Origin of the sequence: Cellulomonas sp. SG140 (assembly GCF_025770785.1) — a bacterium.
In the GTDB taxonomy this organism is placed as follows: domain Bacteria; phylum Actinomycetota; class Actinomycetes; order Actinomycetales; family Cellulomonadaceae; genus Cellulomonas.
Genome location: NZ_JANZLA010000008.1, coordinates 169,891 through 217,787, shown reverse-complemented (window position 1 = coordinate 217,787; position 47,897 = coordinate 169,891). Strand labels below are relative to the sequence as shown.

General features: G+C 71.8%; 38 protein-coding genes, 1 tRNA gene and 1 pseudogene (1 of these 40 running past the window's edge). 17 read left to right on the top strand and 23 right to left on the bottom strand.

The features are described 5' to 3' along the window. Positions 1-272: 272 nt before the first annotated feature. The 6 genes from N0B34_RS15160 to N0B34_RS15135 form a co-directional block, all read right to left on the bottom strand. Entirely contained in the window at positions 273-1,601 is a 1,329-nt protein-coding gene (locus N0B34_RS15160) for an MFS transporter (RefSeq protein WP_263732253.1), read from the bottom strand. Beyond that, a complete protein-coding gene (locus tag N0B34_RS15155; RefSeq protein ID WP_263732252.1) occupies positions 1,598-2,194 on the bottom strand; it encodes an ArsR/SmtB family transcription factor in 597 nt (198 codons plus the stop codon). The genes N0B34_RS15160 and N0B34_RS15155 overlap by 4 nt, the downstream gene beginning before the upstream one ends. Before the next feature lie 417 nt (positions 2,195-2,611). Next, complete coding sequence (locus tag N0B34_RS15150) at positions 2,612-6,346, bottom strand: helix-turn-helix domain-containing protein (RefSeq protein WP_263732251.1); 3,735 nt, start codon at positions 6,344-6,346, stop codon at positions 2,612-2,614. A gap of 259 nt (positions 6,347-6,605) precedes the next feature. Further along, positions 6,606-7,589 (bottom strand): DUF6976 family protein, encoded by a 984-nt coding sequence (locus N0B34_RS15145; RefSeq protein ID WP_263732250.1) that lies wholly within the window; start codon positions 7,587-7,589, stop codon positions 6,606-6,608. A gap of 31 nt (positions 7,590-7,620) precedes the next feature. Further along, on the bottom strand, positions 7,621-7,842 hold the full coding sequence (locus N0B34_RS15140) for a hypothetical protein (protein ID WP_263732249.1): 222 nt from the start codon (positions 7,840-7,842) through the stop codon (positions 7,621-7,623). Between the two features lie 141 nt (positions 7,843-7,983). Further along, positions 7,984-9,579 (bottom strand): Na+/H+ antiporter, encoded by a 1,596-nt coding sequence (locus N0B34_RS15135; protein ID WP_263732248.1) that lies wholly within the window; start codon positions 9,577-9,579, stop codon positions 7,984-7,986. Between the two features lie 343 nt (positions 9,580-9,922). Here N0B34_RS15135 and N0B34_RS15130 point away from each other — a divergent pair, with 343 nt between their 5' ends. Further along, complete coding sequence (locus N0B34_RS15130) at positions 9,923-10,177, top strand: hypothetical protein (RefSeq protein ID WP_263732247.1); 255 nt, start codon at positions 9,923-9,925, stop codon at positions 10,175-10,177. 18 nt (positions 10,178-10,195) lie between these two features. On the opposite strand, the gene N0B34_RS15125 is transcribed toward N0B34_RS15130, so the two are convergent. Continuing rightward, the gene (locus tag N0B34_RS15125; RefSeq protein WP_263732246.1) at positions 10,196-10,639 is read right to left on the bottom strand and encodes a winged helix-turn-helix transcriptional regulator; all 444 of its coding nucleotides are present in this window, start codon (positions 10,637-10,639) and stop codon (positions 10,196-10,198) included. Positions 10,640-10,714: 75 nt separating this feature from the next. Between N0B34_RS15125 and N0B34_RS15120 the strand changes: the two genes are divergently transcribed. The 3 genes from N0B34_RS15120 to helR all read left to right on the top strand — a co-directional run bounded on the left by N0B34_RS15120 (position 10,715) and on the right by helR (position 14,990). Beyond that, entirely contained in the window at positions 10,715-11,434 is a 720-nt protein-coding gene (locus N0B34_RS15120) for an SDR family oxidoreductase (RefSeq protein WP_263732245.1), read from the top strand. Beyond that, a complete protein-coding gene (locus N0B34_RS15115) occupies positions 11,431-12,678 on the top strand; it encodes an MFS transporter (protein ID WP_263732244.1) in 1,248 nt (415 codons plus the stop codon). The genes N0B34_RS15120 and N0B34_RS15115 overlap by 4 nt, the downstream gene beginning before the upstream one ends. A gap of 143 nt (positions 12,679-12,821) precedes the next feature. Further along, positions 12,822-14,990 (top strand): RNA polymerase recycling motor ATPase HelR, encoded by a 2,169-nt coding sequence (helR, locus tag N0B34_RS15110; RefSeq protein WP_263732243.1) that lies wholly within the window; start codon positions 12,822-12,824, stop codon positions 14,988-14,990. Between the two features lie 23 nt (positions 14,991-15,013). On the opposite strand, the gene yaaA is transcribed toward helR, so the two are convergent. Continuing rightward, the gene (yaaA, locus tag N0B34_RS15105) at positions 15,014-15,805 is read right to left on the bottom strand and encodes a peroxide stress protein YaaA (RefSeq protein ID WP_263732242.1); all 792 of its coding nucleotides are present in this window, start codon (positions 15,803-15,805) and stop codon (positions 15,014-15,016) included. Positions 15,806-15,916: 111 nt separating this feature from the next. On the opposite strand from yaaA, the gene N0B34_RS15100 reads away from it, so the two are divergent. Beyond that, a tRNA-Arg gene (locus N0B34_RS15100) sits at positions 15,917-15,989 on the top strand. A gap of 281 nt (positions 15,990-16,270) precedes the next feature. On the opposite strand, the gene N0B34_RS15095 is transcribed toward N0B34_RS15100, so the two are convergent. From N0B34_RS15095 to N0B34_RS15080, 4 genes are all read right to left on the bottom strand, one after another. Then, positions 16,271-17,881 carry a hypothetical protein gene (locus tag N0B34_RS15095; RefSeq protein ID WP_263732241.1) on the bottom strand — a complete coding sequence of 537 codons (1,611 nt, stop codon included), beginning with the start codon at positions 17,879-17,881 and terminating at the stop codon, positions 16,271-16,273. Between the two features lie 185 nt (positions 17,882-18,066). After that, entirely contained in the window at positions 18,067-18,474 is a 408-nt protein-coding gene (locus tag N0B34_RS15090) for a hypothetical protein (RefSeq protein ID WP_263732240.1), read from the bottom strand. A gap of 82 nt (positions 18,475-18,556) precedes the next feature. Beyond that, entirely contained in the window at positions 18,557-18,724 is a 168-nt protein-coding gene (locus N0B34_RS15085) for a hypothetical protein (RefSeq protein WP_263732239.1), read from the bottom strand. Next, positions 18,712-18,990, bottom strand: a complete 279-nt coding sequence (locus N0B34_RS15080; RefSeq protein ID WP_263732238.1) for a hypothetical protein — start codon at positions 18,988-18,990, stop codon at positions 18,712-18,714. Before N0B34_RS15080 ends, N0B34_RS15085 begins: the two co-directional genes overlap by 13 nt. A gap of 379 nt (positions 18,991-19,369) precedes the next feature. Here N0B34_RS15080 and N0B34_RS15075 point away from each other — a divergent pair, with 379 nt between their 5' ends. The 3 genes and pseudogenes from N0B34_RS15075 to N0B34_RS15065 all read left to right on the top strand — a co-directional run. Next, a complete protein-coding gene (locus tag N0B34_RS15075; RefSeq protein WP_263732237.1) occupies positions 19,370-22,588 on the top strand; it encodes a hypothetical protein in 3,219 nt (1,072 codons plus the stop codon). After that, on the top strand, positions 22,585-23,385 hold the full coding sequence (locus N0B34_RS15070; protein WP_263732236.1) for a hypothetical protein: 801 nt from the start codon (positions 22,585-22,587) through the stop codon (positions 23,383-23,385). The genes N0B34_RS15075 and N0B34_RS15070 overlap by 4 nt, the downstream gene beginning before the upstream one ends. Before the next feature lie 15 nt (positions 23,386-23,400). Beyond that, positions 23,401-23,629 (top strand): annotated as a pseudogene (locus N0B34_RS15065) (VOC family protein); the annotation flags it as partial. Positions 23,630-23,651: 22 nt separating this feature from the next. Here the strand turns inward: N0B34_RS15065 and N0B34_RS15060 are convergent. Next, complete coding sequence (locus tag N0B34_RS15060) at positions 23,652-24,317, bottom strand: dihydrofolate reductase family protein (protein WP_263732235.1); 666 nt, start codon at positions 24,315-24,317, stop codon at positions 23,652-23,654. A gap of 325 nt (positions 24,318-24,642) precedes the next feature. Between N0B34_RS15060 and N0B34_RS15055 the strand changes: the two genes are divergently transcribed. The 4 genes from N0B34_RS15055 to N0B34_RS15040 all read left to right on the top strand — a co-directional run bounded on the left by N0B34_RS15055 (position 24,643) and on the right by N0B34_RS15040 (position 29,242). Continuing rightward, positions 24,643-26,559, top strand: a complete 1,917-nt coding sequence (locus N0B34_RS15055; protein ID WP_263732234.1) for a beta-glucoside-specific PTS transporter subunit IIABC — start codon at positions 24,643-24,645, stop codon at positions 26,557-26,559. Continuing rightward, positions 26,546-28,006 (top strand): glycoside hydrolase family 1 protein, encoded by a 1,461-nt coding sequence (locus N0B34_RS15050; protein ID WP_263732233.1) that lies wholly within the window; start codon positions 26,546-26,548, stop codon positions 28,004-28,006. The genes N0B34_RS15055 and N0B34_RS15050 overlap by 14 nt, the downstream gene beginning before the upstream one ends. Before the next feature lie 10 nt (positions 28,007-28,016). Next, complete coding sequence (locus tag N0B34_RS15045; protein WP_263732231.1) at positions 28,017-28,913, top strand: PRD domain-containing protein; 897 nt, start codon at positions 28,017-28,019, stop codon at positions 28,911-28,913. A 62-nt stretch (positions 28,914-28,975) separates the two neighbouring features. Beyond that, positions 28,976-29,242, top strand: a complete 267-nt coding sequence (locus N0B34_RS15040; RefSeq protein WP_263732230.1) for an HPr family phosphocarrier protein — start codon at positions 28,976-28,978, stop codon at positions 29,240-29,242. Between the two features lie 110 nt (positions 29,243-29,352). Here the strand turns inward: N0B34_RS15040 and N0B34_RS15035 are convergent, their stop codons facing one another. From N0B34_RS15035 to N0B34_RS15020, 4 genes are all read right to left on the bottom strand, one after another. Then, positions 29,353-31,095, bottom strand: coding sequence for a hypothetical protein (locus N0B34_RS15035; RefSeq protein WP_263732229.1), 1,743 nt, complete (start codon positions 31,093-31,095; stop codon positions 29,353-29,355). Between the two features lie 11 nt (positions 31,096-31,106). Further along, positions 31,107-31,997 carry a carbohydrate ABC transporter permease gene (locus N0B34_RS15030; protein WP_263732228.1) on the bottom strand — a complete coding sequence of 297 codons (891 nt, stop codon included), beginning with the start codon at positions 31,995-31,997 and terminating at the stop codon, positions 31,107-31,109. Beyond that, on the bottom strand, positions 31,994-32,926 hold the full coding sequence (locus N0B34_RS15025) for a carbohydrate ABC transporter permease (protein WP_263732227.1): 933 nt from the start codon (positions 32,924-32,926) through the stop codon (positions 31,994-31,996). Before N0B34_RS15025 ends, N0B34_RS15030 begins: the two co-directional genes overlap by 4 nt. A 201-nt stretch (positions 32,927-33,127) precedes the next feature. Then, complete coding sequence (locus N0B34_RS15020; protein ID WP_263732226.1) at positions 33,128-34,408, bottom strand: ABC transporter substrate-binding protein; 1,281 nt, start codon at positions 34,406-34,408, stop codon at positions 33,128-33,130. A 286-nt stretch (positions 34,409-34,694) separates the two neighbouring features. Between N0B34_RS15020 and N0B34_RS15015 the strand changes: the two genes are divergently transcribed. Further along, positions 34,695-35,639: a BadF/BadG/BcrA/BcrD ATPase family protein gene (locus N0B34_RS15015; RefSeq protein WP_263732225.1), complete on the top strand. Its 945-nt coding sequence runs from the start codon at positions 34,695-34,697 to the stop codon at positions 35,637-35,639. Here N0B34_RS15015 and N0B34_RS15010 read toward each other — a convergent pair. From N0B34_RS15010 to N0B34_RS15000, 3 genes are all read right to left on the bottom strand, one after another. Continuing rightward, positions 35,632-36,729 carry an ROK family transcriptional regulator gene (locus N0B34_RS15010; protein WP_263732224.1) on the bottom strand — a complete coding sequence of 366 codons (1,098 nt, stop codon included), beginning with the start codon at positions 36,727-36,729 and terminating at the stop codon, positions 35,632-35,634. The genes N0B34_RS15015 and N0B34_RS15010 overlap by 8 nt on opposite strands. A gap of 103 nt (positions 36,730-36,832) precedes the next feature. Then, positions 36,833-39,922: an alpha-mannosidase gene (locus N0B34_RS15005; protein ID WP_263732223.1), complete on the bottom strand. Its 3,090-nt coding sequence runs from the start codon at positions 39,920-39,922 to the stop codon at positions 36,833-36,835. Positions 39,923-39,989: 67 nt separating this feature from the next. Next, positions 39,990-40,775 carry an IclR family transcriptional regulator gene (locus N0B34_RS15000; protein ID WP_263732222.1) on the bottom strand — a complete coding sequence of 262 codons (786 nt, stop codon included), beginning with the start codon at positions 40,773-40,775 and terminating at the stop codon, positions 39,990-39,992. Positions 40,776-40,933: 158 nt separating this feature from the next. Here N0B34_RS15000 and N0B34_RS14995 point away from each other — a divergent pair, with 158 nt between their 5' ends. From N0B34_RS14995 to kduI, 4 genes are all read left to right on the top strand, one after another. Next, positions 40,934-42,076, top strand: a complete 1,143-nt coding sequence (locus tag N0B34_RS14995; RefSeq protein WP_263732221.1) for a glycoside hydrolase family 105 protein — start codon at positions 40,934-40,936, stop codon at positions 42,074-42,076. 13 nt (positions 42,077-42,089) lie between these two features. Then, entirely contained in the window at positions 42,090-42,980 is an 891-nt protein-coding gene (locus tag N0B34_RS14990) for a fumarylacetoacetate hydrolase family protein (RefSeq protein WP_263732220.1), read from the top strand. Further along, a complete protein-coding gene (gene kduD / locus N0B34_RS14985; RefSeq protein WP_318529996.1) occupies positions 42,980-43,744 on the top strand; it encodes a 2-dehydro-3-deoxy-D-gluconate 5-dehydrogenase KduD in 765 nt (254 codons plus the stop codon). The genes N0B34_RS14990 and kduD overlap by 1 nt, the downstream gene beginning before the upstream one ends. Before the next feature lie 65 nt (positions 43,745-43,809). After that, a complete protein-coding gene (gene kduI / locus N0B34_RS14980) occupies positions 43,810-44,637 on the top strand; it encodes a 5-dehydro-4-deoxy-D-glucuronate isomerase (RefSeq protein ID WP_263732219.1) in 828 nt (275 codons plus the stop codon). 63 nt (positions 44,638-44,700) lie between these two features. Here kduI and N0B34_RS14975 read toward each other — a convergent pair whose 3' ends face one another. From N0B34_RS14975 to N0B34_RS14965, 3 genes are all read right to left on the bottom strand, one after another. Then, positions 44,701-45,804 carry an SIS domain-containing protein gene (locus N0B34_RS14975; RefSeq protein ID WP_263732218.1) on the bottom strand — a complete coding sequence of 368 codons (1,104 nt, stop codon included), beginning with the start codon at positions 45,802-45,804 and terminating at the stop codon, positions 44,701-44,703. A 92-nt stretch (positions 45,805-45,896) separates the two neighbouring features. Then, positions 45,897-46,946 (bottom strand): transaldolase family protein, encoded by a 1,050-nt coding sequence (locus N0B34_RS14970; RefSeq protein WP_263732217.1) that lies wholly within the window; start codon positions 46,944-46,946, stop codon positions 45,897-45,899. Between the two features lie 297 nt (positions 46,947-47,243). Further along, positions 47,244-47,897, bottom strand: the 3' portion of a protein-coding gene (locus N0B34_RS14965; protein WP_263732216.1) for a GntR family transcriptional regulator. Its footprint extends 84 nt past the window's final position; 654 of the gene's 738 nt are visible here — the last part of the coding sequence; its start codon lies off the right edge, out of view; the stop codon is at positions 47,244-47,246.

Genomic DNA, 47,897 nt, shown 5'->3' with positions numbered 1-47,897 from the left:
TGCCCGGTGCACCGGGCACGCCGTGGGCGTCGGCGGCCCCGGCCGTGAGCAGGACGAGGGCGGCGGCTGCCGCGAGTGAGACGAGCTTTCGTGCTGGTCGGGCCATGAGAACGCTCCCACACTGCTGAGGCCGGTGCGGCCGTGCGCCGGCGATGGACTCCGTTGTCGCAGCCGGCGGGGATGGACGCAGTGTTCGGACCGGCTGTGCGTGCAACGGTCGTGGGCTGTGGGAGCGCTGTCAAGAGTTGCGTGACGGGCTGGCGCCGCCGCGATTACACGTCCGCCGGCGCCGTCGTGGTGACCTGCGTGGACGCGTGGGTCGCGCGCTCGTGCCGCAGCGCCGGCCAGTACAGGGCCGCGCCCAGGATGCTGAAGGCGCCGGCGACGACGATGGCCGTGGGCGTCCCGGAGTGCTCCGCGAGCGGCCCCAGCACCAGCAGACCCAGCGTGTACGCACCGCCGGACACCATCGAGTTCATCGACAGCACGGTGGTGCGGGTGCCGGTACCGGCCTCCCGGTGCAGCAGCGTGGAGTGCATCGGCCCGGCCGCACCGTGCACCGTGTAGGTCAGCAGGAACGCCGTGACCAGGCCGATCGGCCCCGCCATCAGCCCCATCAGCACCACCAGCGCGCCGTTGAGCACCCGCGCCAGCAGGGCTGTCCAGGCGACGCCGATCCGCAGGCTGGCCCGTGCGGCGAGCGCCGAGCCGACCGCGAACAGCCCCCAGGCGGCGGCGGAGACGGGACCCATCAGGGCGCCGGCCCTCGTCTGACCGCCCGCCAGCTCGGACAGCCGCACCGGGAACAGGGTCTCGAACCCGATCATCGCCATCGCCCAGAACACCTCGACCAGCACCAGCGCGCGCAGCACCGGGGAGGCGGCCATCACGCGGACGCCGTTCAGCACGGTGCGCGGCGCACCGGCGGCGGACCGCAGTGCGTCTCGGACGCGCGACCGGCGGCCCGCGGCCGCTCCGTGCGGCCGGTGCTCGTGCATCCGCACCGCGATGGCCACGACGTTGACCACCTGGAAGCCGAGCGCCAGCCAGTACGGCAGCGCCAGGGCCGGCATCGACGCGACGGGGTGCCAGGCGACCAGCCCGCCGGACAGCAGCGCGCCGACCGCGATCGACACGCCGAGCACCATGCCGGCGTGCGCCAGCGTCGGCTCCACCCGCACGTCGGGGTCGTCGGCGCGGGCCGTGTCGACGTACCACGCCTCGAGCGGACCGGAGTCGAGCGCACGGAACACGCCCTGCAGCGCCAGGGCGACGACGAAGGCGCCGAACGTGCGGGCGTTGATGAAGACGAGCCCCGAGGCGACCCCCACCAGCGAGGCGGCCAGCAGCACCGGACGCCGCCCGACGGCGTCGGCCAGCCCGCCCGTCGGCAGCTCCAGGCCCAGCACCACGAACCCCTGCATCGACAGGATCACGCCCAGCTGGGCGACGCTCATGCCGCGCTGCAGGGTCAGCAGCGTGGTGACGCCGATGGTCAGCCCGACGGGGAACCAGCGGGTGGCGGTCAGCAGCAGGACGGTGCGGCGCGCGGCGGCGGCCCTCACCACGGGGTGCTGGCGGGTGGCACCGGCGCCCGTCACGCGTCGTCCGGACGCTCGTCGAGGTCCACCGGGAACAGCACCGTGTACACGGCGAGCCGCCGGGCGTCGGGATGCCCGGCACCGACCTGCCGGTACCGCGCGAGCAGCGATTCCATCTCGCCCTTGAGGGCCGCGGCCTGCTCCGCCGTCGCCACGATCAGCTGGTCGCTGAGCCCGGCGGCGTCCCGCCACGGCAGCGGCCAGTCCGCCTCGACGTCGAGCCACCGCTCGAACTGCTGCCCCAGGTGCCGGCTGTAGTCGCGCACCAGCCAGCCGAGCGCCGTCTGCGCGTCCTCGTCGCCGGCGAAGTCGCTGGCGTTCCACTCGTGGGCGTCGGTCGCTGCCCGCCACAGCCGCCGCCTGCCCTCGCCCTCGCCGGTGTCTGCGACGAGCCCGACCGACTCGAGCTTGCGCAGGTGGTACGACGTGGCGCCCGTGTTGGTGGACAGGGCCGTGGCGAGGTCGGTCGCGGTGGCGGGGCCACCGCGGCGCAACGCCGACAGCAGGCGGGAGCGCAGGGGATGGGCGAGCACCTTCAGGGCTGCAGCGTCCAGGTGGAACGTGGTCTGGCCCGTGGGGTCGGAGGTCGGCACGAGTGCACACTATGTGTGCACGAGTTCTATGCACAACAGTTCTGCAAAATCGTCCCCATGGTGGGCGGCCGGCCGCAGAGCGCTCCGCGGCGCTCGGTCGGCGCTGCCTCGCTCAGGTCCAGCAGCCGACCCGGCGGGCCGGAGCGATCCCCCCTGCGGGTCGCACCGGGCCACCGGGGACGGCTGCGGATCCCCCCGCGCACAGCCGTCCCCGACCGACCCGACCGGCGGTCGCGTGGCCGCGCCGCAATCGGCTCGTGCGGGCCTCATGACCCGACCCCCGGGCGGACGAGGCCTGCAGGCAGGCGCGCAGCACGATGCCTGCGTGCTGCAGGAGAAGTACGTCACACCACGACGGAACCGAACAACGCAGCGCACCGTACGACCTTGTACGGCGAATTCCCCGCGCTTTCCTGGCTACGGGCAGAGCGTCGGTTCTGTCACACCATCGACTGCTTTGTTCCATTCCGCGGCGCTCATGCCGAGCCCCCGTCCGGCCGCCGCGCAGATCGTCTGGCGCGCCGGCGCCAGCGAGAGCGGCCAGATCCGGACGGTCCTGTCGACCCCGGCGGCGCTCACGTAGCTGCTGTCGGGGGAGAAGTCGACGCCGAACACGTTGCCCGGCACGCCGTCGAGGCTCGCCCACCGCCGTGGTGCCTTGGGGTCCGTGACGTCCCAGAGCCGGACCGTGCCGTCGGTCATCCCCGCGCCCAGGTAGCGCCCGTCCGGGCTGAACCGCACGCTCATCGCGTGCCCGTCCGCCCACAGCAGCGGCGCGCCGAGGGCTTCCGGTCGTGCCCTGTCGCTCACGTCCCACAGCCAGATGGAGCTGTCGTCCCCGCTGGCCGCGAGCGTGCTCCCGTCAGGGCTGAACGCGGCGGAGTACACGTATCCCTTCGGGCCCGTCAGCGGTGCGCCGACGGGCGCGGGGTGCGCAAGGTCGGTGACGTCGATGAGCACCACCCTGCCGCTCAGCACGGCCGCGGCGACGGTCCGCGAGTCGGGGGAGAAGGCCACGCTGTTCACGTAGGTGCCCTGGCTGTCGAGGTGGCTGAGGCGGGCGGTCGGTGCAGACGGCACCCCGTTCGACAGGTCCCAGAAGGTGACGGACCGGTCGTCAGACGTCGCGGCGAGGCGGGTGCCGGTGGGGTCGAACGCCACCGCGTCGATCCAGTCGTCGTGCGCCTGCACCGAGGTCAGGTAGCGCGGCCGGGCGGTGTCGGCGATGTCCCAGAAGCTCAGGCCACCCGTCGTGTCTCCGGCGACGAGGAGGTGCAGCGCGGCGGACACGGCGACCGAACCGTCGAGCCGGGCCTTGCCGGGGAACGGTGACAGGCTCAGTAGCGAGGGATGGGTCGGGTCGGCCACGTCCCACAGCCGCACGCCGTCCTTGGTGGCGGTCGCCAGCAGGTGCTGGCTGAACACGGCCTGTCCCGGTGCTGCCGCGAAACCGCCCAGCACGGTACCCGGGTACGTCCACTCGCGCAGCATCCCGTCGGCGCCGCCCGAGTACAGCCGGGTGCTGTCGTGGCTCCAGTCCGCCGAGATCAGCGTGGTCGCGTGGGCCAGCGACGCGGTCACCGCGCCGGTCGCGGTGCTCCACACCCACAGGTGCTTGTCCGAGCTGGCGGCGGCCAGCTGCGTGCCGGTCGCGTCGAACCGCACGGAGTTCACCCAGGACGCGGGGCCGACGAGCTTCAGACCGGCCACCGGGGCCGCGGGCGAGCTGACGTCCCACAGGTGCACGACGTCGTCCGCGGCCCCGACGGCGAGGGTGCGGCCGTCCGGGCTGAGGTCGAGCGACGTGATCTTGCCGGTGGCCGAGCTGACGGGTGCCCCGAGCGGGACCGGCTGCACCGGGGTGCGCACGTCCCACAGCCCGAGCAGGCCGTCCGACCCACCGGCGGCCAGCACGCCGCCCGTACGGTCGAGCGTGACGGCCTGGACGGTGCCGGTGAAGGCGTGCACCGAGCCGACGTGCTGGTAGCCGCCGTCCGCCGTTCGCCACAGCTGCACGGTGCCGTCGGACGCGGCGGCCGCCAGGGCGGTGCCGTCCCCGCTGAACGCGACCCCGTAGAACGTCGCGGTGGTGCCGGCCTGCGCGACCGTGACCGGCACGGGGTGGGTCGGGTGGCTGACGTCCCACACCTCCAGCGCCCCCTTGGCACCGGCCGTCGCGAGCCGCGCGCCGTCGCCGGTGAAGGCCGCGTGGTAGCGGCTGCCGGGCGTCGCCACGGCGGCGAGCTGATGGGGGTCGTCACCCGTGGACCACAGGAGCAGCCGGCCGCCCTCGCCCGCGAGGGCGACGTACGTGCCGTCGGGGCTGGTCACCACGGAGTTCAGCACCCCGCCCGTCGCGGCGAGCCGGGACACCGGCGTCCGGCCCGCCGCGCTGAGCAGGGCCGAACGGGCCTCCACGGTGTCGGCCTCGAGGGTGGCCGCCACCGCCACCTGACCGCTCAGGGCCGGGTCGGTGGCGGCCAGCTGCTGGGCCGTCACCGCCAGCTGCCGGGACACCGCGACGTCACGTGCGTGCGCCGAGCGCCTGCTCTGCACCACGGACACGGCCGCGAGGCCGCCGGTGCTCAGCGCGAGGACCGCGAGCACCGCCACCAGGGCGTGCAACCGGCGACCGGCACGCCGCCGTGCCGTGACGCGGGCCACCTCGGCGCCGTCGCTGCGGTCCAGGAAGTCCCGTTCGACCTGCGTCAGCGCATGCCCGGACCCGCGGGCCCAGCGCAGGGCCGCCTCGAGCGCGGAGCCGCGGTACAGCAGGTCGCCGTCCTGGTCCGAGTCCGCCCAGTGCTGCGCCGCCTCGGCCAGCCGGTTGTGCAGCCGCAGCCCGTCGCGGTCCTCCTCGAGCCAGCCGCGCAGCCGGGGCAGGGCCGTGAGCAGGGCCTCGTGGGCCAGCTGGACGTGGTCGCGGTCGGACGTGATCAGCCGCGCCTCGACGTACGCCGCCATCACCTGCTGCTCGGCGGGTGTGGTGAACGCGCTCGCGCGCACCGACCGCCGCATGTCGCTGAAGCCGTCCCGCACCTGGACCAGCCGCAGCAGCGTGTCGCGCTCGGCGGCCTGCTGCTCCTCGGTCAGGGACTCGTGCACCGCCTCCCCGGTCTGCGCGATCGCCCCCGCGAACCCGCCGGCCTCGCGGTAGTGCGCGAGCGTGAGCCGGTGGCCGCTGGCAGCGAGCCAGGTGGCGTACAGGGCGTGCGAGAGCAGAGGCAAGGCGCCCGGTTCCAGACGGGCGCCCGGCCCGCCGGTGGCCTCCGAGACCAGCACCTCGACCAGGGCGGCCTCGATCTCGATGCCGGTGGCACGGGCGGGCTCGACGATCACCCGGCGCAGGGCGTCCGCCGGCAGGGGGCCGACCAGGAACTGGTTCTCCACCAGCCACCGGGCCGCCGTCTCGACCCCCAGCACCGCGTCGAAGAAGTCCCCGCGCAGGCCCACCACCACGGTGACGCCGGTGCGCTGCAGCCGGTCCAGCCGGTCGAACACCTGGTCCGTCACGGCTGCCGGCACGTCGGTGCCGAACACGGCCTCGAGCTGGTCGACCACCAGCACGGCACCGGGCGCCAGGTCGTCGACCTCCGCGTCGAGGAAGGCTGCAGGGTCGTCGCCGGGTTCGGTGACGGTCACGTGGACGCCCTCGGCGCGCAGCCGCGCGGCGAGCCCCGCGCGCAGCAGGGACGACTTCCCGGAGCCGGACGAGCCGATCACCACCACGGGGGTGGTGGGCGTCCCGCGCACCACCACAGTGAGCGCCTCGGTGAGGTCCTCGCGGCCGAAGAACAGCGCCGCGTCCTCGGGCTGGTACGCCGCCAGCCCGCGGTAGGGGGCCGTCGCGGTCACCGGTCGCCGGCCGGGCGCTCGTCGCAGCCGGGTGACGGCGGAGAGCCACGCGGGCACCTCGTCGTCCGGCACGCCGAGAGCCGTCAGCACCTGGACGAACTGCTCGGTGGCGGCCAGCGGTGGCACGTGGCGGCCGGTGAGGTAGCCGCTCACGGTGGCGGCCGGGACGCCGGCAGCGCGGGCGAGGTCCCGCACCGTGGCACCGCGTCGCTCCCGCAGCGCCGTCAGGGCTCGTGCGAGGTCGTCACGCGTGCTCAGTGCGGTCGGGTCAAAGAGCGCATCGTCGACGTGGTCCACTGCGCTGATCTCCTCGAGGCAGGCCCCTCACCAGCCCCGTGCGCTGGTGGTGCACCGCAGCGAGCCGCGCGGCGGCCCCAGGCTAGCGAGGCGCGCGACGCCGGCCGACGCCGCGCTCGGCGGGCGCGGCGAGCGTCACTCTTCCGAGGCACGCACCGAACCGCGCTCGACGCGACGCTGGCGAGCGGCGGGTCACAGTTCACGGCTTCCTGAACCCGCCGCTGCGCCGCGTCAGCCCAGCGCCGGCTGCAGCGCGACGTCAGTCGTGCAGCTGCAGGTACACCAGCGTCTGGTTGAGCAGCTGGTAGGCGATCTCGCCGAAGGTGATGGGCCCGACGATGTCGCCGGTCCGCTTGCCCTCCAGCTCCGAGTACAGGAAGTTCAGGATGCAGTTGCAGGAGAAGGTGGGCGTCACCGAGCTCGCCGGCAGGTGCGAGACGAAGTCGCCGACGTAGTCGCCGATGGGCGCCGCGAGCCTGTACTCGATGCCGGAGAACACCGGCGCGTACAGGTCCACCGTGCCGCCGTCGTCGGGCACGGACTGGAACGAGACGTTGATCATCGCCCCGAAGTAGTCCGCCACCAGCGGCAGCCGCACGTCGTGGCCGATCTCGTGCAGGTACTCCGAGAACACCCGCGGCACGCCGTCCACCAGCACCTTGTCCTGCGAGAAGCCGGTCGAGTCGAACGTCAGCGTGGCGCCGTCGCCCTGCCGGAACAGGTTGACGATCTCGGCGCTGGCCAGCACCCCGTCCGGGAGGGCGGCGTGCAGCACCACGGCGTCGTCGCCGCTGACGTTCGTGCCCGAGCCGGCGAACACCTTGGCGCTCGCGGTGCCCAGGTCGTCGAGGTGCACCCCGGAGACCCAGCCGACCACCGGGCGGTCGAACAGCCCGGGCAGCTCAGGCGCCTCGGCGGCGTACCGGCTGTGGGCGGCGCTGCCGGCCGGGACGATGATCACGCTGAACCCGTTGTCGAACGCGTCGGACGTGAGGCCGTCGAGCTCGGCCGCGGAGCAGCTGCGCACGCGGACGTCCGTGACCTGCTCGGGCAGGGTGTCGACGTAGACGAGCTCGCGGTTGACCTGGCCGCCGGCGTCGGTCATGAAGTAGGGGATGGTCCCGCCGATCCACCGGCCCTGCGGCAGCTGGCGCAGCAGCGACTCGTCGCCGGCGACGAGCACGGCCGCGCCTGCGGTGATCGCGTCGGAGGCCTCGGCGACGGTGAGCAGCTTTCCTGGCATGGTCTCTCCTTGCGGATGAGGGGCTGGCGCGTCAGCCGAAGATGGACTGGATGTCGGCTGCGACCAGCCGCTCGTTCTTGGTGAAGAGCGCCTGCACCTCCTCGATCGCCGCGGCGCGGGCGGCCGGGGCGAGGGGTGAGTTGCGCGCGATGCGCTGCATCAGGATGCGCAGGGCGAGAAAGCTGTACGTGTGGGCTTCGGGGTGCTCGACGAGCGCTTGCCACCTCGGGTCCTGGCGCGCTGGCACTGGCATGTGGAGGTCCTCCTCACGAGGTTCCGAGCGGCTCGTCTCCATTGGCGAGCCTTCGCCCAAGACCATCGGCAGCCGCGGGTCCGCGCGTAGCCGTTCGCCCTGCGGCGGCTCGGTCCGGGGCCACCTCAGTGCAGCGCCGCCTCAGTCCAGCGCCAGCTGCTCCCGCTCCAGCCGCAGCTCCTCGATGTCGAGGCGCGCCTGCACCTGCCGCAGCACGGTGTCGTCGATCGCCCGATCGTCGCGCAGCCGCACCACCGTCGCCCGCTTGCGGTCCAGCAGCGCCCGCCGCAGCGCGGCGTCCTGCGACTCCCGCCGCACGGCCGGCTCCGCCTCGGGCCCCGGCGCGCCGCGCGCCATCAGCAGCAGCAGGTGCTCGAAGTACTCGGTGCGCACCCGGTCGGCCACCTCGCGATCGACGCCCAGCTCGGTGGCCACCTCGGCGATCGCGGACAGGGCCTCCTCGGTGGCGGTGCGGTCGGCGAGCAGCCGTTCGGCGGCCTGGGCGTCGTCGTCCGGTCGCATGCGCGCCCAGCGGGAGACGAGGGGCAGGGCCAGGCCCTGGACGACGAGCGTGGTGGCGACGATGCCGGCGGTGACGAACACCAGCAGGTCGCGGTCGGGGAACGGCGCACCGGAGGCCGTGGTCGTCGGGACCGCCAGCACCGCGGCCAGCGACACCGCACCGCGGAACCCGGCCACCGTGCTGACCACCCGCGACCGGTTGGTGACGCGACGCAGCCGCTGCGAGGGCCGCCGGTCGATCGCGCGGATGGTGTAGGCGGAGGCGACCAGGAAGACGAACCGCGACACCAGGATCACCACGTACACACCGGCGCCGACCACCAGGGCCGTCACCAGGTCGGTGGACACCAGGCTGCGCACCGCCGAGTGTGCCTCGATGCCGATCAGCACGAACAGCGCGCCGTTGACCAGGAACGTCGTCAACGTCCAGAACGCCGTGCTCTGCGACCGGCTCTGCGCACCGTCGATCCGCGGCCCCACCTGGCTCATCACCAGCCCGCACACCACCACCGCCAGCACGCCGGATGCGTGCACCAGCTCGGCCAGCAGGTAGGCGCTGAACGGGATCAGCACCGTCAGGGTGTTCCCCAGCAGCGGGTCGCCGACCCGTCGGTGGCCCTGCACGCCGAGCCACGCGACCAGCGCGCCGACGGCGATCCCGCCGAGGTACGCCAGCGCGAACAGCCCGGCGACGTGCCCCGCCGCGAGGTGGTCGGACCCGACCGTCACGCCGACCGCCACGGCGTAGAGCACCAGTGCCGTGCCGTCGTTCACCAGGGACTCGGCGCGCAGCACGGTGACGGTGCGCCGGGGGAGGGTGCGCGCCATGGCGCCGACCGCGGTCGCGTCCGTCGGCGCCACCGCCGCCCCGAGCACCCACGCGGGTCCCCACGGCACCCCGAGCCGGTGCGCGACAGCCGCAACGGCCCACGCCGTCAGCACCACCAGCAGCGTGGACGAGAGCACGATGCCGCGCAGGTTGGCCCGGATCTCCCGCACGGACACGGTCAGCGACTCCCAGTACAGGAGCGCCGGCAGGAACACCAGCAGCATCAGCTGCGGCGGCAGGTGCACGGCGCGCAGCGCGGGGGCGGTGCCCAGCGCGACGCCGATCAGCAGCAGGACGATGGGCGGCGCGACGCGCGTGCGACGGGCCACGGCGGTGCCGAGCACGATGACGGCGCCGAGCACCACGAGCAGCTCGAGGGCGATCATGCGGGGCCTCCCGGGGGTCGCGACGACGGGCGGGACGACGAACGACGAGCGGCCGTGCGGGCCGACTCGTCGTCGAGCGCACATCCTCCCTGGTGAACCGGGTTGCCGTACAGGCATTCCCTCCGGTCGGCCGAGCGTGGATGACTGGCCCACCAACTCCGAGTCGCGAGACGCGGCTGCGGTGCTGCACCAGTTCTTCGGCTCGCCCCGGTCGTCCTCGCACGTCGGCCCCGCTGCTGCCCGGATTCGCCTGCTGGTTCGCAAGCCCGTTCCCGCGCCGCCCCGCTAGCGTCGCGGGTGAGCTGCAGGTCGTTGGCGCTAGGGGGCAGATGTGCGCGTCAGCATGATCGTCTTGGTGGTGGCATACGTCCTGGCCGGAGGGCTGTTCATCCGCTCGAACCTTCTGCCGCCGGCTCGGAGCACCGAGTGGGGGCGGTATCAGGCACTGGCCGTGGCCTTGCTCGGACTGGCCGGCCTGTACGGGGCCATCCGGCCGGACAACGTCTGGCTCCGCGTCGCATTCGCACTGCTGCTCGCGGCATCCGTGATCCGGCTCGTCGTCCTGCCGCGTCAGGTGAGGCGCCGGGCGACCAGGTAGACGTCAGAGGGCGCGGGCTCAGTCGCGCCGGCGCACCGTCACGTCCGCCGTCGCGACCTGGCGGTCGCCCGCCATCGCCGTCGGCCGCACGCGCTCGCCGGTCGCCGCCTCGACGAATTCCAGGTTCGACAGGTCGGTCGACGGGCGGTTGCGGTTCGCCCAGTCGCCCAGGGCCATGAGCACCAGCGACAGCTCGTGACCCGCCGGGGTGAGGACGTACTCGTCGCGCGTGCGTCCCGACTCCGGCTTGTACGGCCGGCGGATCAGCACCCCGGCCTGCACCAGCGTGTCGAGGCGCTCGGCCAGCACGTCTCGCGGCACACCCAACGACGCCTGGAACTGCGAGAACCGCGTGGTGCCGGCGAGGGCGTCGCGCACCACCATCAGCGTCCACTTCTCACCGAGCACGTCCAGCGAACGAGCGATGGGGCACCGTGCGTCGCCCCCGAGGATCCCGAGCACCCTTCCAGCCTACCTCGGTCCACATCTCCGACTCAGCATGTTAGGTTCACTTCTCCAACCTAGCGAGGAGGAACCATGGCACAGCTCGGGGGATCGGTCGTTCTGGTGACGGGGGCGCAGGGCGGGCTCGGACGGGAGTTCGTCGCGCAGGCCCTGACGCGCGGCGCCAGCAAGGTCTACGCCTCGGCACGGTCGCCGCAGCAGTGGGACGACCCGCGCGTGGTCCCGCTGCGGCTCGACGTGACGGACGAGGCGAGCGTCGCCGCGGCGGCGCAGGCCACCACCGACGTGACGGTCGTCGTCAACAACGCGGGTGTCCACGGCGCCGGGTCTCTGCTGGCATCGCCGGTCGCCGAGGTGGAGCGCGTGTTCGCCACCAACGTCTTCGGAGCGCTGCGGGTAGCCAAGGCGTTCGCCCCCGCGCTCGCGCGCAACGGCGGAGGCGCCCTGGTCGACGTGCTGTCGGTGCTGAGCTGGCTCGCGATCGCAGGCGGCTACTCGGCGTCGAAGGCGGCCCTGTGGTCGCTGACCGGCTCGCTGCGGCTGGAGCTCGCGCCGCAGGGCACCCAGGTGGTGGGCGCGCACCTCGGTTACACGGACACGCCGATGATCGCCGGGCTGGACGTGGAGAAGAACGACCCGGCCGACGTGGTGGCGGCGATCTGGGACGCGGTGGAGGCCGGTGAGCCGGAGGCCCTGGTGGACCAGGTCAGCCGTGACGTGCGAGCGGCGCTGTCCGGACCGGTCGAGGCGCTGTACCCGCAGCTGGGCGCGCTCGCGGCGGGCGGCCGGTGAGCGCGTCCCGGCGGCGGGCCTCCGCCCGCATCGCCGGGGCGGCGGTGGTGATGCTGGCGCTGTGGGCGTCGGCCGCGCCGACGCTGATCTACCCGCTCTACATCTCGGCGTGGCACCTGAGCACCCTCGAGACGACGGTCGCCTTCGCCACCTACCCGGCGGCGATGATCCTGGCGCTGCTGGTGCTGGGGAACCTGTCGGACATCGTCGGCGGGCGCCGCGCGACGCTCGTCGGGCTCGTGCTGCTCGGGCTCGGCGCCCTGGCGCTGGCCGTCGCTCCCGGTCTGGGCGCGCTCGTGGCGGGGCGTGCCCTGATGGGACTGGGCGTTGGAGCGTCGCTCGGGGCCGCGACGGTGGAGGCGGGTCGATCGCCGGAGCGGGAGCGTGGGCTCGGCGGGCGCGGGGACGACGGGGGGCCGGGGCGGCGCGGGCACGGCGGCTCGGTGGTCACCGTCGCCTCGTCGATCGGCCTGGTCACAGCGTTGGTGCTCGGCGGTGCGGCCGTCCAGGACTGGCCGCACCCGCGTCAGCTGCCCTTCGAGGTGCTGGTGGCGGCGATCGTCGCGGCCCTGGTGCTGGTCGGACGCCTGCCCGACGACCGTCCGGCAGCCGCGCCGCGCTGGCGGTTCCAGCCGGTTGTGGTCCCTCGACCGCGGCGGACCTTCCTCGCCGGGGCCCTCGCGATCTCCGCCGCCTACTGCCTGGGCGCGGTGTACCTCGGGGTCGGCGCGCAGTACGCGCGGGATGTGGTCGGCTCGACGGACGCGACCGTCACCGGCCTGGTGCTGGCGACGTCGGCGGTGGCCATCGGCGCGGTCGCGATCGTCGCGCGCGACGTGAACCCGAGGTCGGCGCTGATCGGCGGAGCCGTCGCGGTGGTGTGCGGGCAGACGCTGATGATCGCGTCCGGCGACGTGCGCCAGCTGTGGCTGCTGGTCGGCGCCTCGGCCGTCGGGGGAGCCGGGTACGGGCTGCTGTTCTCCGCCGGGATCTCGGCGGTGATCGCCGCGGGGCCTCCGCATCACCGCGCGGCTGCCACGTCGACCGCGTACCTGCTCGCCTACGGGATGCAGGCCGCCAGCGCGCTGGCCGTCGGTGCGATCTCGACGGCGCACACCCTGCCGACCGGCCTGGCGGCGGGGAGCGCCGCGGTCCTGCTGCTCGTGGTGGTGGCCCTGGTGCTGCCCTCGACCCCGCGCAGCGCGCACGTCGCACAGACGGTGGTGGACGGGGGAGTCGGCTAGCGGGCGCTCGATCGCCCTCTCGCCACTATCAACGTATACGGCACAGGGGGTCTTGCGGCAAGGCCCCCACCAGGGCGGACGATGTGCGGCCGCGCCGCCCGACGGCCCGCGCGCCACGCCCCACCGCCCCGGGAGCCCATGCCGTGACCCAGTCCCTCACCTCCGCCTTCGCCCTGCCCGACCGCCTCGCCGCCAAGGCATCCCCGGCCCGCACAGCGGCCGACGACCGCCACTTCGCCGCCATCGCCACCGAGCTCGACCGCCAGCGCACCGACCTCCAGGACCGCCTGGACCAGCAGCGCCGCCTCCCGGCGACCCTCGGCCAGGAGGCCGTCGAGCGGGACCAGCAGATCCACCACCTCTCGGCACGGCTGCGCGTGCTGCGGCAGTACGGCATCGACCTCTGCCTGGGCCGCATGGTGCCGACGGGCGGCGGCGAGCCCGTCTTCGTCGGACGCCTCGGGCTGACCGACCAGCAGGGGCGCCAGCTGCTGGTCGACTGGCGGTCGCCGGCCGCCGAGCCGTACTTCGGCGCGACGCGCGCGGACCCGATGGGCCTGGTCAGCCGTCGTCGGTACCGGTGGACCGGCGGGCGGATCAGCGACTACTGGGACGAGGTGCTCGCTGACCCCGACGGAGAGTCCGGAACGGCCGCGCTGGACGGGCAGGCCGCACCCGACGACGAGTCGGCGTTCATCGCCAGCCTCGGCGCGAGCCGGTCGGCGCGGATGCGGGACGTTCTGAGCACCATCGCCGCCGACCAGGACGCGATCATCCGCGCCGGCTCGGCCGGCACGCTGGTGGTGGACGGCGGTCCGGGCACCGGCAAGACGGTGGTGGCGCTGCACCGCACCGCCTACCTGCTCTACTCGGACAGCCGCGTGGGGCAGCACCACGGTGGCGTGCTGTTCGTCGGGCCGCACCAGCCGTACCTCGCCTACGTCGAGGACGTGCTGCCCAGCCTCGGCGAGGAGGGTGTGCGCACCTGCACGCTGCGCGACCTGCTGCCCGAGGGCGCCGACGCCGCCGCGGAGGCGGATCCGCTGGTGGGGCGGCTGAAGTCGTCGGCCGCGATGGTGCGGGCCGTCGAGCCGGCCGTCGCCTTCTACGAGCGCCCGCCGACGGGCGCGTTCACGGTGGAGACGCCGTGGGCGGACGTGCGGCTGGGGCCGGAGGACTGGGCCGAGGCGTTCGACGCCGCCGACCCCGGCACCCCGCACAACGAGGCGCGCGACGAGATCTGGGAGCAGCTGGTGGCGATCGTCGCCGACCGGCTCGACGAGGTGGCGCCCGACGACGTCGCGCGCGCGATGCGTCAGGACCGGGACCTCGTCTCCACCTTCCGCCGCGCGTGGCCGCTGCTGGAGCCCACCGACGTGGTGGGCGACCTGTGGACCGTGCCCGCCTACCTGCGGCTGTGCGCGCCGTGGCTCTCGCCCGACGAGGTGCGGGCGCTGCAGCGTGCCGACGCTCAGGCCTGGACCGTCGCCGACCTGCCGCTGCTGGATGCGGCCCGGCGCCGGCTCGGTGACCCGCAGGCGTCGCGGCGTCGTCATGAACGGGCTGCCCTGCTCGCCGCCGAACGTGAGGAGCGCGCCCGCGTCACGGAGCACCTGATCGCCGCCGACGACTCCGAGATGCAGGTGATGTCGATGCTCAAGGGTGCGGACCTGAAGAACGCGCTGGACGACGAGGCCGCCCTGCCGGACGCCGACGCCGATGCGCTCGCGGGCCCGTTCGCGCACATCGTGGTGGACGAGGCGCAGGAGCTGACCGAGGCGGAGTGGCAGATGCTGCTGGCCCGCTGCCCGTCGCGCAGCCTCACGGTGGTGGGCGACCGGGCGCAGGCCCGGCACGGGTTCACCGAGTCGTGGGCCGAGCGGCTGGAACGGGTGGGGCTGGGGTCGGTTCGGGAGTCGACGCTGAGCATCAACTACCGCACGCCGCAGGAGGTGATGGCCGAGGCGGAGCCGGTGATCCGCGCGGCGATCCCGGACGCGAACGTGCCGGTCTCGGTGCGGGAGTCGGGGGTGCCGGTGGTGCGGGGGTCCGTGGCTTCGCTGGGGGCGGTGGTGGCTGAGTGGCTCGGGGCGCACGACGAGGGGGTGGCGTGCGTGATCGGCGCGCCGTCGTCGCTGGACACCGGGCCGCGGGTGCGGTGGCTGACGCCCGTGCTGGCCAAAGGCCTCGAGTTCGACCTGGTGGTGCTGGTGGACCCGGACCGGTTCGGCGACGGCGTCGAGGGGGCCGTGGACCGGTACGTGGCGATGACGCGGGCGACGCAGCAGCTGGTGGTGCTGACGTCGTCGTGAGGCGCGGCTGGTCCCTGTCGAGGTCAGGGACGGTCGGCGAAGCCGCGGACGAACACCGGGACGGACCGCGTGGACGCCGCCTCGTCGTACCGGTAGCCCGCGCCGTCGAATTCCTTCAGGGCTCGGGGCGTGCGGACGCGGTTGAGCACCAGCCAGGCGGCCAGCTCCCCACGCGCCCGCTTGGCGTAGAACGACACCACGCTCCGCCGGCCGCGGGCGTCGGTGTCCTCGAACCTGGGCGACACCACCGGGACTCCGAGGTCCTCGGTGTGGACGGCGCCGAAGTACTCGCCAGAGGCCAGGTTCACCACTGCTTCCGTTCCCGGAGCGGTGGCCAGGTCGTCGCGGAGCACGTCGGTGATGGTGCCGCCCCACCAGTCGTACAGAGAGCGCCCTCGCTCGGTGGCCAGGCGGGTGCCCATCTCGAGCCGGTAGGGCTGGATCAGGTCCAGGGGCCGCAGGACGCCGTACAGCCCGGACAGGATCCGCACCGTCTTCTGGGCCTCGGTGTAGTCGCGCGTGCTGAACCGCTCACGCACATTCAGGCCCTGGTAGACGTCGCCGTTGAACGCCAGGACGGCAGGGCGGGCGTTGTGCGCGGTGAACGGAGTGGTGAAGGACGCCCAGCGTTCGGCGTTGAGTACGGCCAGGTCGTCGGAGATGTGCGCCAGTGCGGCCAGGTCGGCCACCGACTTGGTGCGCATGACCGCCGCCAGCTGCTCGGCCTCGGTCAGCAGCCGTGGCTGGGACGCCTCGACCCGTGGCGGCCTGGACTCGAAGTCCAGCGACTTCGCCGGGGACAGCAGGATCAGCACCTCGCGGAGCCTACCCATCGACGTGGAGACCGGCCCCTGCGCTGGCTGGGAGTGCTGGCCAGTACCCTTGACCCGGATCTGCGGCGGTCACCACGGTCGGCGCGGACCCAAGCGCCTGTAGCTCAGGGGATAGAGCACCGCTCTCCTAAAGCGGGTGTCGGCGGTTCGAATCCGCCCAGGCGCACAGAGGTGCTTGTGCAGATCAGCGGTGGCTTCGGCGGCGTGAGTGCCGGCGTCGCAGCGGCCGATTGGGGGCCGTGGTCAGCGGCTTGTCTCAGGATGTGGACGACCCGTCGAGAGTGTGGACGGACGCCGGCGGACGCGAGCGGCGTGTGGTCCGACGCGACCAGCTCGGTGCCGATCACGTCTCAGGCGCGCTGCCGCGTCGATCCCGTCTGCGGGGCTCGGCAATGGCCGCCCTTGCGTGTGTCCCACTCGACGTGCCGTTGCACCCGCTCGCTGCGGTTAGGTCGGCGGCGAAGGCTGCGGGGCAGCTCCGGGGGCTCCACCTGCAGGCCAGCGCCGGCCGGGGCCGTCAGCCAGTCTGCTCAACGCACGGTCGAAGCGTTCCTGGTCCTCCGGCCGGAGCGAGAGGGTGAGGCTCATCGTGATGGTGAGCTGGCGCGTCGAACCGCTCGCGACGTGCTGCGGGATGGCGTCGAGTTGGTCGGCAAGCGCTGCGACAAAGTGGCGAATCTGCTCGATCGGCCCGTCCACCATCCGCGCCGCTGCGCGGTAGGCGCGCCGGTAGCGACGGGGTAGCCGCGCTCCCCGCAGCTCGCTTGCCCAGTCCAATAGTGCGACGTAGACGGAGACAACGTCGCTCGCCATGTCCTGAATCTTGGCCGCATTCCCTTGCTTGCCGGGCGGTCCGAACGCCGCCTCCTGGCGTGCTTCTCCCATGACGTCGACGATCGACGCCGGGAGGTGCGCGCCGGCGGCAATTGCATCGGCGAGATGGGGGATCGCCTTATCAGGGCCGATCCGATACTCGCTTGAGCGCGCCGCGCGACGCCGGCGGTGCGCCCGATACCTTCCACGCTGGCCCGCCAGGCAAATCCACAGGTGTGCGCCGAAGGCCATCCACTCCCAGCCCGGCGGCTTCATGTCCAACATCTGTGCGAGGTGCGCCGGACTGCGCGGCATCTCGCGGCCGTCCCACACGGAAGATGCGTCACGTCGTCCCTGGGCGCGTCCGAGACGGGCGAGAGCGGGCTGCCGAGTCAGTTCGAAACGCGGGCGCTGGATGGCCCGGAAGCGCGAGACAACAAGCCGGCGTTCACGTGAGTCCGAGGCATCGGCATAGCGGCGGCCCCAGGTACGGTCGAATCCTTCCGCAAGCGACAGCCGGAATCGGAACGCCAACGAGAGGCGACTCATCACGGGCCACTTGGCGTTCTCCCGCGGACGCGCGATCCGAACCCCGATCGCCGCCTTCTCGACGGTGCTCAGGTAGGCCACCAGGTACAGGAGAGGGGCGAGGGCGAACGGAAACCAAAGGCTGAGGAGCGCTTGCCTGAGCAATGTGAGCCACTCTTCGGCTGGCATCCCATGGCTGAGGACGAGGGTTGTCCGGGCCACCACCGCTAAGCCGATGAGTGCCAAAACGACGTCGGCTAGTTGGCGGGCGGGCTTCTGGCCCTGGTGGTTTGCGACGACTCTGACCATAACCGCAAGAGCGGCGAGTGCCTGGAGCACGGTCTCGACTACGAGCGGGAACGTGGCCGCGTTCGCGTACAGGCCGAGGAGGACCCCAGCGCCAAGCGTTCTGCTCGCGACGGCTTCCCGTAGCGCGCGAACACTGTGGGCGTTCACTGCACTCGAGACGAGAGCGATGCCGAGCCCGAGTACGACGATGACCGTGGACCACCAGAGGCCGGGGGTCCAGAGGCCTGCCGACCACGCGGCCCAGACGAGTGCCGAGGCAGTGGTGAGGTACACCAGGAAGAGCCACGCGAGGGGCGCCACGGAGCGGAGTATGGAGGGGATCTGCGTCCGAACAGCGGGAACGGTCAGACTGAAGATGAGCAAGCCGAACAGCAGGATCGCCGTTGCTAGCTCGCGGTTGTCGGGCATTCAAAGACCACCTCGGGACGCTGCGAGGCTTCACCGCCTCGGCGGTCCCGATTGTGCGAGTAGGACACTGACGGCAGCGGCGACAGGATGATGGAGCCGCACTTTCAGTGTCCCGGCCGTCTTGACGCGTCGGGGACCGGGAGCACGATACCTAGAGTTGCGGAGTGCGAGGGTCAGGTCGTCGGTCAGTCGGACGCGACGGGCCAACGCTTGGTCGAAGTGTCGACGAGGTAAGCGCGTCCTTCCGCAGGAGCCCAACTGCCGCCCGCCGACATCGCGACTGTCGCGCCGCCCCTTTCGCGGCGGCTGGCGCCCTCAGCTGCCACCACGTGGCCGCCGGGCGCCACGAAGATCGGCCGCTCGATCAAGCCTGTCAGTTCAACCTCGCCACTGCATCGCAACCCTCCGCTGAGCATCCCGGTGACCGTAGCGCGGCCACCATCGTGCACGTCGAGGCCTGCCGATGCCTTCCCGGACAAGACGAGTTCCCCACCGGATTCCACAGTGATAGGACCGTTCGCCATGCCGTTGAGCACGAAGTCTCCGGAGACAGTGAGCGGTCCGTCGATGACGCCGTTCTCGAGATGGGCCATGTCGTTGACCCTAGCTCGCTGGGCAACGGTTGGTGGAGGACGCCGCCGCATCCGGCGGTCGGCCTAACGCGTAGTCGGGTATTTAGCCCGCCGGGGCTGCGGTTGGCGGCGGTGCAATCGCCCGCGGCGCTTCCATCAGCGGTATTGCGGGCAGCCGCTCCATCGCCCGCCACGTCGCTTCGCTGAACAGTTGCCCGTAGAGGTCCATCGTCATCGTCGCCGTCGAGTGCCCGATGATCACCTGCACCACCGTGACGTCCGCCCCGGCAGCGCTGAGCAGGACGCGACGGTGTGGCGCAGGTCGCAGATGGTCGTCGCCTCCGCGCCCGCCCGCCGCGTCGCCTCCATCCACCCCGACTGCGCGCGGAACTCGGTGTTCGTCCACACGCCGCCGCTCGGGCTCGGGAACAGATATCCGCCCGTAACGGTGAAGGCCACCCATGTCCGCACGTACTCATCCAGCGCTACCGGCACCGGCACGATCCGGGTCTGGTGCGTGTTGGTCGGCCCGAACACCGCCCCGCTGGTCCGCCTGGACTGCGTCGCAGCTCCGTGCATCCAGCGCCGAGCCCGTGTGGGTCTGCACGGCGTTGCCGACCCGCAGCGCCGCCATCTCCGAGAACCGGCATCCCGTGGTCCCGAGGAACAGCACGGCCGGCTGGCACAGCGGCGGGACCGCCATGACCAACCGCCGAGCTGCTCGGACCGGGGCCAGTGCGGGCGCGCGCTTGGCCCCCGCTGGGGCAGCCGCTTGAGTGCCGCCATCGAACGGTCTGAGGTGGTTCGTGGCGATGCCTCAGACAATGGCATTCACCCGACACAGGACGTGCTGCCGCTACTCTGACGAGGCGGCGCGGATTGGGTCAGGGCGCCCGGAACATGGAGAGGATGCTCGGTGACCGAGTTATCGCCTGAACTGCGCCGCCTAGCAGCGCAGCTGGCCGGCGGACCCGCGTTCCTCTTGCTCGGGGGCGATGGTCGCAGGCTTCTCGGCTCCTCGGCGATTGGGTACCCGTGGAACGGGATATACACGACGGACACGGGCCGCGAAGTTGCCGAAGCGTTCGCCGCGGAGTCCCGAGTCAGCACCTCCCTTGGCGCAATGAGTCGCCCCCCCTCTCGCAGCCAGTCAGACCTGGAGGTGCGCTACCTGTTCGGGGGGACGCACCTTCCCGAGTCGGAGCGCCCACCGAAGTCGGCGGTCGAGGAAGCGACGGCCCGCCTTCGCAGCAACCAGGAGCTCACGCGCCTGGTGACCGAGACGTTGACGCCGCGGGGAACTCTCCTCATTGAGGGGTGGAACGCAGGGGACCGGCTTAAGGCAGACGATCTGCTTCCGATGCTCGGACTCCTCGGTCCCGCCCAAGCTCACCTGTTCTCCGCGAGCGACCGGGCACCTGACCCGCTGCTTGAGGCTTTTGTCTCCAGCGGACAGGTAGTCACATATGGCGAGACGCTCGAGTCGGCACTCGGGGCGATCGTTGACGCAGGCGCTTCGAAACTCCCTGCTGGAGCGGGCGTTGCGGCGTCGCAGCACGTCGTGCCACTTGGTGACGGTTTCGTGGACGTCGACATCCACAGCTGGAACCAAATCAGGCGGTCGGCTCGGCCCATAGACCTGGAAGTGCTTACCCCACCCCTTCTAGCGTCTGAGGCGGCCCGATATCAGGAGTTCCGCAACTTCATCGGCGCGACCGAGGGAGTTCCGCGGTGGCGGGGTATCGCTGCGGGGATGAACCTCGTGCGCGACTTCGAGCGTCAACTCCTCGAACTAGTCCATGCGGAAATCTCGGAGCGGGAACTGCCGCCACCGATTATTGTCGCCGGCCAGACTGCTACCGGCAAGTCAGTAGGCTTGGCGTCACTCGCAATGGAGTTGGCGCGCTCAGGCGACTTCGCCGTGCTCTATCAGTCGCGTCGAACGGTGCGCCCGTCGGTCGACGATATCGGAATGTACAGTTCGTGGGCCGAAGAGCGTGGTGCCAAGGCTGTGGTCATGGTCTGGGACGGGATGCTCGAGCCCGGGGAATATGAGAGCATCTCTCGGCAACTGCATGCTCGGGGTCGAAAGGTCCTCGTCGTGGGTTCTGCCTACAAGACGATGAGCGACTCGTCAGAGATCGTGCTTGCTCCGGCCGAACTTAGCAGGGGCGAAACGACACGGTTGGTGGCGTTGCTTGGAAGTTTCGGGGTCGACATGATCCCTCCGAAGGGAGCTGTCGATGCGAGCTTCCTTGCATTCCTCTACCGCTGGTTGCCGGAAACCGAGCACCAGTTGCGCAGCGGTCTGTCGAAGGAAATGCGTTTCGCAGAGCGAAGCATCGCGCGACTCGCCCGGCAGCGAGGCTCCGACGCGTCAGCCGAGCAGCGTGTCACGGCAATGCAGGCCGCACTTCAGGACGCTGGCGTTGCCCTGGCGGAGCTCCTGCCACCAGGCGAGACCGACGGCCCCATTGGCGAGTTGGCGTTCGCCGAGCGCGCGCCCATACAGCGCGTCACGACCTTGGTCCTTGTCGCTGGCCGTCATGGGATTCCAGTTCCGATCGACCTGGCCCTTCGCGTTCTGGGGCGCGAGGGATATCAAAGCGTACGCGACGCGCTCGTCTCTTCGGACATCATTCGCGAGATCGACGACGACAGCGGCGACTATTTCCTGAGCGTGCGGTCCCAGCTTGAGGCGGAGTTGCTCGCCCTGAACGAGATTCCGATTGCCGTCGAGGCCGAGGTGCTCGCGGAGGCAATTCAGAACGTTCGGGTGGCAGACGGGTTCGTCGGAGGCGCGGACGAGGTCGAGTTCCTCGTCAAGCTCCTCGAGCGCGTTGGGCCTACCTCTGACAACGCAAGGAAGTACCAGCGCTACTTCGGAGAGATCGCCGGTGCCTTGCGCAGCCGCCGCATGACCCTCGGGCGCGCCCACCCCCGTCTTGTCCTGCAGGAGTCCACCTTCGCTAGGGACTACGTGCACTGGCAGCAAGGAGTCCGAGACGGCAGTGTCGAGGAGCGGGTCGCGAGCCTCGAGTACAACCGCGAGTTGTTGGACGAGGTCCTGGGAAGCCCGGCCACGCGCGGCCTCATTAGGCTTTCGCTCTCGGTTGAGCTCGCGTCAACGCTAGGTGCCATCATCTACGAGTACGCGCACTCGAGCCAGAGCGAGACGGTCCAAGGCCTCGGGTCTCGACTCGATGACGTCCTCGGCGCGGTCCTCGATGCCCGTGCAGTCGACCCGGGCAACGTCTATCCAGTTGATGTCCTCGCTTGGGCGACTCGCGACGCCGTCGAGTCCGGTGTACTGAGCCCGCCCGAGCGCGTCGACCACCTGGCGAACGCCGTCGCAACCTTGGAGTCGCTCGACCGCAGTTCCCTCACAGAGAAGCAACGCGCAGCGTTGGATCGGCGCGGGGTCGAGCTTAACCAGCTCCTTAAGAAGGATGACGCAGTCTGGGAGTATCTTTCGAAGCTCGAGCTCAATGAAAGTCCCGCGGCGACATACTTCCTGGCCCAATTCGACGCCCATGATGGCCCCCCAGGCGAGGCCAGGGCCCTCCAACGCCTACGTCAGGTCCCAGTCGAAACGCGATCGGACTGGAGGTGTGCGCAACTCCTAATCGATCTGACGTGGAAAGAGATCACCGGAAGTCGCCTTCTGCTCGGCGAGCGGGTCCCTCTTCATCTGTCGCCCGAGGCGCTCGGCCGGATCGCTCAGCTCGGGATCGAACTTGGCGAGGCTGACCTGCCGGACGGATACCGGTTGACATTTGTCCGGGCGATTGGAGAATTCGTTGCCGGGCACTATGTCGAGGCGGCGCGGCTCTTCAGGGAGGTGAACGATCTTTCTCAGCAGTTGTCAAAGCGCATATACACGTCGTACTTGCTCGCCGACAGCTCGGGCCGGCCGACGACTTTCACTGGGCGCGTCGAGATTTCCGATACGAGGTCGGGCCAGGTCTGGGTTAACGAGCTTGGAACTCGGGTCAAGTTCGAACCGCGGCTCTTCAACCAAACGGGGGAGTTCGCCCGACACCAGCAGTTGCCCCCGTTCTACATCGGCTTCAAGCTCTCAAGAGGCCCGGTAGCCGAGCCTCGTTCGGTCTTCCGAGGGGCTTCGCGCGCATGAGTAACCCGTTCGACGTCTTGGCGCGGGCGCGCCGGCTCGCGACGGGCGTCGGGCTAGACTTCGAGCCAGCGAATCTGCGGCCAGTGTGTGCCACCGAGGCCGAGTTCGACGCCGTCGTTCGCGACTATTACACGTTCTTCTACGAGCATCTTGCCACAGATGCGACTTTCCTAGTGCGCTTGCGGCCAGCGAAGGATGTAGATTTCGTTCGCCGCTTGCTCTATGACCTACGTACGGCTGCGAATCACAGCGACAACCCGAAGTCCGAGGAGGCAGCAGCGCGCTGGCGTCGTGGGCACTCGTCGCCGCAAGCTGCAGCGAATGCTCTCGCTGGATTGCTCGGGGCGGCCCTGGAAGCACTTAGCCGGGCGGCGGTTCTGGCTGCGCGAGACCAGGCCGCGTCTACGGAGTGGCGCGAGATCGCATCCGTTGAGGTAGGTGCTGTCTTCGTGGCGGTGTCGGAGGATCTCGGACTCAGTTTCACCGAAGGCAACCGTCGGCGAATGGTCCGCCTCATCGAGAAGCGCATCCAGGTACATCCGCATCGAGGTGACCGACAGGCGCTCGTCGCGGAGTATTGTGCGCAAGAGATGCTGGCCGCCCGCCGACCGCTTCCTGTGCCGTACGATCGGGTGCTCGACGCGCTGGGCCTTCTCAGGTCTCGCCAGGCTTCGGGTGCCATCCTCATTGCTCATTCTGTGGCCGAAGTCGCGCCTACTCTCCGGGGTGAGGCCTTCCTTGAGCGTGTAGCGGAGACTTGGCGCGCGGCGGGGGCGTTGGTATCGCAGCAGACGTGACCCTAGCGGTGTGCGCTGCAGCCGACGCGGATCTTCAGCCCGACGACGGAGCCGAAGACCGCCAAGCTGCGCCTGCACATCGACATCAACCCCGTTCGGCGTCGAGCAGGACGCCGAACTCGAGCGGCTGCTGGCGCTCGGTGCGCGCCCGGCGGATGTCGGCCAGACGGGCGAGGAGTCGTGGCACGTGCTGCAGGACCCGGAGGGCAACGAGTTCTGCCTGCTGCGCCGCCGGCTCGGCTGACCTACCGCTCGCCCACCTCCCGTCAGGCGCCCGCGTCTGACGACGAGCGACGCCGCGTGCCCAGCAGGTGCGTGACCCCGTCGTCGCCCGGCACCATCCGGATGTCGAACCGGGACTCCAGCCCCTCCTGGCCGTCCCAGAGCCGCTGCCCGCGGCCCAGCACGATCGGCACCACCACCACGTGGAACTCGTCCACCAGGTCGGCGTCGAGGAACTCCCGCACGGTCGACACCCCGCCGCCCAGCCGCACGTCCAAACCCCCGGCCAGCTCGAACGCCTCGCGCAGCGCCTCGGCCGGCGTGCTGTCGCGGAAGTGGAACGTGGTGCCGCCCTCCATCGTCAGCGGCTCGTGCGGCTGGTGGGTCAGCACGATCACGGGGGTGTGGAACGGCGGGTTCGGCCCCCAGAAGCCGTTCCAGTCCTCCGGGATGGGGCCGGGGCCGGTGTAGAACTTGCGGCGCCCCATGATCTCGGCGCCGATGCCCTGCCAGGCTTGCTCGGCCAGCTCGTTGTCGACGCCGGTGGTGCCACCGTCAAGGCCGAACATGCGCCGCCCCATCGCGGTGGCGAACATCCACTGGTGCAGGCGCTGGCCGGCATGGCCGAACGGTTCTTCGGCCGTCAGCCCGTCGCCGGTGCCGAAGCCGTCGAGCGAGATCGAGAAGCTGTGCAGGCGCAGACGAGGCACGGGTTCTCCTGTTGAGGGGTGACGGCCGCGGGCGGTGGGCAGGCTCATAGTCGCTCACATCTGCTCCGCTGAGGAGTCCCGGCGGCAGCCGGGTGGTGCACGCGCATCGCCACGGCGGGCGGTGCGCGCCAGAACCAGGCGCGTCGCACCAGCGAGAGACCGACGGGTTGACAGCGGGCGGGCTCGGTGCCACGCTCGGCGCCACACCAGACATGTGACCGGTTTCCGGGCAGGATCTGATGGTCGTGGCACCTCGCGGTGCCGCCGCCGTCAGGTCCTTTTTTGTTGCCCGAACGCGGCCACGCACGGAACGAAGGAGTTCACCGTGGACTACGCGAAGACGGCCAGCGGCATCCTGGACGCCGTCGGCGGACCGGGCAACGTGACTCACCTCGAGCACTGCTCGACCCGCCTGCGATTCACCCTCGCCGACACGCACAAGGTCGACCACGCCCGCCTGAAGGCGGTGCCGGGTGTGATGGGCGTGGTCGGCACCCAGCCCCAGGTGGTCATCGGCAACGACGTCGTCGAGGTGCACGCCGCCCTGACCAGGCTGACCGGGATGGGTGGCGGCCCCGGCGCCGGGCCCGGGGGTGCGGCAGCCGCAGCCGTCGGCACTCCGGCCGACGGGTCGCGGGGCGGGTGGGGCGCTCGGGTCCTGGACTTCATCGTCGGGGTGTTCCAACCCCTGATCCCCGCGATCGCCGGTGCCGGCGTGCTGAAGTCCTTGATGCTGCTGGCGACGATGTTCGGCCTGTCGAAGAACGGGGCGACCTACAACACGCTGGTCGCCATCAGCGACGCGACCTTCTTCTTCCTGCCTCTGCTGGTGGCGGTGACCACCGCCACCAAGCTGAACACCAACCGGTTGGTGGCGGTCGCGGCCGTGTCGGTGCTGGTGCTGCCGTCGATGACCAAGCGGATGGCCGACGGCACCTCGGTCTTCGGACTGGCGATCCCCAACGTCACCTACTCCTCGCAGGTGTTCCCCGCCATCCTCGCGGTGCTGCTGCTCGCCGTCGTCGAACGATTCCTCACACGGGTGACGCCGAAGCCCATCCGCATCTTCTTCGTGCCGATGGTCGGGCTGCTGGTGACCGTGCCCGTGACCCTGCTGTTCCTCGGCCCGCTCGGCTTCCGGTTGGGCACCGGGTTCACCACCGGCGTGCTGTGGGTGTTCCACACGCTCGGCTGGGTGGCGTTCCCGCTGCTGGCCGTCGCGCTGCCGTTCATCATCTCCGTCGGCATGCACAAGGCGTTCATCCCGTACGTGGTCAACCAGCTGAGCACCGCCGGCTACGAGCCTCTGTACAACCCGGTGTCGCTGGCGCACAACATCGCCGAGTCCGGCGCCAGCTTCGGCGTGGCGCTGCGGACCAAGGACACCGAGATGCGCTCCACCGGGGTCTCGGCCGGGCTCTCGGCCCTGTTCGGCATCACCGAGCCGGCGCTCTACGGCATCACCATCCAGAACAAGCGGGCCCTGATCAGCGTCCTGTCCGGCGCCGCCGCGGGAGCGACGTGGCTCGGCGTGACCCACGTGACCTCGTACGTGGCCGTCGGACCCGGCCTGGCGAGCATGTCGATGTTCATCAACGCCAACGACCCGCGCAACATCGTCAACGCGATCGTCGGCGCGGCGATCGCCTTCGTCACGGCGTTCGTCGTCGCGATGCTGACCTGGAGCGACGCAGCGTCGACCACCCTCAAGGTGCGTGGCGTCGTCGCCGCGAACCCGCCGGCGAACCCGGACCAGGCGCTCAGCCCGCACGACGTCCTCAGCCCGACGGACGGGACCGTCGTGCCGCTCTCCGAGGTCTCCGACCCCGTGTTCGCCGGCGGCGTGCTGGGCGACGGCTGCGCCGTCCGGCCCACGTCCGGCGAGTTCCGCAGCCCCGCGGCAGGCGTGGTGTCGATGCTGTTCGACACCCACCACGCGGTCGCCGTGAGCACCGACGACGGGGTCGACCTGCTGATCCACGTGGGGCTGGACACGGTGCGGCTGAACGGCACGCACTTCACCGCGCACGTGACCAAGGGTGATCGGGTCGAGGCGGGCCAGCTGCTCATCACCGCCGATCTGGACGCGATCCGCGCGGACGGGTACGACACCACCACGCCCGTCGTGGTCACCAACGGCGCAGCCGTCCACGTGGGTGCGGTCCGTGCGGGCACGCACGTGGCGGCCGGCGCCCCGCTGTTCCCCGTCTCGACCAGGGCGACCGTCGATGTCGTTTCCTGACGGGTTCCTCTGGGGCGGTGCCCTCGCAGCCAACCAGTGCGAGGGCGCCTGGGATGCCGACGGCCGCGGGCCCTCGGTCGCCGACGTCGCCACCTACAAGCCCGCGCTCGCCAACACCGAGTACGCCGCCCACCACGCGGTGACCCTGGCCTCGATCGCCGAGGCGATGGCGACGACGGACGTCACGTACTTCCCCAAGAGGCGTGGCATCGACCTCTACCACCGGTGGGAGGGGGACCTGGACCTGTTCGCCGAGCTCGGCTTCACCGTGCTGCGAGTGTCGATCGCGTGGAGCCGGCTCTACCCGACCGGCTTCGAGAGCGAACCGAACCCGGCCGGCGTCGCGTTCTACCGCCGGCTGTTCGAGGGGATGCGCGCGCGGGGGATCCAGCCGCTGGTGACGCTGTCCCACTACGAGATGCCGCTCGAGCTGGCCACGAGGCTCAACGGGTGGGCGAACCGGGAGGTGATCGCGTTGTTCACGCGGTTCGCCCGGACGTGCTTCACCGAGTACGGCGACCTGGTGAGCCTCTGGCTGACCTTCAACGAGATCGACTCGATCATCCGGCACCCCTTCACCTCGGGCGGGGTCATCGAGGAGCTCTGCGAGGACGGTCTCGAGGCGGCGTGCTACCGCGCTGCGCACCACCAGTTCGTCGCGTCGGCCATCGCCACCCGGGACCTGCACGCGCTGGTGCCCGGTGCGCAGATGGGCTGCATGCTGACGATGCTCACCACCTACCCGCGCACGTGCCGTCCGGACGACGTGGCGGCCACCCAGGCGAAGAACCTGCACAACCACTTCTTCGCCGACGTGCAGGTGTTCGGCGAGTACCCGCCGATCGAGCTCGCCGTCATGGCGCGCAAGGGTCTGTCGGTGCCGTGGGAGGCGGGCGACGACGAGGTGCTGCGCGAGCACACCGTCGACTTCGTCTCGTTCAGCTACTACATGTCGATGACGGAGTCGGTCGACCCGGATGCGGACCGCACGCCCGGCAACACGATCATGGGCGTGAAGAACCCGTACCTGCCGAGCACCGACTGGGGGTGGCAGATCGACCCCGTCGGGCTCCGCATCTCCTTGATCGACCTCTACGACCGTTACCGGAAGCCGCTGTTCGTCGTCGAGAACGGGCTGGGCTATGCCGACTCCGTCGATGCCGACGGTCGTATCCGGGACCCGTACCGGGTGGACTACTTCCGGGCCCACGTCGAGCAGATGGGGCTGGCGATCGAGGCCGGCGTGGACCTGCGCGGCTACACCTCCTGGGCGCCGATCGACCTGATCAGCGCGTCGTCGTCGCAGATGTCCAAGCGGTACGGGTTCATCTACGTCGACCAGGACGACCTGGGGCGCGGCACGCTCGCGCGGTCACGCAAGGACTCGTTCATGTGGATGCAGCACGTGATCGCGACGAACGGCGCCGACCTGGCGCCGATCGGCTGAGTGAGCCCCGATGTCCCAGCCGCAGCGGATCACGAAGGTGCTGAACTCGAGCGTCGTGCTCGCGACGGACGAGAACGGGCACGAGTGCATCCTGCTGGGCCGCGGGATCGGCTACGGGCACAAACCCGGTGAGACGGTCGACGACGGCGTGGTGGACCGGGTGTTCCTGCCGGTCGACGATCCCGACTCCCGCGCGCTCGTCGACCTGCTCGGCACGATCCCGGCGACGTACGCCCTGCTGGCTCGGGACGTGATCGCACTCGCGCGGACAGGCCTCAAGGTGGACCTGCACCCCCACCTGCTCCTGGCGCTGACCGACCACCTGCACTTCGCCGCCGAGCGGCACGCGCAGGGCATGCGGGTGGTGAACCGGCTGAGCTGGGAGATGCGCACGTACTACCCGGACGAGTACGCGGTGGGACTCGAGGCGCTGCAGCTGGTCAACGAGCGGCTGACCCTCGACCTCCCGGAGGACGAGGCGACGAACATCGCGTTCCACCTGGTCAACGCCCGGAACGACGGTGCGTCCGCGTTCGACGCCCTCCGGGCGGCCACCCTGATCTCGGAGATGGTCGCGATCGTCTCCTACCGGACGGGCCGCACCCTGGCGCCGCAGGACCAGGACCACCGCCGCTTCGTCGTGCACCTGCAGTTCTTCGCCGACCGGCTGCTGACCGGACGGCTGCTCGACCGGGACGACGGGTTCCTGTACGAGCAGATGCGTACCAAGTACCCCCAGGCGCTCGAGACGGCGCGGCTGCTCGGCGAGCACGTGCGGAGCCGCTACGGCGTCGACCTGCCCTCCGAGGAGCTCGGCTACCTGGGCCTGCACGTCCAACGGCTGCTCAGCGCCGAGTCCGCCACCGGCTCCGAGCCACGGCCGCCGCGCGGACCGAGCGCCGACTGACACCCGCGCGACGCGCCTCGCTGCGCGCCGTGCCCCACCCCCTGCTGACGAGGAGATCGACCATGCTGCACAGGACCGTGTCCGTCGGATCGGCGTCCGGGCTGCACGCCCGGCCCGCGGCCCTCTTCTCCAAGGCCGCCGCCGAGGCCGGTGTGCCCGTGGTGATCGGCAAGCCCGGCGGTGACCCGGTCGACGCCGCCAGCCTGCTCTCGGTGATGGCCCTCGGGGTGGGGCATGGTGACCGGGTGGTGCTGGCCTCGCCCGACGAGGCAGCCGGCGCGGTGCTGGACCGGCTCGCCGAGCTGCTGATGACCGACCTCGACGCCTGACCGTCTCGGCCGGGCGGGCGCACGCTCGCGTCCTCACCCGGATCCGGCCGATCGGGCCCGACGCGACGCGAACGGCGCGCCGCTCCGCGAGACCGGGTGCGAGCCGGCGCTCAGCGCGCGCGCAGCGTGACCCGCTGGGTCCCCGGCGAGCTCCACGTCACGTAGAGGCGCCGGCCGCCCACCGCGTCGGTCCCTCCGAGGAACTCGTAGGCCTCGCCCGGGGAGTACACCGCCGGTGACGAGTCGCCGCCTGGCAGCGCGGTCACCGTGAGGGCAGAGCCGCCGGCCCGCACGACGACGGGGCCCCCGGCAACCCGGGACAGCTGCGGCCCCACCGGCTCCGCGCCCTCGAGCTGCACCTCGTCGGCGAAGGCGATCTCCAGGGCGTGACCCGTGGCGGGTCCCGTGGTGCGCACCTCGAGGTCCACCCCGTCGGGGCGGACCTCGACGACCACCCGCGTCTCCAGCCGCAGCTCGTCCCGCGGCCGCTGCGAGAACGCCATCGCGGAGGCGAAGCGGCCCTCGAACTCGAGCGTGTAGTCGCCGTCGGGCCGGTGGGCGTCGACGGGCAGCGGCTGGTAGTAGCTCGCCGCGAGCTCCTCCGACAGCACGACGCGATCGCCCTCGGCGCGCAGACCGGTCGCACGGAACGGGCCCAGACCGAAGAAGTCGCGGGACAGCCGCACCGACGCCACCTCGACGTCGCCGCGCGCCAGGCGCAGGAAGGTGGGGTTGCACGCCAGCCCGGACGCCACCCGGCCGGCGGCGGGAACGTCCGAACCTCCGTAGACCAGCGTCCAGTCCGCTCCGCCCCACCGGCGCCACAGGCGCGCTGCGCCCCACGTCCGCTGGCCGCTCCCGAGCGCCCCGGCGGCCCGCTCGGCGTCGGTCGCCGCCCCCCGCTCGTCGGCCAGCGCGAGGCCTGCCGCGACGTCGCCCTCGGTCAGGCAGCGGAGGACCGCGTCGACGGGGTCGACGCCGGGCAGCCGCAGCGCCCAGGCCGCAGCGTCGCGGCAGCGGTCGCACGTCGGCGCGAAGCGGGCGAACAAGGTGAGGAACGGGCCGAGCGGGAACCGGGCGTCGTGCTGGTCCTGCCGCCGGGAGTGCACGGTCTCCGTGGTGCCGCGGGGGGTGGTGAGGTCGAGCACCGTGTGCAGGTTGGTGTGCACCGCCTCGCTCAGCGCGGGCCGTCCCAGGCGTTCCGCGAGCAGCAGCAGCGCCGGGCCGCTGACGTAGGCGGCGTAGTTGGCGCTGCGCTCGGAGTACAACCCGTCGGCGTCGAGGTCGACGCCCTCGGTCAGCCACTCCCGAGCACGGTCGACTGCGGCTGCCGCTGCAGGTCCCTCCAGCAGCGCTGCGGCTCCGACCAGGGCGCCGGAGAGCTCCCACCGGTGGTTGGGGGTGTGGACGCCGCCGACGACCAGTGCGGGAACGGCGCGGCGCAGGATCTGCTCGAGCCGGGCACCGAGTGCGGCACCGGCGGCGCCCGCCACCCACGCGGACGCCGTCGCGGGCGGCCGACGCAACGCGGCCGCGGTGGCGGCGACGTCGGTGACGGTGAAGGCCGAGTCCGGGGGAGACGCGAGGTTGTCGCCGGCGGCGAACAGCCCGTCGGCCACCTGCAGCGCCTCGAGCCGGGACAGCCAGCGCGACGCCGCGGCCTCGTCTGCCGCACCCGCCTGGCCGGCCAGCCCGACGACGACGGCCGCCTTGACCGCACGCATCCAGGCCCGATGGCCCGCGAGTGCGGCGTCGGTCGCCACCGGACCGTCGGCCAGCAGGTGGGCGTCGAGGGCGGCCCGTGCCGCTCGGACCAGGGCCGGCGAGCACGGTGCACCGGATGTGGTGGCCACCCGGCTGCCGCTCAGTCCCGCAGCCCGGTGCCGATGTCGGAGCTGGTGATGTAGCGCTGGAACACCAGGTACAGCACCATCAGCGGCACCATCGAGATCACCGACGCCGCGAGCAGGATCGCCCAGTCGATGTTCTGGGCGCCGATCAGGGAGCGCAGCGCGATCTGCAGCGTGAACTTGCTCGGGTCGTTCAGGATGATCAACGGGAAGATGTAGTCGTTCCAGCGCCACTGGAACGAGATGATCGCCAGCGTCAGCATGATCGGCCGCGCCAGCGGGACCATGATCAGGAAGAACGTCGACAGCTCGCTGGAGCCGTCGATGCGCGCCGCGTCGAGCAGCTCGTCCGGCACCGACACGAAGAACTGCCGGAACATGAACACGCCGGTCGGCGTGAGGATCGACGGCAGGATCACGCCGAACAGGTTGTTGTACAGGTGCAGGTGCAGCACCACGCTGAACGTCGGGTTCAGGATGACCTCGCCGGGCAGCATGGTCATGGACAGCACGAAGAGCGACAGCACCGACAACCACCGCGCGCGGTACTTGGCGAGCGCGTACCCCGCCGTCGCGCAGAGGAACACCGTGAGCGCCGTGGTGATCGTGGCGACGACCAGGGTGTTGGAGAAGTAGCGGAGGAAGTCGACGCGTGCCCAGGCGCGGACGTACCCGTCCACAGTCCACTTCCTGGGCAGGAAGCTGAGCGGGTAGCTGAACAGCTCACCGCCGCCCTTGAACGAGGACAGCAGGAACCACAGCAGCGGGAACGCCATCAGGATCGCGAGGACCCACAGCATGGTGGTGGCCGGGATGGCGCGCGTGGCCGAGCCCCGGCGGCGGGAGAGGGTGGGCCGGGTCGTGGACTGCTCGCCGGTCCGGGAGAGCTGCGTCGCGGTCGTCACTTCTCGGTCCTCCTGCTGATCGCGATCTGGACCAGGGCGATCGCCATCAGGATCACCAGCAGCACCATCGAGGCGGCGCTGGCGTAGCCGACCTGGGACTTCGCGAACCCGGTCGTGTAGATGTACTGGACGATCAGCTGGTTCTGGGTGCCCGGTCCGCCGTTGTTCAGCGCCTGGATCAGGGCGAACTCCTTCATCTGCCCCATCGTCAGCAGCAGGATCACCAGCACCGAGGTGGGCCTGATCGCCGGGATGGTGATCCGGGCGAACCGCTGCCAGGCGTTCGCGCCGTCGATCTGGGCGGCCTCGTACAGCGAGACCGGCACGTTCCGCAGCGCCGAGATGAACAGGAGCATGTTGAACGCGGCGCCCGCCCACGCCGAGGCGAAGATCACCACCAGCAGGGAGAGGTTCGCGTTGGTGGCCCACGGCGCCGGGTGGCCCCCGAGCTCACCGATGACGAAGTTGACGAAGCCGAAGTTCTCGCCGAACAGCCAGCGCCAGATCACCCCGGTGACGATCGGCGAGACCAGCCAGGGCAGGAAGAAGATGACCCGCGCCGCCGACTTCCCCTTGGCGTTCGCGTTGGTCAGCGCGACCGCCATCGTCAGGGAGAGCGCGTAGCCCAGCGGGACCGAGAGCACGGTGTAGACGAACGTGCGGCCGAGGGCGGCGTAGAACGTGGGGTCGGTCGCCAGCGAGGTGTAGTTCTCCAGGCCGATGAAGTGCAGCGGCCCGTAGCCGTGGTAGCTGGTGAAGCTGTAGAGGAGGCCCAGCACGCCGGGCCAGAGGAAGAACAGGGCGTACAGCGCGATGACGCCGCCCGTGAGCACGAGCGCAGGGCCGGTGTACCGGGGGGTCCCGCGTCGCTTGACCCGGACCGGCGCACCGGTGCGCGGTCGGGTCAGGGTGGCCGCTGGTCGGTCCATCGTTCCTCCTCTGCTCGGACTGCGCGTACGGCGGGCCGCCGGGGGTGCGGGAGGGCGGGTGGGGGGGGGGGGGGGGGGCCCCCCCCCCCCCCCCGCGGGCGCAAACCAGGGTTGTGGGGGGGGGCCGGGGGGGGGGGGGGGGGGGGGGGGGGGGGGCGGGGCGCGCCCCCCCCCCCCCCCCCCCCCCCCCCCCCGCCCGGGTCAGCTCAGCTGCTTCTTGGTCGAGTCGAGGATCGCCTTGATCGTCTGGTCGAGGGTCTGCTCACCGTTGAGGTACTTGACGGTCTCGTCCTTCAGCGGCTCGGAGGTCAGTGCACGGCCGAGGTAGGCGTTGCGGAGCTGGTCCGTGGTCTGGTTGGCCGAGACGGCGGGGGAAGCAGCGATCTCGTCGTTGTACAGCTTGAACGCGTCGGCGTTCGCCTTGTACGTCGGCGTGATGCCGTCCAGCGCCGGGAGGCAGCCCTGGATGTTGCAGTACTCGGTGTAGTGCGCGGGGGAGTACAGCCACTTGATGAAGTCGAGCGTCTGCTGCTCGTGGCCGGTGCCCTTGAAGGCCACCATCCAGGATGCCGAGCCGTAGTTGGTGGCCCGGACGGGCTGCTGCGGCATCGGCACCGAGGCCCACTGGAAGTTGGTGATGTTGGCCTGGAAGTCCGCGATCTGCCAGACGCCGGACATGTAGGCCGTCACCTGGCCGCTCTTGAAGGCCGCGCTCGCGTCGTCACCCGACGTCCACACCGACTTCGGCATGAAGCCGGAGTCGTTCATCTTCTTGAAGTACTCCAGCGCCGGGGCCGTCTTGTCGTTGGTGGTGAAGTTGCCCGGGCTGCTCTCGACGACGCCCTCGCTGCCGAACTGGTACAGGAACGCGCGCATGCGGTGCGCCGAGGCGTCCATCACGGCACCGTACTTGGCGCCCGTCGCGGTCCGCACCTGGTCCGCCTTGGCCTGGAAGTCGTCCCAGGTCCAGGAGCCGGAGATGTCCTTCGGGTACGTGACGCCGGCCTTGTCCCAGAGGGTCTTGTTGATGAACATGCCGACCGCGGTCAGCGTCGTCGGCAGCGCCTTGACCTTCTTGTCCCCGGGGTCCTGCACCAGCAGCGTCGGCTTCACCTTCGCGGCCTTGGCGATGTCGCTGAGGTCGAGGATCCGGTCCTTCCAGACGGGGTCCACGTTCGGGGCGGCCGCCAGGTCGGGCAGGTCGTTGGCCTGCGCGCTGGTGCGGAGCTGGGTGGCCAGGTTGTCGTTGGGCACCTCGACGATCTGGACGGTGGTGCCGGTCTCCGCCTTGTACTCGTCGGCGAGCTTCTGGAAGGCGCCGCCCTGGTTGGCGTCGCCGGACTGGACCAGCTTGAGGGTGACGTTCTTGGCCGCGGAGGTCGAGGAACCTGCGGAGCTGCCGTTGCCGCTGGAGCAGGCCGACAGGGAGATGAGCAGGGCACCGGCGACGACGGCGGTCGCGGTGCGGGCGTGATGCTTCATGTGCGGACCCCTCTTTCACGGAGCGGAGCGGCGTCGCACATCCGTCGGCGCCGAGCGGGTGACGCCTTTTGTATCACTACCACGAAAAAGTGGTCAAGCATCCGGGACACAACGAATCGGTAACGCCGGCGCTGGGTCGCTGGCGGCGGCCCGGGGTGCGGATACACGCGTGAATCGGACCGGTTTGCGCCTCCGACCGGTGCTGGCGCGATTACCCTCAGTCTGGTAGTTATGTGCAGCGATGGCAGCGTCATCACAGCACTCCACGAGGCGAGAGAGCAGGTCCATGGGCGATTCGCACCCCCTGGTGGCCGTCGGCGTCGACGTCGGCGGGACGAAGACCCAGGTGATCACCGAGGACTCCGCCGGAGCCTGTGCCGACCTCGTCGTCCCGTCCGCACGCTGGCGGTCCGGCGCGCTGTTCTCCGACCCGGACAACCTCCACCGCCTGGTCGAGCTGCTGCAGGGCTGCGGCGAGGTGACGCCGGACTCGGTGCTCGTGGCCGGCATCCACGACTGCGACACCGACGAGCAGATGCGCCACGTCTCCGAGGTGCTCCGGACCGGCCTCGGCTGCCGGGTGACCGTGGTGAACGACGCCTACCTGCTCCGCTACGCCACGGACCACCGCGCGACCATCGAGATGATCGTCGGGACGGGCGCCATCGTCAGCGGCACCACCGCGGACGGGCGCCGGATCACCGCGGACGGGCACGGCTGGCCGGTCGGCGACCGCGGCAGTGCGCCGGACCTGGTGCACAGCGCGGTCCGCGCGACGCTGGAGGCCGCCGACCGCGGTGAGGACGACGGCGACGTGCTCTACCGGCGGGTCCGGGAGGCCTTCGGGGTCGCGGGTGCCGCCGAGCTCGCCGCACAGGCTCGAGCCGACCTCAGCCCGGCGGTCTGGGGCCGCCACGCGCGCGAGGTGTTCACGGCGCTGGAGGAGGGGTCGGCGACGGCGCGAGCGATCGTCGACGAGGCCGCCCGGACGCTGGCCGAGGAGGTCGTCGGCCTGCGGGGCCGCGGGGCGACGGGCACCACGGTCGTCGTCGGCGGCGGCGTCATGCTCGGCCAGTCGGGCTACGAGGCTGCGCTGCGCGCGCGCCTCGCCGAGCTCGAGCCGACGATCGAGGTCGTGGTGGCCCGGACGCCTCCGGCCGCCGGGGCACTCGCCCTCGCCCGGGAGCTGGCCGGCCAGGACCCGCAGGTCGGCGCCCGCGCCGTCAGGTGAGGTAGATCGACTCGCGCGCGCGGTCGATCGCGATCTGCGCGACCCCCGTCAGCGCCGCCTCGTCGCCCAGCTGGGACGCGATCAGGTTCGGCGGGAACGTGATCCGGCCGACCAGGCGCTGACGCACCTGCTTCACCGAGTAGTGCGGCTGCCGCGCCAGCTGACCGGCCAGCACGATCACCTCGGGGTCGAGGACCGCGCTGAGCGCGGCGCAGGCGATGCCGACGTAGTCGAAGACCTCGGCCGCTGCCTTGACCGCGTCGGGCTCTCCTGCCACGGCGGCGTCGAGCAGCGCCCCGACCGACGAGCCGCTGGCCGTGGCGATCCGCGTCTCCAGGTCGCCCTGCAGCGTGTAGAGAGCGTCGAAGGCCGACCGGTCGGCCAGCAGGAACCCGATCTCACCGGCGGCGGACCGGTTGCCGCGCAGGATCTTGCCGCCGGAGACGATGCCGGCGCCGGCGCCGTTGCCGAGCACGAAGGCGACCAGGTGCTCCGACCCGACACCCGCGCCGCGGGACCACTCGCCGTAACCGACGGCGTTCGCGTCGTTCTCGATCACGATCGGCAGCTCGTACCGCGCGCGCAGGAGGTCGCCGAGCGGGAGGTCGTACCACCCGAGCTCGACCGCGTTACGCACCCGGCCCTCCGGGGTCGACACCGCGCCCGGCACGGAGACCCCCACCGCGAGGCACGGCTTCTGCAGCGTCCGTGCCTGCTCGAGCAGGTCCTCCGTCACGCGCAGCGTCGCCTGCACGCCACGGGGCGCCTCGCCCTCGCCGCACGGCAGCTCCGGAGCCACGTAGACCACGCGGCCGTCCAGGTCGACGAGCCGGCCTCGCACGCCGGAGGCGGAGACCTCGACGGCGGCGACCACGCGGCCCTCACCAGCGTGCCGGTAGAGCACGGCCGGACGTCCGCGCGCGGAGCGCTCGGCCCCGTCCGCGACGATCAGGCCCTCGGCGACGAGCGACGAGCAGAGCCGCTCCACGGTGGCCGAGCTGAGGCCGGTGTGCTCCTGGATGTCGCGGCGCGTCATCGGGCCCGAGGCGCGGATGGCGTCGAGCACCGCGGTCCGGTTGATCTGGGTCACGACCCGGGTCGTGGCGGTCTTCGGAGCGCCACGCGCTGCACCGGTGCGTCTTGGCGCCACGACCGAAAACCCTACGGCATCAGGCGAAAGGGGCACCGGAGCCTCATCGCGTGAACCGCAGCGTGCGGATCTCGAACGGACGCAGGGTGAGCGGGACCTCACCTGCTCCCGCCGCCAGCGCGGCCAGTGCCGCGGCCTCGGGGTGGTCCGGCATCGGCTCCTCGAGGAGGTCGGTCACGGTCGCCGCGCGGAAGGGGAAGCGGACCTGCAGGCGCGCCCGCGCCCGCGTGCCGAGGGCCTCGTGGACGCGCACGATGACGTCCGGCCCGCCGTCGTCCGCCAGCTTCACGGCGGAGACGACGACGCACGGGTTGTCGCAGGACACCAGCGGTGCCACCTGGTCCGCACCGGCGGCCGGCGCGGCACCGACCTCGCGCAGCGGCAGGTTGAGCGCCCAGCCCTGGGCCTCGGCCCGGAGGAGGTCGGCGCCGAACGTCACGGCCGCGCGGAAGGTGTGGTGGCCGAGGTCGGCGTCCGGATCGGGGTACATCGGCGCTCGCAGCAGCGAGAGCCGGACGCGGGTGCCGACCCCGCCGGCGTGCCGGACGCGGGCGACGTCGTGGCCGTAGGTGGCGTCGTTGCTCACCGCGACGCCGAAGTCGGGCTCGCCCACGTGGACCCACCGGTGCGCCGGGACCTCGAACTTCGCCGCGTCCCAGGAGGTGTTGGCGTGGGTCGGGCGACGGACGTAGCCGAACTGGGTCTCCGCGGCCGCGTCCGTGGTCTGCACGTCGAGCGCGAAGCCGAGCTTGAGCAGGGTGTGCCGCTCGTGCCAGTCCACCTGGGTCTCGACGTGCAGGGTCGGGTCGTCCCCGGCGGCCAGGTGCAGGCGCTGGACCACCCGGCTGGTGCCGAAGCTCCGCTCGATGCGCAGCGCCGGCACCGGGCCGACGTGGTCGACCTCCATCGCCACGACGTCGACCAGGTCGCGACCGACCCGCTGGTAGTGCGCGTCGAGGTTCCACGCCTCGAAGTCGTTGGGGATGTCCCGGAACGTCTGGAGCAGGTTGCCGACCTCGCCCGGCGGCACCACCTCGCGCCCGCTCTCCCGGTGGACGGCCGACGTGACCAGGCCGCGGGCGTCCACCCGCACCTGCAGCGCCTCGTTGCTCAGCAGCCAGCCGGTCCCGTCAGGCTCCAGAGCCGCCGGGGACGGTTCGGCCGGTACCCCGATGCCGCCCGCGGGCACGCCGAGCACGGGATAGGGCGACGCGTTGGCCACCCGACGCCGCGCGGGGCCGGGGGTCGGCTCTCCGGCGTCTCCGGCGTCTCCGGCGCGCCCGGCCAGGGCGGTCGTCGCGGCGGCGATCAGCTGCTCGAGCTCCGCTGCGATCGCGGCGTAGCCGGCCTCGGCCTCGCGGTGCACCCAGGCGATGGACGAGCCCGGCAGGATGTCGTGGAACTGCTGCAGCAGCACGCGCCGCCAGATCCGGCGCAGCTCCTCGCCCGGGTACGGCGCGCCGGTCAGCACCGTCGCGGTGGTGGCCCACAGCTCGGCCTCGCGGAGCAGGTGCTCGCTGCGGCGGTTGCCCTGCTTGGTGCGGGCCTGGGACGTGTAGGTGCCGCGGTGGAACTCCAGGTACATCTCCCCGACCCAGGTCGGCGCCGCGTCGGCGTACTCGGCGCGGGCCGTGGCGAAGAAGCGGTCGGGGGTGCTCAGCTCGACGCGCGGCGACCCGTCGAGGTCGGCGGTGCGCCGGGCCTGGGCGACCATCTCGCGGGTGGGGCCGCCCCCGCCGTCACCGAAGCCGAACGCGGCGAGCGAGGTGTTCGAGCCGGGCTTGTCGGCGAACTGGCGGGAGGCGCGGTCGAGCTGGGAGGCGACCAGGCGCGCGTTGTACGTGTCCATGGGCGTGAAGTGCGTGAACAGGCGGGACCCGTCCAGGCCCTCCCACCAGAAGGTGTGGTGCGGGAACGGGTTGGTGTCGTTCCAGCACATCTTCTGCGCGAACAGGTCGCGGAACCCCGCGAGGCGGGCGATCTGCGGCAGCGCGGCGGTGTACCCGAACGAGTCCGGCAGCCACGCGGTGGTGGGGACCACCCCCAGCTGCTCCCGGAAGTAGCGCATGCCCTCGACGAACTGGCGCACCAGCGCCTCGCCGCCCACCAGGTTCGTGTCCGACTCGACCCACATCCCGCCGACCGGCACGATGCGGCCCTCCCGCACGCGCTCGGCCATGCGCTCGAACAGCTCGGGGGCGGACTCCTGCAGCCAGGCGTAGTGCTGGGCGGAGGAGAAGGCGAACGTGACGTCCGGGTCGGTGTCCATCAGCGCCAGCACGTTCGCGACCGTCCGGGCCACCTTGCGGGCGGTCTCCCGGGTGGGCCACAGCCACGCCGAGTCGATGTGCGCGTGCCCGACGGCGTGGACGCGGTGCGCGCTCGCCGCTGCCGGAGCGGCGAGCGCCGGGGCGAGCGCCTCTCGTGCCCGGCCGGCCGAGCCGGACACGTCCTGCGGATAGACGGCGTCGCACGCCCGGGCCAGCGCCTCCACCAGCTGGGCGCGACGCGGCGACTCGACGGGCAGCACCTCCGCCAGCCCGCGCAGGGCCTTCAGGTCGGCCACCAGCGCCTCGACCTCGGTGTCCACCAGCGCCACGTCGAGCGCGCGCAGCCGGTAGAGCTCGGTGTCCGGGACGGTCGCCAGGTCGCCCATCGCGGTCGGGGTGGTCCAGCTGCCGCGGTAGGCATCGGGGTTCGCCGCGGCCTCCAGGTAGAGGTCCACCGCGGAGCCGCCCTCCTGCGGCAGCGCGAACCAGGCGTTGCGCGGCGAGATGCCCTTGAGCAACCGGCCGTCCGGCGACCAGACGGCACCCTCGGCCTGGAAGCCCGGCATCTGGTCGTCGAAGCCCAGGTCCACGACGAGCTCCAGGCGGGTGCCCGGCTCGGGCCAGTCCGCCGGGACCTGTCCGGTCACGTGGAACCAGACGGTGCTCCACGCGCGGCCCCACGGGGTCCCGACGGGGTGCGGCACGTACTGCTCGGCGCGGGCCCGGGCGAACGGGACGGGTTCACCGGGCGCCGTCCAGCTCTCGACGGTGAGCGAATGCCGCGCGCGGTGCAGCGCAGGAGCGACCCAGTCGCGCAGCAGGCGGTCGACCCGCGCCAGGGTGGACTCGGTGGTCGGGTGCATCGGGCCTCCAGTCGTGGCCGGGCGGGGCCGGCGGGTTCGTCGAGCTGCCGAGGGACGGACGGGGAGCTCAGCCTCCGGCGGACCCGTGGAGGGACGGCAGGAGGGAGAGCCCCTGCGGCAGCAGGGGCGCGACCTCGCGCACGATCAGGGCGACGAGCTCCTGCTGCCTGGCGTCCGTCATGCGGGCCGCCAACGTGGTGACCGAGAGTGCCGCCACGGCGAGCGCGCCCCGCATGATCGCGGTGCCGATGCACCCCACGTCGGGCTCGTTCTCGCCGAGCTCGACCGCATAGCCGCGTGCGCGCGCCTGGTGCACCGACGTGCGCAGCCGCTCCAGGCTCACGGCGCCGCCCGGCGGCAGGTCCTTCAGGTAGCCGCCGAGGAGCTCGTCGGGGACGTTCCGCGCCGCGAGCAGCGCCCGTCCCATCGCGGTGGACGCGACGGGGACCGGCTGCCCGACGGCCGACGACACCCGGATGGAGCGCTCCGGCTCGACCTTGTCCACGTAGAGCACGTGGTCACCGGTGGGCACGCCGAGGTGCACCACCTCCTGCGCGGCACGGGACAGGGTGACCAGCGCCGGGTGCAGCGCCTGCGCGAGGTTCTGCGGGGAGTAGCTGCGCTCGCCCAGCTCGTAGGCGGCGGGGCCCAGCCGGTAGAACCCGCTGGAGTCGTCCTGGTCGGCGAACCCGCGCAGCCGCAGCGTCGAGAGCGCCCGGTACGCCGTGGACTTGTTCACCTCTGCCTGCTCCGCCAGCTCGGCCAGGGACGCACCGGCCGGACCGGCGCCGGCCAGCGCGTCGAGCAGGGCCAGTGCCCGGTCGACCGCCTCGATCACCGGCTTCTGCGCCATGGTCGTCTCCCGCTCGTCGGCCCGTTGCTCCCCGTGGCTCGAGGCCGGCCTGCACCGGCTTGCCAAGTCGAGCACCACCCCACCAGACTAATGGGGCAGAGTGAAACATAACGTTTTTCTCAGTGAAACGCGATGCTGCGAGACGTCTGGAGACCCCGATGGACCAGGAGATCTGGCCGGTCCGGCACAGCCCCCTGCTGCGCGCACCCGAGCGGCTGGTGTCCCGGGACGAGCTCCACGAGCTGGTGCACCGGCTCACCGCGAACCTGGTGAGCATCACGGACGAGACGGGGGAGTTCCTGCTCCGCCTCGACGACGGCCGTGTCATCGACACCAAGGGCTGGGCCGGCTGGGACTGGACCCACGGCGTCGGCCTCTACGGCATGTGGCAGTACTACGACCAGACGGGCGACCCCGCGATGCGGGACGTCATCGACGACTGGTTCGCCGCGCGGCTCGCGGAGGGCACCACCAAGAACGTCAACACGATGGCGCCGTTCCTCACCTTGGCCTACCGGTACGAGGAGACCCACGACCGCACCCTGCTGCCCTGGCTGGAGTCCTGGGCCGAGTGGGCCATGCGGGAGATGCCGCGGACCCCGCACGGCGGGATGCAGCACGTGACGCTCTCCGTGGAGAACCACTGGCAGCTGTGGGACGACACCCTGATGATGACCGTCCTGCCGCTGACGAAGATCGGCCTGCTGCTGGGCCGTCGCGACTACGTCGACGAGGCCACGTTCCAGTTCCTCACCCACGTCGCCCACCTGTTCGACCGGGAGACCGGGCTCTGGTTCCACGGCTGGACCTTCGAGGGTCGGCACAGCTTCGCCCGGGCCCGCTGGGCGCGCGGCAACTCCTGGCTGACGGTGGCGATCCCGGACTTCCTCGACCTGGTCGACCTGCCCGCCGGCGACCCCGTGCGCCGCTTCCTCCTCGAGGTGCTGGCGGCACAGGTGGACGCGCTCGCCGAGCTGCAGGACGAGTCGGGTCTGTGGCACACCCTCCTCGACGACCCCGACTCGTACCTGGAGGCGTCCGCGAGCGCCGGGTTCGCCTACGGGATCCTCAAGGCGGTCCGCAAGGGCTACCTACCCCGCGAGCACCGCGCCGTGGCCGAGCGGGCCGTCCGGGCGGTCATCGGGAACGTCTCCGCGGACGGCGAGCTGCAGCAGGTGTCGTTCGGCACCGGCATGGGTTCCGACCTGGACTTCTACCGGAACATCCCCCGCACCTCCATGCCCTACGGGCAGGCGATGGCGATCCTGTGCCTCGCCGAGTACCTGCGCACCTACTACTGAGCGGCCGCACCCGATGAGACTCGTGACCTACTCCTTCGACGCCCGGCACGGCGCGGGAACCGCGGAGCACCCCGGTGCCGTTGTCGTCGCGCCGGACGGGACCGACCGGGTCCTCGACCTCGCGGAGGCGACCGCCGGCGCGACGCTCGCGCAGGTCCTCGCCGACGACGACGCGCTCGCCGCCGTCCGCTCCGCCGTCGCGGCCGCGGACCCCGCGACGCTGCCCGTGCTGGGCCGTGAGCGCCTGGCACCGCCCGTGCGGCCGTCGAAGATCCTGTGCCTGGGCTACAACTACGCCGGGCACGCCGAGGCAGGCGTCGGAGAGCGGCCGGAGCACCCCAACGTCTTCGTCAAGACGCCCAACGTGCTGCGCGGCCCGGCGGAGGCCGTCGTGCTGCCCCGTGCGGCGACCGAGCCGGACTACGAGGGCGAGATCGCCGTCGTGATCGGCCGACGGGCGTACCAGGTCGCCGAGGCGGACGCGATGGCGCACGTGGCCGGGTACACGCTGTTCGACGACGTGTCCGACCGCGACTGGCAGCACCGGTCCTCCCAGTGGACCCTCGGCAAGAGCATCGACGGGTTCGGCCCCCTCGGCCCCTGGGTCGTCACCACCGACGAGGTGCCGGACCTGGGCGGCCGCGACGTGGTGGTCGAGCGCAACGGTGTGGTGACCGTGCGGGCCAGCACCGACGCGATGGTGTTCCCCGTGGCGTTCCTGGTGCACCACCTGTCCCAGGTGATGACCCTCGAGCCCGGCGACGTCATCTCGACCGGCACACCGGCCCGGTCGGACGAGGCCCAGGCCGCCCACACCCCCCTGACCGACGGGGACACGGTGACGGTCCGGGTCACCGGCCTCGGTGAGCTGACGACCACGTTCGTCACGGCGAAGGAGAGCTGATGATCCTCGACACGTTCCGCCTGGACGGCAAGGTCGCGCTGGTGACCGGCACGTCACGCGGACTGGGTCAGGCTGCCGCCGTGGCGCTCGCGGAGGCGGGAGCGGATGTCGCGCTCCTGGATCGCAGCCCCGCGCAGGAGACCGCGGAGAAGATCACGGCCCTCGGCCGGCGCGTGCACCAGGTCCAGCTCGACCTCCTTGCCGCGAGGCCCGAGGAGCTCGACGCCGCGGTCCAGTCCGTGGTCGACGCCCTCGGCGGCATCGACATCCTGGTGAACAACGCCGGCATCATCCGGCGGGCGCCCCTGCTGGAGCACCCGGCCTCCGACTGGGACGACGTCCTGGCGGTCAACCTCGACGCGGTGTTCCACCTCTCACGGGCCGCCAGCCGCCGGTTCGTCGCGCGGGGCGGCGGGAAGATCGTCAACGTCGCCTCGATGCTGTCGTTCCAGGGCGGGATCCTGGTGCCCGGCTACACCGCCAGCAAGCACGCGGTGGCCGGCCTCACCAAGGCGTTCGCCAACGAGCTGGCGGCGCGCGGCGTGAACGTCAACGCCATCGCCCCGGGCTACATGGCGACCGACAACACCGCGCAGCTCCGGGCCGACGAGGCGCGCGAGCGCGCGATCGCCGACCGGATCCCAGCCGGCAGGTGGGGCACCCCGGCCGACCTGCAGGGGGCGTTCGTGTTCCTCGCCTCGGCCGCGTCGGACTACCTGAACGGCGCCATCATCCCGGTCGACGGCGGCTGGCTCGTCCGTTGACCCCGTCGACCCCGTCGACCCCGTCGACCCCGTCGACCCCGCACCAGCAACCGGAGGACGCAGACATGGAACAGCGCTACGCGACGAGCCCCGACCAGCTCCCGGGGCTGACCACCGACGAGCTGCGCGAGCGGTTCCTGATCGAGCAGGTCTTCGTCCCGGGCCAGGTCACCGCCGTCTACACCCACCACGACCGGATCGTCCTCGGCGGAGCCGTCCCGGCCGGCAAGAGGCTGCCGCTGCCGACGTTCCCCGAGCTGCGCGCCGAGTACTTCCTCGCCAACCGGGAGCTGGGCATCGTCAACGTCGGCGGACCCGGCAGGGTGACCGCCGACGGCGAGGTCTACGAGCTGACGCCGGGTGCCTGCCTCTACCTGGGCCGAGGCACCCGCGACGTCGTGTTCGAGGACGCCGGCGACGGGGGAGCGCAGCTCTACCTGTTCAGCGCGCCCGCGCACACCACCTACCCCAACCGCCTGGCACTGCCGGAGGACGGGACCGTGCGCGAGCTCGGCGACCAGGTCACCAGCAACCGGCGGACGCTCACCCAGTACATCCACGAGAACGGCATCCAGTCCTGCCAGGTGGTGATGGGGGTCACGCGCCTGCACCCGGGCTCGATGTGGAACACCATGCCGGCGCACACCCACGACCGGCGCACCGAGTGCTACCTCTACTTCGACGTGCCCGCCGACGCGCGCGTGATCCACCTGATGGGCGAGCCGACCGAGACCCGCCACCTGGTGGTGGCCGACCGGCAGGCCGTCATCTCACCGTCCTGGTCGCTGCACTCGGGCGTGGGCACGGCGGCCTACTCGTTCGTCTGGGCCATGGCGGGGGAGAACAAGTCGTTCGACGACATGGACGCGGTGCCGCCGGTCGCCCTGCGCTGAGCGGAGCCGCACCGCGGCCGGCGGGGCGGGTGGGCCGACGAGCGCGTCGACCCACCCGCCCGCTCAGCTGGTGAGCGTCACCTTCCGCAGACCACGCGGGTGGTCCGGGTCCAGCCCGCGCCGCAGGGCCAGCTCGAGGGCGACCCGCTGGATGGGCAGGATCTCGAGCAGGGGAGCGAGGTCGTCGGCGGGGCGTGGCACGACGCCACGGGCCCAGCCGTCGGCGACACCGTCGGGGCGGGCGTCGTCGAGCACCGTCACCACGTGGCCGCCCTGCGCCGCGGCGGCCCGCGCGAGCTCGAGCACCGAGTCGCGCGACCGCGCGCCGGCGGTCAGCGCCAGCACGGTGGTCCCCTCGACCACCTGGCCGAGCGGGCCGTGGGTCGCGTCCGCCGCGCTCCACCCGGACGCCGCGAGGGCGCACGTCTCCATGAGCTTGAGCGCGCCCTCCTTGGCCGAGCCCATCGACAGGCCGCGACCTACCACCAGCACGCGGTCGGCCCGGTCGAGCGCTGCTGCTGCGGCGACTGCCTGCTCGTCCATGGCCGCCAGGACGGCGGCGGCGGACGCGACGAGCCCGTCGACGTCGAGCTCCGGGCCGCGGCTCGCTCCCATCACCAGCTGGCGCAGCGCGAGCACCTCGCCGGTGTAGGTCTTCGTCGCCGCCACCGACCGCTCCGGCCCGGCGCTGACCTCGACGTGCACGTCCGCCAGGCCGGCGAGCGCCGACGACGCGTCGTTGGTCACCGCGATCACCGGGACGCCGCCGGCGCGCGCGTCCTCCACGGTCGCCAGCAGGTCCGGCGACTGACCGCTCTGCGACACCGCCACCATCACGGCCCGCGGGTAGGTCAGGTGCCCGGCGTCCTGGCTGATGGACGACGGGGTCGCCAGCATCGCGGGGATGCCCAGGCGGTGGTGCACCAGGTACTGCGCGTACTGGGCGGCGTGGTCGCTGGACCCGCGGGCGGCGAGCACGACGAGCTCCGGTCGCGCGTCGCGCAGCAGCGCGCTCGCCTGCTCGAGGGCGTCGCACCCGGTGGTCAGCAGGTCCGACCACCGTCCCGGCTGCTCGGCGATCTCGGCGCGCATCAGCGCGCCGGGCGTCGTCGGGTGGCCGTCCACCTGCCGATAGGTGCCTGGGGATGCTGAGGGCGTGCGGTCCATGGCGGCGGCTCGCTTCGGTGGTCGGGCTGGTCGGGGTCGGACGGCTCGCGGGTCGGACGGGTCGCGGGGTCGGACGGGTCGTGGGGCGACGGTCAGTCGGGGTCCGCCACCAGGACGTCCCGGACCAGCGCCGCCAGCCCGGCGTCCGCGGCGAGGAACTGCCGCAGCGTGCGCCGGGTGGCGCCGAAGCCGGCGAACTCCTCGACGGTCATCCCCTCCGGCTCGTAGGCGCGGTGGAAGTCCGGGAGGAGCCGTCGGAGCTCGTCGACGACAGCCGCGTCCACGGGTGCGTCGATGCGCGAGGGCAGGTCGAGGCCGTTCGCGTTGATCCGCACCTGCCAGTCGAACGGCGGGGAGATCACCACGTCCCCACCGACGAGCTCGGAGAGGTGCAGGTGGTTGCGGAACGCGGCGGAGAGCAGCCGGGTGCGGTAGCCGCGCTCGGTGAAGATCGCATGGGCCCGCTTGAACGCGGCCACCCCCGCCCAGTCCAGCGCTCCCGGGCTGACGAGCGTGCCGGCCCTGCTCGCCGTGTGCTTGAGCCAGTCGTCCAGCCGCCCGACCATGATCGTGGCGACCGGTCCCATCTGCTCCGTCGGCAGGCCTGCGGCCTCGCGCCGCGCCAGGCCGCGCTCCACCGCCTCCGCCACCGCGACCACCTGCGCCACGGTGAAGGACAGGGTCGCGTTGACGCTCACCCCGCGGAAGGTGACCTCCTCCATCGCCTCGATGCCGGCGGCGGTGGCGGGCAGCTTGACGATGATGTTGGGCGCCAGGGCGGAGAAGTGGACGGCCTGCTCGGCGAGCGCCACGGCATCACGGTGCAGCCGCGGATCGGTCTGGATGGAGAGCCGCCCGTTGCGACCGCCGTGCTCCTCGAAGACGGGCTCCAGCAGCCGCGCGGCGTCGATGGAGAGCTCCTCGACCACGCGCCAGCCGAGCTCCGACTCGCCGGCGGTCGGGCGTTCGTCGGCGAGCTCGCCGATGCGGGCGGTCCACCGCGGCAGGTCCGCCGTGATCGCGGCCAGGGCGATCACCGGGTTGCACGTCGCTCCCACCGCACCGAAGGCCATCGAGCGACGCAGCTGCTCGGGGTCGGCCGAGTCGTTCCAGAGCGCCGTCTGCGGGAACGTCTGCGTCATGCGACCCAGAGGGGTGCTGGCGTCGACCGCGATCCGGTCAGGGCCGAGCTGGTCAGGACCTATCGGGTCAGGGCCGATCCCGTCAGGGCCGAGCTGGGCCATCGAGTCCTCCGGTGCGCTTGTCTGCGTGGTTGCCGCGGGCGTCTCACGGCGTCCCCGTTGCGGGCCGCGCGCGCGGGTTCATCTCATGCCACCGCAGCAAGGCCTGTCAAGCATATGTCCGGACAAACAGACAATGATGTGCGGGTGAGGGTGCGCGTGACCCGCGGTGGCCGCGCCGCGACCGGGTGCGGACGCTCAGCGGGCGAAGAGCGTGGTCTCGAACGCGTACCGCGACGCGCGGTAGATGTGCTGACCGAACTCGACGGCGGCACCGGACTCGTCGAACGCGGTCCGCTCCATGGTGAGCAGCGCGGCGCGGGGTGCCTCGTCCAGCGCCCGCGCCTCGGCGGCGGTGGCTGCCCGCGCGCCGATGCGCTGGCGGGCGACCTGCGGCTTGACGCCGCGGGCGCGCAGGCAGTCGTAGAGCCCCTCGGCCTCGAGCTCGGCACGGGTCGGTGCGATGGCCATCGGCAGGAAGTTGGTCAGCAGGGCGAGCGGCTCACCGTCGGCGCGACGGAGCCGACGCACGCGCAGCACGTCGGTCCCCTCGGTGAGGCCCAGCGCCGCGGCCACCTCCGGTGTCGCGGGCACCACCTCGTGCTCCAGCACCTCGGTGGTCGGCGACTTCCCGCTCTTGGAGAGGTCGTCGTACAGGCTTGTCAGGTCGACCGGCCGGCGGATCGTCGCGGGCGCGACATGAGTCCCGGCCCCGCGCCTGCGAACCAGCTGACCCTTGTCGACCAGCTCGCGCAGGGCCTGCCGCGCGGTCGGGCGGGAGATCCCGAGCCGGTTGGCCAGCGAGATCTCGTTCTCGAGGAGCTCCCCGGGAACCAGCCGGCCGTCGTCGAT

What these genes read in the sequence shown, in the direction of transcription:
- N0B34_RS14970 (WP_263732217.1), bottom strand. Translation starts at nt 46,946, where the DNA reads ATGACGCAGACGTTCCCGCAGACGGCGCTCTGGAACGACTCGGCCGAC.
- N0B34_RS14995 (WP_263732221.1), top strand. Translation starts at nt 40,934, where the DNA reads ATGGACCAGGAGATCTGGCCGGTCCGGCACAGCCCCCTGCTGCGCGCA.
- kduI (WP_263732219.1), top strand. Translation starts at nt 43,810, where the DNA reads ATGGAACAGCGCTACGCGACGAGCCCCGACCAGCTCCCGGGGCTGACC.
- N0B34_RS15020 (WP_263732226.1), bottom strand. Translation starts at nt 34,408, where the DNA reads ATGAAGCATCACGCCCGCACCGCGACCGCCGTCGTCGCCGGTGCCCTG.
- N0B34_RS15050 (WP_263732233.1), top strand. Translation starts at nt 26,546, where the DNA reads ATGTCGTTTCCTGACGGGTTCCTCTGGGGCGGTGCCCTCGCAGCCAAC.
- N0B34_RS15025 (WP_263732227.1), bottom strand. Translation starts at nt 32,926, where the DNA reads ATGGACCGACCAGCGGCCACCCTGACCCGACCGCGCACCGGTGCGCCG.
- N0B34_RS14990 (WP_263732220.1), top strand. Translation starts at nt 42,090, where the DNA reads ATGAGACTCGTGACCTACTCCTTCGACGCCCGGCACGGCGCGGGAACC.
- N0B34_RS15005 (WP_263732223.1), bottom strand. Translation starts at nt 39,922, where the DNA reads ATGCACCCGACCACCGAGTCCACCCTGGCGCGGGTCGACCGCCTGCTG.
- N0B34_RS14975 (WP_263732218.1), bottom strand. Translation starts at nt 45,804, where the DNA reads ATGGACCGCACGCCCTCAGCATCCCCAGGCACCTATCGGCAGGTGGAC.
- N0B34_RS15000 (WP_263732222.1), bottom strand. Translation starts at nt 40,775, where the DNA reads ATGGCGCAGAAGCCGGTGATCGAGGCGGTCGACCGGGCACTGGCCCTG.
- kduD (WP_318529996.1), top strand. Translation starts at nt 42,980, where the DNA reads ATGATCCTCGACACGTTCCGCCTGGACGGCAAGGTCGCGCTGGTGACC.
- N0B34_RS15090 (WP_263732240.1), bottom strand. Translation starts at nt 18,474, where the DNA reads ATGGCCCATCTCGAGAACGGCGTCATCGACGGACCGCTCACTGTCTCC.
- N0B34_RS15140 (WP_263732249.1), bottom strand. Translation starts at nt 7,842, where the DNA reads ATGCCAGTGCCAGCGCGCCAGGACCCGAGGTGGCAAGCGCTCGTCGAG.
- N0B34_RS15095 (WP_263732241.1), bottom strand. Translation starts at nt 17,881, where the DNA reads ATGCCCGACAACCGCGAGCTAGCAACGGCGATCCTGCTGTTCGGCTTG.
- N0B34_RS15145 (WP_263732250.1), bottom strand. Translation starts at nt 7,589, where the DNA reads ATGCCAGGAAAGCTGCTCACCGTCGCCGAGGCCTCCGACGCGATCACC.
- N0B34_RS15015 (WP_263732225.1), top strand. Translation starts at nt 34,695, where the DNA reads ATGGGCGATTCGCACCCCCTGGTGGCCGTCGGCGTCGACGTCGGCGGG.
- N0B34_RS15130 (WP_263732247.1), top strand. Translation starts at nt 9,923, where the DNA reads ATGATCGTCTTGGTGGTGGCATACGTCCTGGCCGGAGGGCTGTTCATC.
- N0B34_RS15040 (WP_263732230.1), top strand. Translation starts at nt 28,976, where the DNA reads ATGCTGCACAGGACCGTGTCCGTCGGATCGGCGTCCGGGCTGCACGCC.
- N0B34_RS15120 (WP_263732245.1), top strand. Translation starts at nt 10,715, where the DNA reads ATGGCACAGCTCGGGGGATCGGTCGTTCTGGTGACGGGGGCGCAGGGC.
- N0B34_RS15045 (WP_263732231.1), top strand. Translation starts at nt 28,017, where the DNA reads ATGTCCCAGCCGCAGCGGATCACGAAGGTGCTGAACTCGAGCGTCGTG.
- N0B34_RS15070 (WP_263732236.1), top strand. Translation starts at nt 22,585, where the DNA reads ATGAGTAACCCGTTCGACGTCTTGGCGCGGGCGCGCCGGCTCGCGACG.
- N0B34_RS15135 (WP_263732248.1), bottom strand. Translation starts at nt 9,579, where the DNA reads ATGATCGCCCTCGAGCTGCTCGTGGTGCTCGGCGCCGTCATCGTGCTC.